Genomic DNA, 56742 nt, shown 5'->3' with positions numbered 1-56742 from the left:
GCTGAAGCCCGCGGCGAGAAACACATGACCAACCTGCCGGGCGACTGATCTTCTACCTGGCCGAGATACGCACGCACCAGACGGCTCAGGCGGGGGCCATGGCCCGGGTTCTGGTCCGCATCAGGATCAGCATCATGATCGCGATGTTCAGGAAATTCCACGCGATCCCGTTCATGAAGGCCAGCCGGTAATTGCCGGTCATGTCGTAGATCCAGCCTGACATCCATCCGCCCAGTGCCATCCCCAGGATGGTCATCATCAGCACCAGCCCCACCCGGCGGCCGGCCTCCTGGCTGGGCATGTATTCACGCACGACCACGGCGTAGCTGGGGACGATACCGCCCTGGGCCAGCCCGAAGATCGCACTGACCAGATAGAGCGAGACAAGACTACCCGCGGGCAGATAGAGAAACAGCGCCAGGCATTGCAGGGCCGAGCCGATCAGCACTGTCGTCACGCCACCCAGCCAGTCGGCCAGCAGCCCGGAAATCAGCCGCGAGATCACGCCACAGATCAGCATCAGCGACAGCATCTGCCCGCCGATACCCGCCGTGTATCCCAGATCCACGCAGAAACTGACGATATGGACCTGCGGCATCGACATCGCCACACAGCACCCAACACCCGCCAATCCCAGCAGAACGGTCAACGCACCAGGCCGGATGCCCGATGCGCGCCGGCGCGTTTCCGAAATTTCATCCGATCTTACCCGCGCCGCCAACGGGACCTTGCTGCGCAGGATCAGCGCCAGCGGGATCATCCCCGACACGGTCACGACCGCAAGCACCCAGTAGACCCCCCGCCATCCGTAGGTCTCCAGCACGCCTGACAGGATCAGCGGCCAGATTGCGCCGGCCAGGTAATTTCCGCTGGCCGTGATCGCCACGGCAATGCCCCGCCGGCGCAGAAACCATTGCGAGACATCCGCGATCAGCGGTCCAAACCCGGCGGCGGCGCCGAATCCGATGATGAATTGTGTCAGCGACAGGATCCAGACAGATCCCGCCATCGCGGCCATGACAAACCCGGCACCCAGCAGAATTCCGGCCCCGGTGATGGCACGGGTCGCGCCCAGCCCGTCAACCATGCGGCCGATCGCCAGGTTGCCCAGCGCGAAGCCGATCATCGTCAGGGTATAGGGCAGCGACACGTCGCCCCGGCTGATCCCGAACTCGTCCTGCACCGCGGGCATGATCAGCACCATTACCCAGATTCCCGCGCTGCAGATCACCGCAATCAGCAAAGAAACCGCAAGGCGGGCCCAGGCATAGGTGCTGTCGAGAATGTCGGCGGTGTCAGTCATCGGGCGACGTTATGAAAGATCCCGTCGGGTGTATAGCTGAAACGTGCTTCAATCGCGTATCAAATGGCGCCTTGCGCATGGTCACCTGACAGGGTCATCGCAAACGCCACCGTGCAGGGGTCCGGGCCAGTTTGCCGCCGGTCACTCGGCTATGTTCATGAACCCTGCCCGCCCGGTGCTTTCATAGGCCTCGAACCCGGCGCGCCGGGCGTCCTTGGGCGAATAGATATTGCGCAGATCGGCCAGCCGAGGCGTCTTCATCTTCTTGACGATCCGCTTGAGGTCCAGCGCGCGGAACTCGTTCCATTCGGTCAGGATAACCAGCAGATCCGCGTTGTTGGCACATTTATACGGGTCTTCCAGCCAGCTTACCCCGGGCAGCAGCGCCTCGCCCTCGTGCTGGCCCTGCGGGTCCGTCACCCGCACCCTGGCGCCGCCACCGACCAGCGCCGGGATGATCGTCAGGCTGGGGGCGTCGCGCATGTCGTCGGTATTGGGTTTGAAAGTCACGCCCAGAACGCCGATCAGCTTGCCGTTGAACGATCCGTCGCACAGGTCCAGCAGCTTGTCGATCATGCGCCGCTTGACCTCCTCGTTGACGCCGATCACCGTTTCGGTGATCTGCATCGGCAATCCGTGCTCCTGCCCGATCCGCGCCAGCGCCTTGGTATCCTTAGGAAAGCAGCTGCCACCATAGCCCGGCCCGGCATGAAGAAACTTGTTGCCGATCCGCCCGTCAAGCCCCATCCCGTGGCTCACCTGCTTGACGTCCGCCCCAGTGCGCTCGCACAGGGCGGCAATTTCGTTGATGAAGGTGATCTTGGTCGCCAGGAAAGCATTGGCCGCATACTTGATCATCTCGGCGCTTTCCAGGCCGGTGGTGATGATCGGAAAATCCCGCAGGTAGAGCGGGCGATATATCTCGGCCATGACCTCGGCCGCCCGATCTGTCTGCACCCCCACCACCACGCGGTCGGGCTTCATGAAATCGTCGATCGCCGCTCCCTCGCGCAGAAATTCCGGGTTGCTGGCGACATCAAAGTCGAGCTCGGGGTTGGCCTTCTTGATCGCGTGCTTGACCTGCCGGTTGGTACCGACGGGCACGGTCGATTTGGTCACGATCACCACGTAGCCCTGCGCCAGGGCCGCGATCTCCTCGGCCGCAGCCATGACATAGGTCAGATCCGCATGGCCGTCGCCGCGCCGCGTGGGCGTACCGACCGCAATGAATATTGCCTCGGCGCCGTCGATGGAACCGGCCAGATCGGTTGAGAAGGTCAGCCGCCCGGCCTCAACATTCTTGGCCATCAACGCTGCCAGCCCGGGTTCGTAAATCGGCACCTCGCCGCCTTCCAACAAGGCAATCTTGCCGGGATCCTTGTCGACACAGACCACATCATGCCCGAAATCGGAGAAACAGACGCCGGATACAAGCCCGACATACCCGGTCCCGATCATCGCGATTTTCATGTGACTGTCCTTGTCCTGCCCCGCCGAATTTCTGCGGCAGCCCCGGTCTCAAGTCAATCAATCCCGCCCACCATGAGGGATTTGCCCGGATCACCGTCACCCGGACGTCACGCTAGGGGCTTGGCGACCTGTCGCCGGCGCGCTATCACCGCGCAATCGCAACCACGCGGGAGCCCGCCGATGACCACGCCCAAGACGCCCACCCAGATTGCACGGGATGTTCTGACCATCGAAAGCGCCGCCCTGGCCCAGATGCGCGACAGCCTGTCGGAAGGGTTCGACAGCGTGGTCGAGGCGCTGCTTGGGGTCCGTGGCAGGGTCATCGTATCGGGCATGGGCAAATCCGGCCATATCGCCGCCAAGATCGCCGCCACGATGGCCAGCACCGGCACCCCGGCACAAACCGTCCACCCCGGCGAGGCCAGCCACGGGGATCTCGGCATGATCACCTCCGATGACGCGGTGATCCTGATCTCGAATTCCGGCGAAACCCGCGAACTGGCCGACATCATCGCCCACACACGCCGCTACGCGATCCCCCTGGTCGCGATCACCAAGAAGGCGTCCAGCACCCTGGGCATGCAGGCCGATCACCTGCTGCTGCTGCCCGACGCACCCGAGGCCTGCGGTATCGGCATGGCGCCCACCACCTCGACCACCTGCACGATTGCAATCGGCGACGCGCTGGCCGTGGCCCTGATGAAACTGCGCGGGTTTGAACGAGAGAACTTCCTGGCCTTCCATCCCGGCGGTACCCTGGGCGCGCAGCTGCTCAAGGTCAGCGCGGTCATGCACACCGGCGCGGAACTGCCCATCGTAAACGAATCCACCCCGATGAGCGAAACGCTGATCGAGATGACGGCCAAGGGTTTCGGCGTGGCCGCAGTGGTCGAAAACGCAAGGCTGACTGGCGTCATCACCGATGGCGATTTGCGCCGCAACATGGACGGGCTGATGACCCGCACCGCCGGCGAGGTCGCCACCCGCAGCCCGATGACGACCACACCCGATACGCTGCTGGTCGAAGCGCTTGGCGTGATGAACGCCAACAAGCGCACCACGCTGCTGGTCACGGATGACGCGCATCACCTTGTCGGGCTGGTCCATATCCACGATGCGCTCAGGGCCGGCGTCGCCTGACGGCCACCGCCCGCGCCAACCCCGAGGAAGCAGCGCGCAGCGCGGATGACGAGAGATAGAGCGTGCGCGCCAGCGCACTCCTTCAGGTCACTCAGCCCACGTTAGGACGCCACCTGGTCAAGCGCGGCACGCAGAAGCGGCCAGCGGTCGTCAAGCGGGTAGTGGTGATTGCCGATGAAAAGCCCGTTCCGGTCGATGTCTTCCGCGTGGCGCAGCCTGTCGTGGATCACGTGGTCCATGTGTCTCACGACCACCTCGTTCTTGGCGAAATTGCCCGCAACCACGGGGCGGCATTCCACACCATGATCCCCCAGGGCGCGGATCAGCGCCGCGCGGTCGAAACCGGCATCGTTCCCGACCACCATCGAGAAGCCGAACCAGCTGCTCTCGCCGATCTCCTGCTGGATCCGAATCTGCGGATAGGATTGCATCAGCGCACGGAAGCGCTCGGCATTACGGCGCCGTTCGCGGACGATCATCGGCAGTTTCGTGATTTGCTCCTGTCCGATCGCCCCACTCATCTCCAGCGGGCGCAGGTTGTAGCCCGGCAGTACAAAGCGAAAGGATTCCTCGAAGGCATCGTCGCTTTTCTCACCGGTCACATGGTTGAATTTCGGCAGGTGACGCGTCCAGCCATGCGATCGGACGCTAAGCATGATATGGTGCAGTTCCTCGTCATCGGTCACCACCAGACCGCCCTCCATCGTGGCGATGTGATGGGAAAAGAACGAGGAATAGCTGCCGGCGATCCCGAATGTTCCTGTCTGGCGCCCCCGATAGGTCGCGCCGAGGGATTCGCAATTATCTTCGATCACCAGGATATCCCGGTCACCGACGATCTTTTCGATCCGCGCGAAATCATTCGGGTTTCCCAGCAGGTTCACGACCATGATTGCCCGGGTTTCAGGGCTGATCGCCTCGGTCAGCGCGTCCAGATCATAGTTCAGCGTATCCGGGTCGATATCGACGAATTTCATCCGCAGACCGTATTGGTGCAGCGGATAATAGGTCGTGGACCAGCTGACCGCCGGAACGATCACCTCGGCCCCTGCGGGCAGGTTGCGCGTGGAATGGTGGCGCAGCGCGGCGATGATGATCAGGTTGGCCGACGAGCCGGAATTGACCATGACGCAGTATTTGCTGCCCATCGCGGCGGCAAACGCATCTTCGAACTTCGCCACTTCGGCCCCCATCGAGAACATGCCCGATTTCACCACCCTGTCGATGGCGGCATATTCCCGTTCGTCCCAGCTTGTGGTGGCCAGCGGAAATCCCTGATCGCTCATGCGCCTGCGCCCTCCATCTCCTGAAAATGCGCGTAGGTCCGCGCGATCCCCTCCTGCAGCGAGGTCTTTGGCGACCAGCCGAAAGCCGTCTGCCTGCCCACTGCCAGCAGCTTCTGCTTCATCCCCGTCGGGCGGGTCAGATCATGGGTGAATTCCCCCTGCCAGCCGATCACTTTCGCCGCTTCGGCGTAGTAGTCGTTGATTGAATGGTCATGGCCCAAGCCGATATTCATGCAGCCGGGCAGATCCGCGAAATGCGTCACCGCGTGCCAGACGGCATCGGCCAGATCGCCCGAGAACATGAACTCGCGCCGCGCCGTGCCATCGCCCCAGATCTCGACACTGGGCGCACCCGATTGCCGGGCCTCGTGGATCTTGCGGATGATCGCGGGCACAAGGTGCGAAACCTCGGGGTCGAATTTGTCATGCAGCCCGTAAAGGTTACATGGAATCAGTGTCTTGTAGGAAAATCCCTTGCTCTGGCTGACAAAATCACACAGCCGCGCCACGGCCAGTTTCGCCAGCCCGTAACCTTCGTTCGTGGGTTCAAGCTCACCCTTGCCCAGGTTGTCTTCGTGCAGCGGATTGGGGGCGTCATGGGGGTACATGCAACTGGATCCGAGGTTCAGCAGCTGCCCGACACCGGCAGCCCGCGCGGCGTGCACCACGTTGAATCCCATATCCATGTTGTCGGCCAGAAACGCCGCCGGGTCGGCCATGTTGGCCTGAATGCCACCGACGCGGCCCGCCGCGTGAATCACCAGGTCAGGCGCGGCCGCTTGGATCGCCGCCATGACCGCCGGGCGGTCGGTCAGGTCCAGTTCGGTGCTGGTGGGGGCCACGATGTCATGTGTGCCGGCACCCGCGTGTTCCTGAATGGCGCGGCCCACCATCCCGCGCCCGCCGGTCAGAAAGATCTTCATGAGCCTGCTGCGCGCTGCTGCGCCCGTGCCTCGGCCAGGTCCGAGGCCACCATTTCCCGCACGAGCCCGTCAAAGCTGGTCTCGGGTTCCCACCCCAGTTGCTGGCGGGCCTTGCTCGCGTCCCCCAACAGCGTTTCAACCTCGGCGGGGCGGAAATAAGTGGGGTCGACCCGCACCACGACGCGGCCCGACGCATCGCGCGCCACCTCGTCCACGCCTTCGCCCTCGAAGCTCAGCACCATGTCAAGCGCCTCGGCGGCACGGGAAACGAAATCACGGACGGAATATTGCTGGCCGGTGGCAATCACGTAATCCTCGGGGCGGTCCTGCTGCAGCATCAGCCACATCATCTGCACGTAGTCACGCGCATGACCCCAGTCGCGCCGGGCATCCATGTTGCCCAACAGCAGTTCCTCCTGCACCCCCAGCTTGATCCGCGCCAGCGCCCGCGTGATCTTGCGGGTCACGAAGGTTTCGCCGCGGATCGGGCTTTCGTGGTTAAACAGGATCCCGTTGCAGGCATACATGCCATAGGCTTCGCGGTAATTTACCGTGATCCAATAGGCATAAAGCTTGGCTACCGCGTAAGGCGATCGCGGGTAGAACGGCGTCGCCTCGCGCTGCGGTGTTTCCTGCACCAGCCCGTACAGCTCGGACGTGGAGGCCTGATAGAACCGGGTCGTGTCTCCCATGCCCAGAAACCGGATCGCCTCCAGCAGGCGCAGCGCACCCATCGCGTCGGAATTGGCGGTGTATTCGGGCTCTTCGAAACTGACCGCAACATGGCTTTGCGCGGCCAGGTTATAGACTTCGTCCGGCCTGGTTTTCTGCAGGATATGGGTCAGGGAAGAGCTGTCGGTCATGTCCCCGTGATGCAGCTGGAACTGGCCCGATTTTCCGGGTTCGCCTTCGAACAGGTGGTCGATCCGCGCGGTGTTGAACAGCGATGTGCGGCGCTTGATGCCATGCACCTGGTATCCCTTTTCCAGCAGGAATTCGGCCAGATAGGCCCCATCCTGCCCGGTCACACCGGTAATGAGAGCGGTTTTCGCCATCGTCGCCTCGTCGCTTCCTCTGGTTTTGTCCCCGGATACTGCTTTCGCGCGGCAATTAACAGGGGTCAGATGCAGCGCCCGCCATCGACCTCAAGGCAGACCCCGGTGATCATGCTGGCCTCGTCGCTGCACAGGAACGCGGCGGCGTTGCCCATGTCTTCGGGCGTCGAGAAACGGCCGATCGGAATCGTGCTGAGGAATTTGGCCCGCATTTCCGGCGTGTCTTCCCCAAGGAAACTGGACAGCAGCGGGGTCTCGCCCGCCACCGGGTTCAGGGCGTTTACCCGCAGCCCGTCAGGTGCCAGTTCGATCGCCATCGTTCGGGTTGCGGTATTCATCCAGCCCTTCGAGGCGTTATACCAGTTGAGGTTCGGCCGCGGACTGACCCCGGCCGTCGATGCCACGTTCAGAAAGACACCGCTGCCGCGCGCCTTCATTTCCGGGACGAAAGCCTGGGCCATCAGGTAGACCGATTTGCAATTGACGGCGAAGACGCGGTCGAAATCGGCCTCCGTCACCGCCTCCAACGGGGCTGGCAAATGCGTTATGCCAGCATTGTTGACGATGATGTCGGGCAGGCCCAGCGTATGCAGCGCGGCCTGTTTCATCCCTTCGATGCTGGCGCTGTCCGACACGTCCGCGGCGCAGGCTGCACATCCCAGTTCGTCGGCCAGGGCCGCGGCGGCGTCGCTGTTGAGATCGGCGATCATGACCTGCGCCCCCTCGGTCAGGAATTTCCGCACGATACCGGCGCCAAAGCCGCTGGCGCCGCCTGTCACGATTGCCGTCTTCCCCGCCAGTCTCATGTCGCGTTCCTTTCCCTCATCCCGCCGGAGGAGGTATCTGCCATGAAACCTCCCCGATCCCGGCCAGCCGCGCAAACCGTAGCAGTTCCTTGTCCAGCTTTTCCAGCCGCGCGGCGCCCCACCTGACCCTGTGTTCCGGCCAGAATCCGGTGACACGCATCCAGCCGGCGGCCCGGTCGGCCTTCAGTTCGACCCGGCCCACGAAACGATCCCCTTCCAGCAATGGATAGACGTAATAACCCCATTTCCGCTTGGCCGCGGGCACGAACATTTCATTGCGATATTCAAAACCAAAGAGGCGCTGCAGGCGCATACGGTCGCGTATAGCGGGGTCGAAGGGATTTAGAATACGCAAGCGTATGGTTGGGGCAGGCGCCTGCGCAAGACGCGCTTCGAAATCCGGCACGCCCCAGGCTTTCAGATATTGCTCGTCCGCGGTTTCGACCTCGACCGGTACCAGATCGCGCCGCGCGCCGCACCACGCGTTGGCTTCGTCTGTGGTCACGGCATCCCAGAACCGTTTCACATCCCCGGAAGATCCAAATGTAAGCCTGTCAATTGATTGATCACACAACCATTTCACCTGATCCGGGTCTGCGGCTGCATTCCGCAGATGGCCGGGAAAGACCCGCTCTCCGAGATTGTAGTACTTGACGAAATTCTCGCGATAGCACGTCGCCAATTCGCCGGAATACCACATCTGGTCCAGCGCCTTCTTGTGCGGCGGGCGCGCCCACATCTCGCGTTTGCCCTCGATCTTCGTATCGAACGCATGGGTGGAAAGTGCGCCTTCCCTTTCAATACGCTCCCGTATGTTCTTGATCTCTTCCTGGCCCAGACCAGACTGATACCAGGCGGCATTTGCCGCCTTGCGGCCCAGCCTTTGGAACTGCCGGTCCCAATGGGGCAGGTATTCCATCGGGATCAAAGAGGCATCGTGGGTAAAATGCTCGAAGATCGCCCGGTCGCGCCCCAAAAGCGGCCACAGCATCTTCTCGCGGTAGTTCTGATTGCGCGACCAGAGGATGTGGTGATGCGCCCGCGTGACATTGCGAACCGTGTCGATCTGCACGAATCCCAGCTGCCGGATGATCTGCATCACATCCAGCGCGCCGACAGGCGTCTGCGAAAGGCCGTTGGTCCACAACCATAACCGCCGCGCGTCCTTGTTGGTCAGTCTCAGGGCCTTCATCACGCTGCCCTAGGGCGTACTCAGAAGGATCAGGGCGTTGTTCAACTCCCGTCCCTCCATCGACAGGACCGCATCCATGAACACCCGGCCTGCCTCACAGGCGCGCCGGTTGCTGACCCGGTCAAGGTTGCGATAGGCCCGCATCAGCGCGGCGCCATCCGTTCGGGTTGCCAGGCTCTTGCCCAGCGCCTCGTTGATGGTCGCGGCGGCGCGCACCTCCTCTTCGGCGCCAAGACGTGCCACATCCCGCGACGCGCCGAAACGCGCGGCCTTGAACTGAATCCGGTAATATTCCTTCAGCGCGGGCGTATTGAGCCGCGCGGCAACGCGGCCGGTCGCCTTTGCCAACCTGGCAGGCGGCAGTTTTTCCTTGATGGTCAACCCGCATTCGCGCACGGGCAGCGCCTTGAGCATCGCCTGTTCGACCTTGTAGAAATATTCCAGTTCGCGCGGCCTCAGATGCCCCAGACCACGGTCGACCAGTGGCCAGAACAACCCTCCGGCCTCGACCGAGCGCACCGAAGGCCGGCTGGCCGCGATCACCCTGTCGGCAATGTTTCCGGCGATCAGCGGATCCCGCAACATTCGCTCGATCTGCGCAACAGCAAGGTCCAGTTTCTCCCCCTCAAAGCCCAAAGCGGCCATATCACCCCGAATCGGGGTGATTTCCGGCAACTGCCCCAACAGGCGCACGATGTCCGACTTGCGAAAGGTGGCATCCTGCGCGGTTGCCACCCCGGCGACCGGCAACATGACTGCCAGGATGAGGTAAATCGCTGTAAAAATTCGGAAAATGCGCAAGGTTCTTCCCCTGTTGCAGCCTGTGTGACCCGAACGGCCCGCCGTGCATGATCATGTGTAGAGCTTTTGCACCGAATGAAAACCCCACCACCCTGCGCATAATCGCGCAAGCGGCGCATTGCGGCGTCGGACAGTCGCTCGAAGGCCGCGCGAAGACCCCGCCTGCCAGATGGCCAGCGCGTTCGCATGCAACGCGCGACGGCGACAGGACCACCAAAGAAGCCATCAAGCCCGCCGATATGCGGGGGCTTCATCGCCTGCCTCGGTTTGGACCTGGCAACACCGTCAACGCCTATGGCAACCTGCCCCGCAAAACGCCCAACGCCCGGGCGTTCCCTGGTTAAACAGAGTGGTGGAAATTACTGCCCAGACTTGGTAGGTGCTTCTGCGACGCAGCATGAACCGGACAAATCAAATGAGCGCGACAGCCAAGAAATCCGCCCCCCTGCCCGATGATATTCGCGCCATGAAGGGCGGCGCTCCGATCGTCAGCCTGACCGCCTATACCACCCCGATGGCCCAGATGATGGACGCGCATTGCGACATCGTGCTGGTGGGCGATAGTGTCGGCATGGTGCTGCACGGGTTGCCCTCGACCCTGGGTGTCACGATGGAGATGATGATCCTGCACGGCCAGGCCGTCGCCCGGGGGCTGGAACGCGCCATGCTTGTCATCGACATGCCCTTTGGCAGCTACGAGGAAAGCCCTGAACAGGCCTTCGCAAATGCCGCCGCCCTGATGCGCGAAACCGGTGCCGTGGCGGTCAAGCTTGAAGGCGGTCAGCATATGGCCCAGACCATTGCGTTTCTGGTCGCGCGCGGCGTGCCGGTGATGGCCCATATCGGCCTCACCCCGCAATCGATCAACACGCTTGGCGGCTACAAGGTCCAGGGACGCGATGATGGCGCCACCCGGCTGCTGGCCGATGCCAAGGCGATCAGCGACGCGGGCGCCTTTTCGGTGGTGTTGGAGAAGGTACCCGCCACTCTCGCGGATCAGATCACGGCACAGATTCCCATTCCGACCATCGGCATCGGCGCCTCGGCGGGGTGCGACGGGCAGATCCTTGTGGTGGATGACATGCTGGGCTTGTTTACCTCGTTCAAACCGAAATTCGTCAAACGTTATGCCACCCTCGGGGACGACGGAGAGAAGGCGATAGCCGCCTACGCAGAAGAGGTCCGTGCCCGCAGTTTCCCCGCACCGGAACACATGTTTGCCGACCAGGCCCCGGCAAAGGGCAAAGGGAAATGACCGCGCCGATCCTGCGCAAGCTGGCCGACCTTCGGACCGAGACGGCACGGTGGCAGGCGGCCGGTGAACGCATCGGCGTGGTGCCCACGATGGGGGCACTGCATGACGGCCACCTGTCGCTGGTGGAGACCGCCAAGAAGGATTGCGACCGCGTGATCGTCACGATCTTCGTCAACCCGATGCAGTTCAACAATCCCGACGATCTGGAAAACTACCCCCGGACCGAACACGAAGACGCGCGCAAGCTGGAGCGTTTCAACATCGACGTCCTCTACGTCCCGGACGGTGACCAGATGTACCCCGATGGTTTCGCCAGCACGGTCACGGTCGCGGGGCTGACGGATGTGCTCTGTGGCGCGCATCGCCCCGGGCATTTCGACGGCGTCGCCACCGTGGTGGCCAAGCTCTTTCTGCAGAGCTCGGCAAGGGATGCCTATTTCGGCGAAAAGGATTTCCAGCAGCTTCAGATCGTGCGCCGCATGGCCCGTGATCTGGACATCCCGATTACCGTGCACGGCTGCCCGACGATCCGCGAAATCGACGGGTTGGCGATGTCCTCGCGCAACCTGCTGCTGTCGGACCGTGCCCGCGTCAAGGCCCCTGCCCTGAATGCGGAAATGGAGCGTGTCGCGGAAGAGATGGCAAATGGATCGCCCTTTTCCGCGCTCCAGGCCGAGGCGATCAGACGGATTGAAAATGCCGGCTTCACCAAGGTCGAATATCTGGAAGTGCGCGCCAACGACAATCTGGAACTGCTTGACACACCCTCGCGCCCGGCGCGCCTTCTGGCCGCCGCCTGGCTGGCCGGCGTAAGGCTGATCGACAATATTTCGGTCAAGGACTGACCCCGGGCAGGACTGCCCGCGATCTTGACGTCACGCCGTCCTCCCGCCCCGAGGAGGCGCCCGGAGGGCAACGACGAGATATGCTGCGCGCGTGCAACGCGCACAATTTCCCAGCGTCTAGTGTACCGTGGGGCCCGGCAGGCTGCAGAGCGGCGCTTCCCGCAGGATCGAGGTGACAAAACAGCCCTCTTCAGTCTCAAGGATCGCATAGCCATAGCCACGCAGACGGTGTTTCCATTCACGCTCTGAAGTGGCCAGCTCGCGTTCGCGTTGGACCAGATTGCGGATCTTGTCCTTGGCTTCCCGGTTGAGATTTTCCATCTTTTTCAATCTTTCAGCAGACATCCATTGCCGCGAGGCTAGTTAACCCCGATGGCAAGAATCGTCACAGAAAGGGGCGCACATGAGAAAAATATGCGGCAGGCGCCTCAATTTGACGCTGCGTCAGGCGCGGGTCTCGGCCTCGATCTGGGCACGTGACTTGCGGGCGCGTTCCGTGGCCGATTTCAACTGCCCGCAGGCGGCCATGATGTCTTCTCCCCGCGGCGTACGGATCGGGCTCGCATAGCCTGCCTTGTAGATGATGTCGGCGAATTTCTCGATCCGCTCCCAGTCGCTGCGCGCATGCGGGGCGCCGGGCCACTCGTTGAACGGGATAAGGTTGATCTTGGCCGGGATGCCCTTGATCAGCTGCACCAGGCGCCGGGCATCCGCATCGCTGTCATTCACATCCTTCAGCATCACGTATTCGAAGGTGATGCGTTCGGAATTCGACAGGCGGGGGTATTCGCGCAACGCGCCAAGAAGCGTTTCGATATTCCATTTCCTGTTGATCGGCACCAGCTTGTCACGCACCGCGTCGGTGGTGGCGTGGAAGCTTACCGCCAGCAGACAGCCGATCTCTTCCGCGGTCTTGGCGATCTCGGGCACCACACCCGACGTGCTCAGCGTGATCCGGCGGCGGCTCAGGGATATCCCCTCGCCATCCATCGCGATCTTCATCGCGTCGCGCACGTTGTCGAAATTGTACAGCGGTTCGCCCATGCCCATCAGCACGATATTGCTGAGAAGCCGGGTTTCATCCTTGGGCGCGCCGGGCTGGGGCCATTCGCCCAGGTCGTCGCGCGCCATCATGATCTGGCCGACGATTTCCCCCGCGGTCAGGTTGCGCACCAGCTTCTGCGTGCCCGTGTGGCAGAAAGAACAGGTCAGCGTGCAACCGACCTGCGAGCTGATGCAGAGCGTTCCGCGCGTCTCTTCAGGGATGTAGACCACCTCGACCTCGTGGCCGCCGGCAATCCGCACCAGGTATTTCCGCGTGCCGTCCGCGCTGACCTGTTTCGAGACCATTTCGGGGATTTCGATCACGAATTTCTCGGCCAGTTCGGCCCGGTAGCCCTTGCTGAGGTTGGTCATCGCGTGAAAGTCACGCACGCCCCATTGGTAAATCCACTGCCAGATCTGCCCCACGCGCATGTTGACCTGCTTTTCCGGCGTGCCATTGTCGATCAGAAGCGCGCGCAGTGCCGGCCGTGTCAGGCCGACAAGGTTCACCGGCCCCTCGGGCAGTTTCCGGGGGATCGTCAGCACATCCTGGGTGATCGGTGCAGTGTCATCGGTCATCGTAGCGCGGCCTTCGGGTATCAGATGCGCCTCCATATAGGAGTTTTTCGCCGATGCCAAAGGATTTGGCCGGTTATTTCGACTCCAGCAGCACAGCCTCGACCCGCCTGTTGATCTCGCGCCCCTCGCGTGTGCTGTTCGGTGCAAGCGGCGAGAGATAGCCGACACCTTCGGCATCCAGCTGCGCGCGCGGCACGCCGTATCCTTCCACCAGGCGCAAGAGCACCGCGTCGGCACGTGACTTCGAGAGCTTCACGTTATCTGTAAGCGAACCGACGAAATCCGTATGCCCCACCAGCGCGATCCGGCGGCGTTCGTCCGCCAGCAGGAATTCCGCTAGCCGTTCAAGCGAGCCATGCGGACCGGGCCCAAGCGATGCGGACCCGGTCCGGAAAACCAGATCGTCCAGAATCACGTGGCCCTGCGCGATCAGCGTGTCGATTACGGTCTCCGGCGGGCCCGATATGGCCACATCTTCTGCCGTGACCCCGGCGGGTTTCCGCCCGGCGGAGCCTCCGTCCGGTGCAACATGGACCAGCTGCACATATCCGATCCCCGCCTTCCTGCTGACAAAGACGGATACGGCATCGGCCTGCGGGCGGCGGGCGGACAGAAATCTGAAATCGAACAGATCGACATACATGTCCGGGGCGGGCAGCACATCCGTGTTGAAACGGAAATCGAAACCACCGCAATCCGTTGCGCCGCATTCCAGCAGGATTTCGTAACCTTCCGCCTCCAGCTGGTCCTTCACCGAGCGGATGATCTGCAACGTGGTCAGGCCCGACTGGTCAATCCGCCAGGCCTGTTTCAGCACGTTCCCCTCTAGTTTCTCGACAGGCAGCACGCCGCCGGAAAACGGCCCCAGGGGCAGGTCATATCGGTCCGGGTTGGCGCGGATCTCGGCGTTCAGGACGGCTTTGCCCGGCATCGACAGTTCCAGCGCCGGGGCGGGCCCGCCTGCTAGGGCCACAAGGGCCGCCAGGATTAACCGGGCGCGCATCGCCGTCAGCGCGCCTGCGCGTGATAGTCTGCATTGGGCACCATGCCGGTGGCACTGGCGACACGGTTCGACATGTTGAAAAACCCGGTGACGTTGGCAATGTCCCAGATGTCGCGATCGGTGAAACCGACCGCCCGCAGCGCGGCGCGGTCACCTTCCTCGACCGCCGCGCTTTCCCTGGTCACCTTGGCGGCGAAATCCAGCATTGCCCGCTGCCGCGCATCCAGCGGCGCCACGCGGTAGTTCATCACCATCGCCTCTCCCAGGGCCGGATCACCCGACAGTTGCCGGACCGCCGCCCCATGCGCCACCTGGCAATACCAGCAGCGGTTGATCGAGCTGACCACAACCGCGATCATCTCGCGTTCCAGCTTGGTCAGCCCGCTATCGGCCAGCATCAGGTCATTATAGAGCGCGGTGAAAGCGTTGAGCTTGTCGATGTCAAAAGCGTGCGCCTTGAGCACATTGGGGATCATGCCCAGCTTTTCGGCGCAGATGTCGAAATATTTCTGCGTCGCCTCGGGCAGCGGATCGACCATCGGCAGGTCCAGCGCTGTGGGTTGTTGGTCGGCTTGGCTCATCAGGTCTGTCCTTTGCGGCGATAGTGATACTGTCCCACAAGCGTCAGCCCGAGGGAAGAATAGAGCGTGTTTGCGCCGGTGTTGGCCTGGGTGCAGATGACCGACATATGCGTGGCGCCGTGATCGGCCGCCCAGAAGGCCGCCTGCCGCATCATGTGCCGGCCCATGCCCGCGCGGCGGTGCCTTTCCAGGACTTCAAGCGCGTGCACCATGGCGATCCGTTCGTGGATGGCGACGAACCCGGCCGCGGCGGGGCGGTTGCCGGTCCGTCCGAACAGGCCCGTCTTGGGGCCCCTGGCCCGTGCCATGACCTCGACCCTGGCGGGACCGATGCCGCCGGCGGCCCAGATATCGCGCATGATCGCCAGCGGCTCCCAGATGGCAAAGGTCGCCACGCGTGGCGGCTTTTCCGTCGTCAGCTCACTCAGGGGTGCCACGTAGATGTTCACCGGATCGACAATCGGATAGCCAGCGGCCTCCAGCGCCGCGTCCAGGTCCGCGTCGCCCTCCCGGATCATGAACAGCTGCGGCTGGCCCAGTTTGCGCATCGCCGCCTCGGCATCGGGCAGATCGTGCAGCGAAACCTCAGTCGCCGCGGTCGCCGCCGATACCCGCTGCCCGCCGCCCCGCCCGTCGCGGATCGTCCACGGCCCCACCTGCGAAACCGCCGCCGGCGGCCAGGTGCCTTCGATCACCGAATAGAGATGTTGCACCCCCGGCATCATGACGGGAACGCCGCCTGCAGCTCGGCCAGTGCCGCCGCGACCTGCGCGCCGTCACCGCCACGGATTACCACGTTGGCACCGAACATGCCGTCACGCTGAAACGGGTAGGATCCCAGGGACAATTCGGGATAGCGTTCCGCCAGATCTGCCAGCGGCCCGGCGATATCGCCCTCGCCGCGGCGGATTTCCAGCGTTTCGGAAACCAGCGGCTGGCCGCCTGTCAGCGTCGGCAAGACGCTTTCGACCATCGCTTTGAAAATCGCCGGGACGCCGGCCATGACATGCACGTTCTCAAGGCTGAAGCCGGGCGCGATGCTGACCGGGTTGTCGATCAGTGCCGCGCCTTCGGGAATGCGAGCCATCCGCAGACGCGCCTTGTTCAGTTCCTGACCGACGCGGGCATAATGCGCCTCAAGCAGCGCGCGGGCATCCTCGCGCACGTCGATCGGCACGCCAAAGGCGCGCGCCACGTTGTCGGCGGTGATGTCGTCATGGGTCGGGCCGATCCCGCCGGAGGTGAAAACCGTGTCATAGGCGGCTCTCAGCGCCTGAACGGCGGCCACGATCGCATCGCCATCATCGCTGACCACGCGCACCTCTTTCAGGTCGATACCCGCCCTGGCCAGTTCCCCGGCCAGATGGTGCATGTTCGCATCGCGCGTTCTCCCCGAAAGGATCTCGTCCCCGATGACAAGCATGGCGGCAGTAGGGTTGGGCATCTTTGCTTCCTTGAATGGGCGCTAACCCCGGTATAGGGCTGCATTCATGCGCTTTCAAACCCCTCTTGTGCCCGCCCGCCTGATCCGGCGCTATAAACGCTTCCTGGCGGACATCCGGCTGGAGGACGGGCGCGAGGTGACCGCCCATTGCGCCAATCCCGGGTCCATGATGGGGTTGCAAGAACCTGGCATGAAAATCTGGGTCGAACCGAACGACGACCCGAAAAAGAAACTGAAATTCGGCTGGCGGCTGGTCGACCATGAAAACGGCCATTTCACCGGCGTCGATACCTCGCTGCCGAACCGTGCGCTCAGGGCCGCGATCATGGCCGGCGAGGTGCCGGAACTGGCCGCCTATGAAACCGTCCGGCCCGAACAGAAATACGGGACAAACAGCCGGATCGATTTCCTGCTGCAACAGCCGGGCCTGCCGGACGCCTATGTCGAGATCAAGTCGGTCACCCTGTCGCGCCAGACGGGGCTTGCCGAGTTTCCCGATAGCGTGACCGCGCGCGGCACCAAACATGTGGGCGAACTCGCCGGGATGGCCCGGCTGGGCCACCGCGCCATCCTGTTCTACCTTATCCAGCGAACGGATTGCACCGCGATGAGCCTGGCGCGAGACATCGACCCGGCCTATGCGGACGCCTTCGGCACGGCGCGCGATGCCGGTGTCGAGGTCCTGGCCTATGACACGCGGATCACCCCGCAGGAAATACGCGTGGGCGCGCCGGTCCCTGTTACCTGAGCGGAGCATTTCAGCCGGACATCTGGCTTGGCAGGGGTCAGGCGCGATACGGAAATCACCTGCTCTGGCACCGGGCAACGGCACGGGCCGCAACGATCCCGGCCACCCGCCAAAGGCATGAAACATGCCTGGTTACAAGTGTGTTCAGGCCCCTCTGGTTCTTTTGCCCAATCCACCCTAAATAGAGCGTCGAATGACGACAAAGGGTAGTTCCGTGAAAGACAAGCATAGCGGCAAGACCACGCGTGACGGCATCCGCATCCACGAGGCAGCGGATTTTGCCGGCATGCACAAGGCCGGTGAACTGGCCGCGCGCATCCTTGATGAGATCGCGGACCATGTGTTTGTGGGTCAGACCACGGGCGAACTGGACCGGATGATCGAAAACAAGGTCAATGCCGCCGGGGCCACGTCTGCAACCATCGGCTACAAGGGCTATCAGCACGCCAGCTGCATCAGCGTGAACCATGTGGTCTGCCACGGCATTCCCGGCGACAAGAAGCTCAAGGATGGCGATATCCTGAACATCGACGTCACCGTGGTGGTCGATGGCTGGTACGGGGACACGTCGCGCATGTTCGTGGCGGGCAAGCTTTCGCGCAAGGCCGAGCGGCTGATCCAAGTCACGCACGATTCCCTGTTCAAGGGGATCGAGGCCGTGAAACCCGGCAACACTTTCGGTGATATCGGCCACGCCATCCAGTCCTACGTGGAAGCGCAGCGCATGTCGGTCGTGCGCGATTTCTGCGGTCATGGGCTGGGCCGGGTGTTTCATTCGCCGCCCAACGTGCTGCATTACGGCCGCGCGGGCACCGGTCCGGTGCTGGAAGAAGGCATGTTTTTCACGATCGAGCCGATGGTCAATCTGGGCCGCCCGGAAACCAAGGTCCTGGCAGATGACTGGACCGCGGTGACGCGCGACAAGTCCCTGTCGGCACAGTTCGAACATTCGATTGGCGTTACCGCCGATGGGTGCGAGTTGTTTACGCTGTCTCCGGCGGGCCGGTTTCACCCTACCTGGCGCCAGGCAACGACGTGACATCGCGCTGCCGGATGCGCAGTCCCGGCCGATGGGCGGCCAGCATGGCCTTGGCGGGGCCGGGAATGTCGGGTACCGCCAGATATACCTGCTGCCCCTGGTAGCGGGCGGTGGAAGGCGCCGCCTCGCCGCCCGTGTCGATGGCATCAAACGATGCGAACAGCCCCTCACCCGTCAGCTTGGCCACGGCTTCCTTGATGGTCCAGAGGGTAAAGAAATGGTCGAACCGGTCCGCGGGCTGCATGGCTGACAACACGCGCGCCTCGCTGCCGGAACAAACCCGGCCGATCATCGCCTCGAGATCGCGTATCTCGCGCAGCGCTTCGATATCCACACCAATATCGGCGGTGGCAACGGCCATCAGCCACTGATTTCCGGACTGGCTGGTGCTGAAATGCAGGCGCTGGCCGTCTGGCGGCAGGCGCAATGCCGGTTTGTTCTTGCCATTTTCGTCAAAAATCAACTCAGATGCCGCGCACCCCAGGTAATCGGCCAGAACGATCCGGCGATAGGCACGGCACAGGATGAACCGAGACCGGTGAATGTCCTGCCCGAACCGGTTCGCGCGGTCGATTTCCCCCGCACTGAGCAGACCGCGCAGTGCGCCGACCCCGCTATCATCACCAAGGTCAGCCAACCACAGATCAACGGTCAAACCAGCTGGCATTTTTCACCACCCCCGGCGCAGGAATACACGGATCGAATTCGCATCGAAATCCCCGCAACAAACAAAACGGCCGCCCGTGGGCAGCCGATGAGCTCTTTGTTCACGGGGGCCACCGGCCCGGTTACTGACAGCGTTTTTCGGCCTCTTCCACCGCGGCGGTAAAGCCCGAAAGTGAAAACGTGTCCTTGGTCACGGTGCCACGGCCCGAACGCGCGGTCAGTACCGCCGTCGCGCCTCGCTTGAGCGCCGCGATGATCTTGGCATCATCGGAGGTGCTGGCAGGCCAGGCCCATTCGCCTTCGGTAAACATCTCGAATTCATTGCCGCCGACATTCACATTGACGGTCGAGCCGCCTGCAAACGGGTAACCGCCGGTAAAGGTCACCTGTCCCTTCACCCCGGCCCCGGGCCGGAAGAAGGTCATCAGCAGGATGTCACCGCGGCGCACCGCAACCACCCGGCCATCCTTGGTATTGACGGTCTCGGTCGGGGCGGACACCGCCCAGCACTCGCGCGGGTCGCTGTCTTCAAAAACGCTCCAGGCGGTCTTGGCCGCAACCTGATTGGTGCTTTCTTCCTGCGCCGACACGCCTGATGCCGCCAGCGCCAGAACGGCGCATGCCATGCCGCGAACTATCCGTGATACCATTTGTCCAGCCTCCAAGCTGTCCTTTGCCTCAATTTCACCGGCCGTTTCGTGCCCTCGTCGGGTTTTTTGTTGTTATCGGCCTCAACCTACTCGACATTGCAACAATAGCCTGAAACAGGCGAGACATGAAAGATGCAATTGGCGGAAATTTGCACGTTTCGCCACAGTTAGAAGGTACGTTATGCCCGACCCTGTGACCCTGACCGAAATCTGGCGGGGACCGTTTCTTGAATGCACCCATGCCGGCCATGCGGTGATTTGCGACGACAGCGGCCGGATCGTCGAAGCCTGGGGCGATCCCGAGGCGGTGGTGATGCCGCGCAGCTCGGCCAAGATGATCCAGGCGCTGCCCCTGATCGAGAGCGGCGCCGCCGCGGCCTTCGGACTGACCGAAGCACAGCTGGCCCTGGCCTGTGCATCGCATAACGGTGCTGCCATCCACACCGGCCCGGTCAACAGCTGGCTCACGGATCTGGGGCTGGGGGATGATGATCTGCGCTGCGGCCCCCAGATGCCCAAGGATCGCCCGGCTTTCAATCACCTGATCCGCACTGACGGCAAACCCTGCCAGGTCCATAACAACTGTTCCGGCAAACATGCAGGTTTTCTGACCCTGTCCAAGCATCTCGGCGGCGGCCCCGAATATATCGACCCGGACCACCCCGTTCAGCGGGCCTGCCTGGCCGCCTTCGAGGAAACCACCCAGGAAACCAGTCCCGGCTACGGCATCGACGGCTGCTCGGCGCCGAACTACGCCTGCACGGTCCACGGCATGGCCCGCGCAATGGCGTTTTTTGCCGCTGCCCGCGACGGGGCAGATGCCCGCCAGAGCGCGGCGGTGCAACTCTGGCAGGCGATGGTGGCATATCCCGAGCTGGTGGCGGGCGAACGGCGCGCCTGCACCGAACTCATGCGTGCCACGACCGAACCCGTCGCTCTCAAGACCGGGGCCGAGGGCTATTTCAGCGCCATCATTCCCGGCCGGAGGCTGGGTGTGGCGGTCAAGCTGACCGATGGCGCCGTCCGGGGGGCGAATTGTGCGATTGCGGCGATCCTCGTCCGCCTCGGCGTGCTGGATGCGGACCACCCGGCAACGCGACGCTTCATGAATGCCCCGATTCTAAACCGGCGCGGGTTCGACGTGGGGGTGGTCAAACCGTCCGCATGCCTCCTCTGAGCCTCTGGCAACCTTTCGCGCATCAACCGAAACGTGTGTTTTGAGCCAAACTTCGCCCAAAAACCTCATAGCCATAGGCACCGTCCCGCCGATCGCGAGAAATCCGGCAGATGTGGCAGCTAAGCGCCGAGAATTTAAGCCGTTTTGGCTCATTTCTGCACGCTTGCCGCGCATTGTGAGAACGAGACGAGACATTCCCCGGCCCACTCACCATGTTCAATTTCGAGGGCACAAAAGCTCCTCGTGAATATCACATCAAAGAGGGAATAAACCCATGTTGAAAGAACTTACCGCCGCCACGTTCGCCATCGCCCTGACGCTGCCCGCCGCCGCCCTGGCGTCGGAAACAATGGATGCCGATGGCGACGGTGCCGTTTCTGCCGAAGAATTTTCCGCCGCACATCCCGAGGCTGCCGAAGGAACTTTTGAGCAGATCGACACCAATGCAGATGGTGCCCTCGCCGAGGACGAAATCGGCGCGGCACGCGAAGCAGGCATTCTGCCCGACGCCTCGTAAACCGGGCTGAACAGCCTCGCCCGGGGGCGCCACATGCGTCCCCGGGTTTTCTTGCGCCGTTTTCCCGATCGCATCTGCCGGATTCACGGCTTGCGCGGCGGCATACTTTCCAGCAAAGTCGCAAACGTTCTCAGGGCGGGGTGAAATTCCCCACCGGCGGTAAGGGGGCATTCCCCCAAGCCCGCGAGCGGCCCCGGCAATCGCCGGGGTGTCCAGCAGACCTGGTGCAATTCCAGGGCCGACGGTCATAGTCCGGATGAAAGAGAGCGCAAGGCAAGCGGGCTGCGGCCCGCCTCCTTTCGTTTGATGCTCTGGGTGACGTGTCAAAGGAAAGGAGACCATACCATGACACTTCCCCGCTATGCCTTCATCAAGGCGAACTGGCATGCCGATATCGTGGACCGCGCGCTTGACGGATTTGCCGCGCTGATTGAGATGGATCGGATCGACGTCTTTGACGTGCCCGGCGCGTTCGAGCTACCGCTTGTGGCGTGCGACCTGGCGCAAACCGGCCGCTATGCGGCCATCGCCGCGGCGGCCCTGGTTGTCGATGGCGGCATCTATCGCCATGATTTCGTGGCGCAAGCCGTGATTGACGGGCTGATGCGCGCAAGCCTGGATAGCGGCGTGCCGGTGCTGTCGATCTCACTGACACCACATCACTATCAGGACACCGATCACCACAATGCGATCTACCGGGCGCATTTCGTCGAAAAAGGCCGCGAGGCCGCCCGTGCCGCACTGATGATCGGCCAGACCCGCGCCAGGCTCGCCGCCTGACCCGCCAGACAGGCTGACCGGCACAGATCATGCTGGGCCGGCCCGCCAAGCGGTTCCTCCTCCCCCATGGGAGGAGGACAGGAGGAGGGGTCAGGTAACCCGTTGCACCCGGCAGGGTGCTCACATTTCCATGATCGGCGCCACTTCGACGGTTCCGCCGCCGCCGTCGAGGATCGGGCAGCCCTTGGCCAGGTCGCAGGCCGCACCGATATCCGCGGCCTGAACAATCGTATAGCCCGACAGCGGGTTCGCGCCGCCATTATCGGCCACGCCGCCGGCGGCAACGGTCTTGGACATGCCCACGGGGTTGCCCATGTCGACACAGGCATCCCCCATACCGCCCAGCCAGGTCTGCCAGGCGGCCATGGCCTTGGCGCCTTCTTCCTCGGTTTCGGGCTTGCCGCCCCCATGATAGGCAAAGATGAATTTCGGCATTTCTGTCTCCTTTCTGATTGGAACTCAGCCCGCCAGATACCGCTCAAGCCGCAGCATCGGCCCTTTGGTCCAGCCGGTTTCGTGGCGTCCCGCCACATCGTCGCCGGGCAGGTCGCGGTGATCCAGGATCAACCGCGCACCATCCTGTGTCGTCTCGACCGTAAAGGTCACATGGCTTTCCTGCCCGCGCCGGTCATCGTCATCGTGCCAGCCCCAGGTAAACCCGACCGATCGCGGCGGCGTCACATGGGTCACCTGCCCTGACAGTTTATAGCGGGTGCCATCCTGCCCGAACATTTCCGAATGCCACGGGCCCACCTGCGAAAAATCAAGGTTCTGCGCCGGGATGGTCCAGCCGTCATGCCCCCACCAGTTCAGGATCTCCGCCTGTTCGGTCACCGCGCGGAACAACCGCTCGGGGCTGACCTTGAACTCGCGAACAATCTGAATATCGGCCATTCCTATTCCTTTTCGTCCAGCGCCAGATGTGCCTCAAGCCGGTCCAGACCGGCCTGCCAGAAGGCGCGGTGATCCAGGGTCCAGTCGGCTATGGCCTGCAAGGCCTCGGCCCGCACCGAATAGAGCCGCCGCGTACCGTCAACGCGGCTCTGCACCAGTCCCGCCTCGCGCAGGACCTTCAGATGCCGCGACATGGCCGGTGCCGACATTTCGGCGGCAGCCACCAGGTTCCCCGCTGGCAATTCTCCCTCCGCCATCAACCGCTCGACCACCGCCAGACGCGTCGCATCCGAGAGAGCCGAAAAGGTTTGCGTCAAATCTTGCATGTCGCTTATTTACCGCAGCGTTAATTAACGATCAAGCTAAATAATGAAATGCCCCATTCTTCCCGCCACATCGCCGCAATTTCGCACTCCACACATGGTTTCAATTGACCGTTCCTATATTGGCCAAACGGCGCCTTACCTTGCATGCAACATGTCCGATCACCACAAATGACGCGCAAGACCGGAAGCGGCCTGCAAGTCCAGCGTCTGACGCTGACGGCGCGGGGCAGGCCCGACTTCACCCTCTTTCCGATGATCCACGTCGCCGACAAGGGTTTCTTTGACCGCGTCATGAACGAGGCCGATGCCCATGATTGCGTATTGAAGGAGGGGGTCGGATGGCGGCCGGTCGCCCGCACCACCCGGCGCGCCTACAAGGCGATCAGCCGCGGCAGTCCCGACCTGGCGGTGCAGCCCTCGGGCCCGGAGGGCTCTCGCAAAAAATGGTACAATAGTGATCTCGACCCGGAGACCTTCCGCCAAAGCTGGAAGAAAATTCCCCTGGTCCGTCGCATCTTCTTCCACGTGGCGCTGCGTGTCATCGGCCTGATCCTGCGTTTCGGCAAAGCCCGCGTCCTGCTGTCCGAGGCGTTGGCCAGCTCCACGATCCGTGATGGCGACGCGATGGAAGCGATCTTTGGCAAGGAGTTCCGGCAAGTCGTCCTGGATGACCGTGACGCGGCCTTGCTGCGCGGGTGCGAAATCGCCATCGAACGGCGCCCGGATGATCGCGTTGCCATCGTCTGGGGCGCCGCGCACCTGCCGCCGCTGGTCACGGCCCTGATGGAAAAACACGGCTACAGGATCAGCAACCGGGAATGGATCACCGCGGTGGCCGCCGGCTAGTTCATCTGCCAGTCAAGCAATGAACTCGTCCCGCGCATACCCCTGCAGATAAAGCAGCGCGGTCAGATCACCGTGATTGATCCGCACATCGCATTGCGCCGCCACCGAGGGTTTGGCGTGCAGCGCAACGCCAAGGCCCGCGCGCCCCAGCATGCCCAGATCATTGGCCCCGTCGCCCACCGCCAGCACATCCGCCTCGGCAATCCCCAGCCGGGCCGTGATGTCCTCCAGCGCCGCGATCTTGGCCTGCCGCCCCAGGATGGGCCGCGCGACCTCGCCGGTCAGCTTGCTGCCCTCGGACAGCAGCGTGTTGGCGCGGTTCTCGTCAAATCCCAGATGCGCCGCCACCCGCGCGGTAAAGGCCGTGAACCCGCCCGAGACCAGCGCCGCATAGGCCCCGTTTGCCTGCATCGTCGCCACCAGCACATCGCCGCCGGGCATGTAGGTGATGCGGTTTTCCAGCACCTTGCCGATGACGGCTTCATCCATGCCTTCCAGCAGCTTCACCCGTTCGATCAGGGCGCCCTCGAAATCCAGCTCGCCATTCATCGCCCGCGCGGTGATGTCCTTGACATGCGCCCCCACGCCCGCCTCTTCGGCCAGCTCGTCGATACATTCCTGCTGGATCATCGTGCTGTCCATATCCGCCAGCAGCATCTTCTTGCGCCGCCCCTCGGTGGGCTGCACGACAAGGTCAACCTGCATCGTCTGCAGGTTTTCCCACACCTCCCAGCGGTTGCCCGGAATACCGGCAATCTGGAATTCGGCCGCCTCTTCGGGCGACAGCCAGACAGCATCGCCACCGCCCCAGGCGTTACGCAGGTTCTCCACCAGCGCCGCATCCAGCTTGCCCGCGGGCGCGATCAGCGTGGTAATGTGCATGAGTGCCCCTGTATTGCAATAGCTCCGCGAGATAGCGCAGGTCCGGCAAAGTTTCTAGGGCCAATGCTTAGGTCAGCAAAGCGGAGTTTTTGCGGACCTTATGCGCAGTTCGCCATAGCTCGCGGAAAGCCCTTGCGCCCGCGGCGCGAAAATTCGGCGACACAGCAGAATTCCCGTTTCAAGTCATTCAACCGGGCGGATCCCGGTAAATGTCAAACCGCATTTTCGCTGCGGCCGATTTCGCCAATCAAGGAGCGGGACGGAAGGGACAGTGCGTGAACATTCATCTAATTCATAGGCTGCGGCTTTAATCTCGGAGACGCCAGCGAGGTAGGCATCGCGAATCTCTATTTCATAATGGACCAGTCGCGGTTTGATGCCGCTCCGATTGCTCATGTATATAATCGCCAAAGTCAGGCCAGATTAAGTTGGTTTGTTAGGCTGGCGTCGCTTTTCCTACTGCTGCACAACCAACGCCTTGGTGGCCTGAACTCGTTGGGCAACACCATCAGCTTTGTCCGCGGTCCGGCCGTTGCCTCCCGTTGAGATGCTGCATTTTACATGAATGCCCGGAAAGCGGGCTGAGACCGCAGGATCCCTCCCAATCATCGAACGGCAGCTATGCGCCGGCAAGAACCGTCAGAAGATGAAGTCCGTCTCGTCGAGATGTAGCAGATTCACGTTTTTGAGCAGAATTGAGTTGCCACCACCCGTGTCGATCAGGACGTCGCGCCCCTGTTTCTGCGCTGCGCCACCATCTCCGAGAAGATCATCAATACCGGCAATTCCGCTCACACCGCTCAGGTCCAATACCTCAAGATCACTTTTGGCATTGAAGTCCAGTACGACATCGGTCCCGTGTCCGTCCGCAAAGACGAAGACATCTACGCCGCGGGAACCGCCCAGCGTGTCACTGCCCGCGCCGCCCTCAAGGGTATCGTTACCAGCGCCACCGTACAAACTGTCATCGCCCAGGCCGCCCAAAAGCAAATCGTTGCCATGCTGACCAAGGAGGCGGTCATTTTCGGAACCGCCATCCAGGCTGTCATCACCTGTTCCCCCGTTCAGGCGATCCTCGCCTGTGCCGCCTTCCAACGTATCGTTTCCGTCCTTGGCGCTCGCGCGGTACAGTTTGCCGTATCCGGACAAGAAGTCGTTACCCTCGCCCCCAATCAGGCTGTCGTCACCATTCTGACCATAGAGACGGTCATCTTCGGTGCCACCATCAAGGCTGTCATTGCCCGACCCGCCAAACAGTTGATCCAACCCGGATCCGCCATTTAGCGTGTCGTCGCCATGCTGGCCAAAGAGACCGTCATTCCCGGCCTCTCCGAGCAGGCTGTCATTACCGGTGCCGCCATAGGCTTTATCTGCACCATCTCCTCCTTCAAGGGTGTCTTCCCCATCATCGACCGCTGCGCGGAACCGGGTACCATATCCGTAGAGACGGTCATCCCCTTCGCCACCGATGCCGCTGTCATCTCCGCGTTCACCATAGAGCCTATCATTGCCTGTACCGCCGTCGAGATCATCATCGCCGGTCCCACCAAAGAGCTTGTCCGCACCGGCTCCGCCTTCGAGTGTATCTTCCCCATCGTCGACCGCTGCCTGGAACCGCCTACCATACCCGAAGAGACGGTCGTTTCCATCGCCTCCGGTGCCGCTATCATCCCCGCCCTCGCCGTAGAGCCTGTCATTGCCTTCATCACCCAAAAGAAAGTCATCCTGAGCACCGCCAAACAGCAGATCATTGCCGAGCCCCCCGGACAGCGTATCCTCACTGTGCGCTCCGTTCAGGGTATCGTCGCCCTCGTAACCATTCACACGCTCAGCGAATGACGAGCCGGAATACCTGTTGGAACCTGCCGTTAGGTCACGTGTGAGAACACTTCCAAATACGAAGTCGTCTTCCAGGAAATCGTTGGCCGTAAGCGATTGTCCTGTGGCGTTCTTGAAATAGACGGAGTGATAGGAAATCTGCAAAAGAACGCCGTTTGCATCTTCGGTGAACACAAAGTCGTCGAAATATATCGACTCAGGCGAATGCATATTAGCTTCTCTGATCAGATCTGAGATGTAGATCGTATCTTCACCGGGGCTGAAACCCTCAATGGTATCAAAATCCCCGGTGCGTTGTTCAAAGCTTTCGCCGTGAAGAAAATAGTGGTCGCCACCGCCGCCCCCGTTCAGGAAGTTGGCACCCGAACCTCCGACAAGAAAGTCGGTGCTGTCTCCGCCAAGAAGCGTGTCATCGCCGTCGCCTCCATCGAGACGGTCAATCCCGGCATCACCTTGCAGCAAGTCGTCCCCATCCCCCCCGACGAGAGTATCGTTGAAATCGCCGCCGGAAAGGACATCGTTCCCACTGCCACCGTCCAGTGAATCGCTGCCATCGCCACCTTGCAGCGTGTCGTTCCCACTGCCGCCGTCTAACGAATCGTTGCCGCCGTCCCCTTGCAGCGTATCGTCCCCGACCTCTCCGATGAGAGTATCGTTGAATTCGCCACCGGAAAGGACATCGTTCCCGCTGCCACCGTCCAGCAAATCGCTGCCGCCATCCCCTTGCAGCGTATCGTCACCGGTCTCTCCGATGAGAGTGTCATTGGAATCGCCACCCATGAGGGAATCGTTCCCGCTGCCACCGTTCAGGGTGTCGCTGCCATCGTCGCCTTGCAATGTGTCATTGCCGGTCTCGCCGAGAAGAGAATCATCACCGATATCCCCGGCGAGGCTATCATCACCGATGCCGCCCTCCAGGTGATCGTTTCCCTGGCCTCCCAACAGCGTGTCATTGCCGCTGCCGCCATCGAGCGTGTCGCGATCAAAACCACCAGACAGAAAATCATCCCCGGATTCGCCGAACAGGCGATCCAGGCCCCTGCCGCCGTACAAGCTGTCATCTCCAGCCCCGGCCAGAAGCGTATCCTGGCCAAGCAAGCCATTTAATGTCTGGCTGCCATCTTCCGTTTCAATGCGGTTGTTGTTGTAAATCCCACCGGACGGGCCATTGATGGTGAAGTTATCGGGTGCATCAAGAACCCTAATATTTCGCTGCGAAAAATCCGTGCCAAGCGTGTAGGTCACAGGTGCATTGTCCTGATCGCCGTAGATTTGCTTGATCCCGTCGATGTCTTTTGCCTGCAGTTCCGTATAGGTCAGGATCGGCGTCATGATCGAGACGTCGGTCAACTCGGCGTGATCAAGTCCAATGGCATGGCCAATTTCATGCAGAAACAGACCCATCACGCTTTCGTCGTTGGAAAACGCCGAATAGATCCGGTCGAATACAATATCTCCGGCGAGTTCGCCGATGGTTCGATAGGGCAAGAACGCAAGACCGATCGTGTCGCCCGGAATACTGCCAAAATAGATGCGGATATGGTTTTCCGGCTGCAAGCCTCCGGCGTCCTCCAGATCTTCATCATCGATCTGTACGAAATCGATATTCGCGTGGTTCGACCATGTGTCAAACGCATCACGCAACATATCTTCCGCATCCGAGGGAACAAAAGAAGATCTCGTGCCGATACCGAAATCGCTGAGGTTTTCACCAAAGGAGGCGAGGCTCCATGTGACAACGCCACCTTCGGTTCCCAAAGTGGGAATGCCCCACTTCTCACCAGATATAAACATAGGCCACTCTTCACATTTCTTCTAAAGCAGGGGACGGTTTCCAATAGTCAGCGGAGACATCCGGCGCAAGTCGTTACTGCCGCGTGAAGCCGCTGCTATAGCGGATATGCGATCACAAAAAGCTGCACTCTTGACATACATCTTAGGGGAGCCGCCGTATTCACTGTCACGCCGTGAATGCAGGCCAGCCAAGTGAATTGAGCGTAGATGCTTCGAAAGAGCAAAATGCGGGCAAACCGAGCCGTCGAGGTTGCGTACTGATCAGCGGCGTTGGGCGCCGAAAAGCCGCTCGTACTTGGCCTTTCTCGCTTCTCGTTGGGGCATCAAACGCCGCCACCTTCATCCGAATTGCCGTTGCTTATTTTTTTCTTGAGGTAATCGGTCGACCAGACCTCTAACTGCTCCAAAAGCGGTTTCAATGCCTGACCGTGTTCACTCAGCGAGTATTCGACTTTCGGTGGGACCACCGGATACACTTTGCGAACAATGATGTCGTAGTGCTCCAAGTCGCGCAGTTGCTTCGTCAGCATACGTTGGGTGATGTCCGGTATGGTTTTATGCAACTCTCCAAATCGCATGGTGCGCTGACAGAGGCACCAGAGGATCATGCCTTTCCATTTTCCACCAATTATGCCGAGGACGGTCTCGGTTGGGCAGAACAATTGCCCGTCATCGAAGAGGTCGCTCATTACGTTTTCCTTACTTACATTTTTGTAAGTATAGGCCTTTTTTGTGCATTCTTGTGGGAAATGCATACTAGCCCTATTTCGGCTTCATCGACAACAGGAAGCCGAAACCAATGACACAAAATTCCGAAATCCATCCAGCGCTGGCCCCGGGCACAGTCCAAAATCTGGACCTGCCAAATCGCTACGTTCTCGCTCCTATGTCGCGCGCCAGCGCCACCGAAGGCGGGGTGCCTACCGAAGACATGGCCAAGTATTACGCCCGCTTTGCGCAGGGCGGGTTTGGATTGCTGATTGCCGAAGGGGCCTATCCCGACACCACCATTGCGCAGGCCTATGCCAACCAACCGGGTTTGTGCACGGACGCCCAGCAGGCCGGATGGAAGCAGGTTGTCGATGCGGTTCATGCACATGGCAGCAAGATCATTCTTCAGCTCATTCACGCGGGGGCTGTCTCTCAAGTGGTGGATGCCCCACATGGGCCATCACCTGTTCGTCCCGACGGCCATATGCTGCAGATGTACGGCACCAAGCAGGGTCCGTATGAAACACCTGTTGAGCTGAGCGAGGGCGATATTACCGAGATCAAAGCCGGGTTTGTCCAGGCGGCCAGGCGGGCGGAAGAAGCTGGGTTCGACGGCGTGGAAATCCACTGTGCAAATGGATATCTGCTGGACCAGTTTCTAACACCTGAAACCAATTTGCGTGCGGCGCCTTATGGCGGTTCGGTCGAAAACCGCATCCGGTTAACCTGCGAGATCATTTCTGAGGTTCGTGCCGTATGTAGCAAAGACTTTTTGACCGGGGTGCGCCTGTCTCAGGCAAAGGCCACCCAGCCTGATTACTTCTGGGCAGGCGGTCTGGACGATGCGGCCATCATCTTCTCGGCTGTGGCAGAGGCCGGGGCAAGCTTCATCCACCTGGCCAGCGAACGCGGCGGCTATGCCTACCACAGCAGCACCAAAGACGGCGCGAGGCTGACCAAGTTTGCGCGCGAAACTACCGGATTGCCTGTGATAGCCAATGGAGGATTGGAAGACTGTGATCTTGCCCTGGAAGTTCTTTCCAATGGCGAGGCGGATTTTCTTGCCATCGGCAAATCGGCAATGATGAACCCCGATCTGCCGAACCGGATCGCCAATCGGCAAGCACCAAAGGAGTTTACGTTCGAGTTGTTCTCCTACGGTGTTTCGGTTTCCAGCCAAATGAAGTGGGAAGCAGAGCAGTCTGCGTGAACCGGTGAGGTCGAGTGGGATACACGTCAATCTCGATCCTTGCCACGTTGGACCTGTCGCGGTTTGATGCCGCTCCGATTGCTTATCTAGGCGACCTTTCTTTCGAAGGCCGAGGGGCTTTTCCAGCCCAGGGCCGAGTGTCCGCGTCGTGGATTGCAGAACCCGTTGATGTGTTCGACGAAGGCCATCGCAGCGCGTCTGCCAAAACCGTGCCCAGAGATGCTCAGCCTTGATCGTCTTGAAGAACGTCTCGACCGCCGCGCAGTGATGCGTTTCATGCCAGCGCAGCGACTTGCGTGCTTCGAGCGCGCGCAACACGAAAGTGCAATGTCCGAGTTGGGCTTCGATCAGTCATTCGAGCAATTAATGTTTCCGATCGTAGTCGCTGAAGTCGCATTTAATCACCCGAGCGGCGTTCTGATGCCATTTCTGCACTTGCGAAAGCCCCCGGGCAGGCGTAACCCGATCCGTGGGACACCCCTCCCCAACGAGGGGCGTATATCTGGAAGGATAGCAGCAATGGCTATTAAAGAACCGGCGGCGCGGCCGGGTAATCCGCGTTTCTCATCGGGCCCCTGCGCCAAACCCCCCACATTTGACACGACGCAGCTCAGCGATGCCCCGCTTGGCCGCAGCCACCGTGCGGCCATCGGCAAGGACCGCTTGAAAGCGGCCATCGAGGGCACGCGCGAGGTGTTGGGCATCCCCGCCGAGTATCGTATCGGCATCGTTCCCGCCTCGGATACCGGCGCGGTCGAAATGGCGATGTGGAACCTGCTGGGCGCGCGCAAGGTCGAAATGCTGGCCTGGGAATCCTTTGGCGCGGGATGGGTGACGGATGTGGTCAAACAGCTCAAGCTAGATGCCGAGGTGAAGACTGCCGATTATGGCGAGATTGTCGACCTCGCCTCGGTCGACACCGACAATGACGTGGTTTTCACCTGGAACGGCACCACTTCGGGCGTGCGCGTGCCCAACGGCGACTGGATCAAGGCGAACCGCGCAGGCCTGACCATCTGTGACGCCACATCGGCCGCCTTCGCGCAGGATCTGCCCTGGGACAAGCTGGATGTCACCACGTTCAGCTGGCAGAAGGTACTGGGCGGCGAGGCGGCCCACGGGATGCTGATCCTCAGCCCCCGTGCGGTCGAACGTCTGGAAAGCTATACGCCCGACTGGCCGCTGCCCAAGATCTTTCGCCTGACCAAGCAGGCCAAGCTGATCGAGGGCATTTTCGAGGGCGCGACCATCAACACGCCCTCCATGCTGGCGGTCGAGGATTACCTGCTGGCGCTCGACTGGGCCCGCTCGGTCGGCGGGTTGCAAGGATTGATCGCGCGGGCGAATGCCAACACCAAGGTGGTGGCGGATTTCGTCGAGATGCACGAGTGGATCGATTTCCTCGCGCGGGATCCGGCCACGATGTCGAACACGTCGGTCTGCCTGAAATTCACCGATGACCGGATCAAGGACGGCGCGGGTTTTGCCAAGACCGTCGCGAAGCGGCTCGATGGCGAAGGCGTGGCCTATGATATCGGCGCCTATCGTGACGCTCCCCCAGGCCTCAGGATCTGGTGCGGCGGCACTGTCGAGACCGCTGATTTGGCCGCGCTCATGCCGTGGATCGAATGGGCATTCGAGGCCGAAATCGCGGCGCTTGCCGAGACCGCCTGATCCTTTCGGGCGCGGTTATCGCCGCGCCCTCTTCCGACATTTTCTTTCCAAAGGACGCTAACAATGGCTCCCAAAGTACTCGTATCCGACAAGCTCAGCGAAACAGCCGTGCAGATTTTCCGCGACCGCGGCATCGACGTGGATTTCCAGCCCGACCTGGGCAAGGACAAGGACAAGCTGGCCGAGGTGATCGGCAAGTATGACGGTCTTGCGATCCGCTCGGCCACGAAGGTCACGGCGAAGATCCTCGAGCAGGCCCACAACCTCAAGGTCATCGCCCGCGCGGGGATCGGCACCGACAATATCGACAAGGACGCCGCCAGCAAGAAAGGCGTGATCGTGATGAACACGCCCTTCGGCAACATGATTACCACCGCCGAACACGCCATCGCGATGATGTTCGCCGTCGCGCGGCAATTGCCCGAGGCCAGCGCCTCTACCCATGCTGGCAAGTGGGAGAAGTCCCGCTTCATGGGTGTCGAGCTGACTTCGAAGACCCTGGGCGTGATCGGCGCTGGCAATATCGGCGGCATCGTCTGCAACCGCGCGCTTGGCCTGAAGATGAAGGTGGTCGCCTATGACCCGTTCCTGAGCGAGGAGAAGGCTGCCAAGATGGGCGTGGAAAAGGTTGAGCTGGACGAGCTTCTGGCGCGCGCCGATTTCATCACGCTGCACGTGCCGCTTACCGACCAGACCCGCAATATCCTCAGCCGCGAGGCGCTGGAGAAAACCAAAAAGGGCGTGCGCATCATCAACTGTGCCCGCGGCGGTCTGGTGGACGAGGAGGCGCTGGCCGACCTGCTGAAATCCGGCCATGTCGCCGGGGCGGCCTTTGACGTATTCAGTGTCGAACCCGCCACCGAGAACCCGCTTTTCGGCCTGCCCAATGTGGTCTGCACGCCGCATCTGGGCGCGGCAACGACCGAGGCGCAGGAAAATGTCGCCCTGCAAGTGGCCGAGCAGATGTCGGATTACCTGCTGACCGGCGCGGTGACCAACGCGCTCAACATGCCCTCGGTCACTGCCGAAGAGGCCAAGGTGATGGGCCCCTGGATCAAGCTGGCCGATCATCTGGGCAGCTTCATCGGCCAGATGACCGACGAGCCGATCAAGGCGATCAACATCCTCTATGACGGGATAGTCAGCGATATGAACCTGGGCGCGCTGACCTCGGCCGCCGTTGCGGGGATCATGAAATCGGTCAACCCCGAGGTGAACATGGTTTCGGCACCGGTCATCGCCAAGGAACGCGGGGTTAAGATCAGCACCACCAAGCAGGACAAATCCGGCGCATTCGAGGGCTATATCAAGCTGACCGTCGTGACCGATCAGCGCGAACGCTCGATCGGCGGCACGGTGTTCAGCGATGGCAAGCCGCGGTTCATCCAGATCAAGGGTATCAATATCGACGCCGAGATCGGGCGGCATATGCTCTATACCACCAACGAGGACGTGCCCGGCATCATCGGCACCCTGGGCCAGACCATGGGTGAAAACGGCGTCAATATCGCCAACTTCACCCTGGGCCGGGCGGCGGCTGGCGGCGAGGCGATCGCGCTGCTTTATGTCGACGAGGAGGTGCCCGCCAACGTGATCGGCAAGCTTCAGGCGACGGGCATGTTCCAGCAGGTCCGCCACCTGGAATTCGATGTCGCCTGACCTGGGCCAACGCAGGTTGATCCAACGGAAACGCCGCCCTTTCCGGGCGGCGTTGCTGGTTGCATGATTGGCGCGAAAAACAGAATACCTGCCAATAGCACGGCGTGGCCGAGAAAGCGGAGGTATTGCAAACGGGCCTTCCCGGCCGGATGGGCATGTCATTTCGGTTGGACATTTCCGGCTTCGCGCGGCTCTGTGGCAGCATGACAAAACCGATTTACGTGATCCCGGATATTCACGGGCAGATCGCCATGCTGGACGAGGCGCTGTTGCGGATCGAGGGCGATGGCGGGGCGGATGCGCAGATCGTCTTTCTGGGGGATTATGTGGATCGCGGCCCCGACAGCCGCGGGGTGATCGACCGGCTTTCGGCAGGCCAGGCGGAAGGCCGCGACTGGATCACGCTGCGGGGCAATCACGACCAGATGTTTCTGGATTTCCTGACGACCGGAACGATCAAGAGCGACCGGTTCAGCAATCTGGATTACACCTGGCTGCATGACCGGCTGGGCGGGACCGAAACGCTGACCTCTTACGGGGTGACGGCCTCGCTGGGCGCATCCAACCATGCGACGGCGCGGGCGGCGGTTCCCGATGCGCATGTCGAATGGCTGCGCAATCTGCCCCACTATCACCTCACCCCGGAGATCCTGTTTGTCCATGCCGGGATCATCCCGGACCTGCCGATCGAACATCAGCCGGTCGAGGAGTTGATCTGGATACGCGGCCCGTTCCTGGACCATCCCGCGCCGCATCCCTGGCTGGTGGTGCACGGCCATACCGCGTTGCGGCGACCGCAGCACTTCGGGAACCGGATTGACCTGGACGGCGGCGCCGGATGGGGCCGGCCGCTTTGGCCCGCGGTGCTTGAAGGGCGCGATTGCTGGCTGTTGACCGCGGCGGGTCGCCAGCCACTGCCACCGCCCTGACAGACCGCGCTCAAGCATCGCCGGGCGTGCCCTGCCCTGCGTGACGCCACATCACATTGTTGCCCGGCGGCAAAATCCACTAGGCTCGGGCGACTCACACATCTGGGAGATTCTTTCATGACCGATATCGTTCTGCTTGATGGCGCCCGTACCGCCATAGGCTCGTTTGGCGGTGCATTGGCCGCCACCCCTCCGATCGAGCTTGGCGCCGCGGTGGCGCGGGAAGCGATGCGGAAATCCGGCGTCGAGGGCGGCCAGATCGGCCATGTGGTCTATGGCCATGTCATCAACACCGAGCCGCGCGACATGTACCTGTCGCGCGTGGCCGCGATGGATGCCGGCATCCCCGAGACGACACCCGCGATGAACGTGAACCGCCTGTGCGGCTCGGGCGCGCAGGCCATCGTGTCGGCAATCCAGTCCCTGATGCTGGGGGATGCGGATTTTGCCCTGGCCGGCGGGGCCGAGAGCATGAGCCGTTCACCTTACATCGTGCCGGATCAACGCTGGGGCGCCAAGATGGGCGACATCCGTACGCTCGACATGATGCTGGGCGCGCTGAATTGCCCATTCGGCACCGGCCACATGGGGATCACGGCCGAGAATGTTGCCGCCGAGCATGGCATCAGCCGCGAGGATCAGGACGCCTTTGCCGCGGAAAGCCAGAAGCGCGCCGCCGCCGCCATCGAGGGCGGGTTTTTCAAATCGCAGATCGTGCCGGTTGAGGTGAAGGTCAAGCGCGAGATGGTGGCGTTCGACACCGACGAGCATCCCAAACCCACCACCGTCGAAACCCTTGCCGGATTGCGCGCCGTGTTCCAGAAAGACGGCACCGTGACCGCCGGGAATGCCAGCGGGATCAACGATGGCGCCGCCGCCGTGGTCATGGCCCGGGCCGAAGCCGCCGAAGCCGCCGGCCTGAAACCCAGGGCGCGTGTGCTGGGCTATGCCCATGCCGGTGTCCGCCCCGAGGTGATGGGTATCGGCCCCGTCCCCGCGGTGGAAAACCTGATGGCGCGCACCGGGTTGTCGGCCGGCGATTTCGACGTGATCGAATCGAACGAGGCCTTCGCCGCACAGGCGCTGGCGGTCAATGCGGGGCTTGGGCTCGACCCGGCGCGGGTGAACCCCAACGGTGGCGCAATCGCGCTTGGCCATCCGGTCGGCGCCACCGGCGCCATCCTCACGGTCAAGGCCCTTTACGAGTTGGAGCGCATCGGCGGGTCAAAGGCGTTGATCACCATGTGTATCGGCGGCGGTCAGGGCATCGCCCTGGCGATCGAGCGGCTGTAGGGCCGGTTCGCCTCAGTCGATCCGTATCGTCACCCGCGCGGACCGGCCCGCGGCGTCAATCACCGTGAGGTTCGAGAACCCGGCCAACATGCCGGGCAGGAAAACCTCGCGGCTACGCGCCCCGGTCAGCAGCGGCGCGCCGTTGGCGAGCCATGTGAATGGCGGCTGTCCGTCCCGCACCTTTGCCGGAATGCCGTCCTGCGCCAGCAGCCGCGCGCCGTCGGGCGGGAAAACCAGTTTCGGCGCATCCGGGGCGGCCTGGAACACCGCTTCGCGCCCGGTGAACCGCCGCAGCGGCTGCGGCAATTGCGCGGTTGAAACAATCAGCGTCTCGGGTGGGGGCGGCGGCAGGGGAACCGGCGCCGTCCTGATCCGCTGAAACGCCTCGAACAGCACCGGCGCCGCCAGGTCGCCGCCAAACGCGCCCGGCACAGGCGTACCATCGGGCCGCCCGATCCAGACCCCGATCACATGAGCGCCATCATATCCCACGGCCCAGGCATCACGATGGCCGTAGGAGGTGCCGGTCTTGTAGGCCAGCCGGCCCTTTGGCGCACCGGGCGGCGGCGGCAGACCGGCCAGGATATCCGTCACCTGCCAGGCCGCGGCCCGGTTGATAACCGTGACCTCGCCAATCGCTGCGGGCATCCCGGAATGCCATCGAAGCGGCACGGACCGGCCCCCGTTTGCCAGCATCGCATAGAGCTGCACCAGGTCCGTCAAGGTGACACCGACGCCGCCCAGGGCCACCGCCAACCCGGGCTGATCGCCGGGCAGACGGGCGCGTATTCCCGCCCGTTTCAGGGCATCCATCAGATGTGCCGGGCCGATTTCGTCCATCAACAGCACGACGGGAATGTTCAGCGATTGCCGGAGCGCCTCGGTCACCGGCAGCTCGCCCCGGAAGGCACCGTCGAAATTCTGCGGCGCATATTGGCCAAAGGCAACGGGCCGGTCGTCTATCAGCGTCCGCGGATGCGCCAGGCCGCGATCGAAGGCCATGCCATAGACCAGTGGTTTCAGCGTCGACCCCGGCGAGCGCAGGGCGCGGGTCATATCGACATAGCCTTGCCGCGCATCGCTCTGCGCGTAGCTGGCCGATCCCACCGATGCCAGAATGTCACCGCTGCGGTGATCGGCGATGACGATGGCAAGCGACAGGTCCTCCGGCAGATCGCGCAGGGTTGCGGCGGCCAGTTTCTCGACATCGTGCTGCAGGGGGCGGTCCAGCGTCAGGCGGTGATCCTGGGCCAGCGGCGCATCTGCCCGCAACCGATCGCCCAGATGCGGCGCCAGTGCGGGAAAGGCCCGGCGGGTGGCGGGCACGGGCTCGGTCCGGGCCGCTCGGGCCGTATCGGCCGAGAGGATCCGGTGCTTCACCATCCGCGCCAGCACGCGGTCCCGCGCGGCCCGTGCAAGTACCGGGTTGCGATCCGGGCGGCGGGAAGCGGGGGATTGCGGCAGCGCCACCAACAGGGCCGATTGGGCGGGGGTCAGGCGGGTGGGTTCCTTGCCGAACCATGCCAGTGACGCCGCACGTATCCCTTCCAGGTTGCCGCCATAGGGGGCGTGGGTCAGATAGAGCTCGAGGATCTGATCCTTGCTCAACCGCCGCTCCAGCGCCAGGGCCACGCGCATCTGCCGCAGCTTGCCGCGCCAGCTGCCGGTGCCGGACTCTTCCAGCAGGCGCGCCACCTGCATCGTCAGGGTCGATGCCCCGGACATGACCTGACCATGCGCCAATGCCTGTCCCGCCGCCCGCAGCACCGCGCGCGGATCGACGCCCGCGTGATCGTAGAAACGCCGGTCTTCATAAGCGATCAGCATGGCCAGGAAATCCGGATCCACCCGATCCGGGCGCGCCGCCAGCCGCCACCGGCCGTCCGCCACGGTATAGACCCGCAGCAGCCGATCCTCACGGTCGCGCATTTCGACCGAGGTTTCGCTGATGAGCGGTGGCAAGGTGGTGGCCGCGATCCAGCGGTCCAGCCCGTCCCGCAGCGTGGCCGCGATGAACAGCAATAGCGCCGTGCAGAGGATCAGACGGTCAGCGCGCCTCATGCGTGACCTCCCCTTCCCACAGCCCCGGATAAAGCGTCACGAACCCCGAGTGATCGACGCAAAGCTGGGTGGCATAACCGGTCTGTTCAGCGCGATAAGAGACCAGCTCGGCCGATTGCCCGGCATCATAGGTCTGATCCAGCGGACGCAGGTCGCAGTTCGGATACCGCAGCCAGGCGGCGCGGGTATCCAGCCGCGGCGTGGGCGCCTCCATCACCCGCCTGAGCGGCATCAGGTTGGTCGCCGGCGTAAATGCCAGGTCAATATCATCCGCCCCCACCACCTGCGGCTGCGGATCGCCGTTCAGCAGCCAACCGTCGGTGTTGCGCTCCAGCCGCAGGCTGATCTCACGCGTGCCGTGCCGCCCCGCGATATCCGCGCCGAGGGTTCGCCAGCGGGCATCGCAACGCACGACATAATCCAGCGCAGCAAATCCGTCGGCATCCCGGAACCGGGAATGCCCCACCAGCAGCCAGCCATGATCGACCCGTGACAGGCGGCAGGTATCGTCGCCCTCATGTTCCAGCGCGCGCCAGCGCACCGTGGCGATGGTCTGACCGGTCATCGGCGCACGGACATCCGCGCCGTTCCGGTACGGGCACGGTATTGCGGGCGGTACATGTCCTCGACCGTGGCGGCGGGGTGGTGATACTCGCCCGGCGACACCGCGCGCACGATATAGGCCAGCTGGAACGCCTTATCACTGCGCCAGTCGACCGCCGCCAGGAACCGGTCGGTGCGGAACTCGGTATGGCGCGCCTCGGCCGGGTTCAGCCAGTCCAGCGCCCGGACATCGCCCGAGCGCAGGAGGTTCGGATTGTCGATCTCAAGCCCCGCAGGCAGCGGATCATCGACCATCAGCCGCGCCTCGCCCCTCTCGAAGGGGGTGATCTTGAGAACTGCCACCAGCCGGGTGCCCGTGGCCACGCCCTGAAGTGCCGCCGGATTGCCGTCCATGTCGAAATACTGCCGTTCGATGGCATAGCCATAGCCGCCGGCCTCGGGTGGGACGTCCGGGATACCGATGCTGGTCAGCGTGATATCCGTGGCCGCGGTGCCGGTGTTGCGGATCACCATTGGCGTGGTATTTCCGGCGGCAAAGCGGCGCACGAAGGGGCCGGCGACCGGCGCATCATTCACCGTCAGCCCCGCCGCACCGGGATCGTTGATCAGCGCATTCGCCGCCAGCAGGGTCCAGGCCTGTTCCTGCGAGGACATATGCGGACCGTCTGTGACCAGCGCATTGCTCAGCACCGCCCGGTCGACCGCGGAACTGCCGGCCTCGACCGCCAGGGTCAGCACGGCGGCACGATCACGCTGGCGGGTGCCGTAATCGGCGCGCCAGACCTGTGTTTCTGCGCCGCTCTGCGCCCCGATCATCCGTGCCGCCTGCGCAAAGAGGCGATCCGCCCTCGTCTGATCGCCATAGGCCGCCAGCGCCGCGCCCAGCTGCGCCGCCGCCAGCGGCGAGCCCAGCGATCCGGCCTTCACATCGGCGTAGTAGCGCAGATCACCCATGCGCGCGGCCCCTTCGCGCGCCAGCACCATCAGCGCATAGGCGATATCCTCGCCGCCCTTGTCGAAATCAGGGGCATAATTCACCCGGTTGCGCAGATTATCCATCGCCATCGCAAAGGCCTGCGGTGGCACGTCATGCCCCGCGGTTCGCGCGCGCGACAGGAAATCGGCAACATAGGCATCCAGCCAGAAATCACCTGATCCGGCCCGCCACAGGCCGAACGCCCCGTTGCTGGATTGCCGGGTCAGGATACGGGCGATGGCCTGGTCGATGCGCTCCTGCACCTTGGCCGTATTCCCCAGCCCCATCGCCTGCGCCACCTGGTCGAAATAGAGCAACGGCAGTGCCTGCGAAGCCACCTGTTCGGTGCAGCCATAGGGGTATCTGTCCAGTGCGCTCAGCAGCGCCGGCGCATTCATCCTGGCCAGCGGCCCCGCTGATATCACAGCCTGCCCCGATCCCGCCCGCAGCCCGCCGAACATCCCGGAATCCACGGTCAAGGCCTCGCCTGCGGCCAGCGACAGCCGCCGCGTGACCGAAATCTCCGGATCGTTGCTGCGCACCGGCAGGGTGAGATCCTTGGTCAGTTGTCTGCCATCCGGCGTGGTCAGCGCGATCCGCACCTGATGATCGCCGACCGCATCGGCCGAGACCGGGATGGTCAGCACGGTTTTCCCGCCCTCGGGCAGATCCAGCCCCGTGGGAATCCCGCTGCCCAGCGCGGCGCCGCTGGCCGTCACGTCCAGCCCCATCCGGCCCGATGGCCCCTCGGCATGGTGGAGTTCCAGCCGCAACTGGCTGGAGTCTCCCGGCGCTAGGAAACGCGGCAGCGTCGCTGTCACCACGACCGGATCGCGCACCAGGACATCGCGCTCGGCCTGGCCCACAGCGGTATCGGACCAGGCGATGGCCATCAGCCGCACGGTGCCGTTGAAGTCCGGAAGATCGAACCGCGCCCGCGCCACGCCATCCGCGCCCACCGTCACCGGCCCCGAGAAGAACGCCACCAGATCTTCGGTGGGCGGCGGTGCGTTCAACGACATCCCGCTGCCCGCATCCCCGCCCGAGCGGACCTGCCCGGCGGCACCATTCATGCCGTCGATCAAGCGCCCGTAGAGGTCACGAATGTCGACACCCAGCCGGCGCTGGCCGAAATAATGACCCGCGGGGTCGGGGCTGTCGAAACCGGTCAGGTTGAGGATACCCAGATCGACGGCGGCCAGCGTCACATGGCCGGTCTTGCCTGCCAGCCCGTCAACCCGGACCGCCACGTCCAGCGGTGCGCGCGGGCTGGTCGTATCGGGCGCCTCGATACTGACCGACAGCGCCTTTTCCGCCGGATCGATCCGGGCGTAACTCAGACCAAGTGCACGGGCCGGGTTCTGACCGGCGGACACGTCCATCGGGCGAATTACCTGCGCGGTGACATAGGCACCGGCGCCCCAGTCATCGGTGACGGTCAGCGGAATCAGATTTTCACCCTCTGTCACTTCGACCGCCTGCATCCCGATCACCCGGTTCGACATTACGGTGATCATCGCGGTGCCGGCATAACGCGGCACGATCCGCAGGCGGGCCGTGTCACCGCTGCGATAGCCGGGCTTGTCCAGCGACAGCTCCAGCGTATCCGGGGTCTGCGAGGCATCGGCGGGCGCGTACCACCCGGCGTAGAACTCGGCCGAACTGGCCACGTAATCCCCGTCCAGCCGCTCCACCAACAGCTCGTAGCGGCCCCAATCCACCCGTGCCGCAACCGGCAGCGGACCATCCTGCAGCGACACGTCACCGGTGGCAACGCGGGTGCGGGTGGTCACCGGCTCCCAGTTCCAGTTGCCGTATTGCTGATACCATTGATAGCGCGTCTCGATCCGGTTCAGGGTCCAGCGTACCTGCATCGACATCGGTGCCATGTCGGCGCCCACGGCCATCACCTGGAACGCGGCCTCTGTCCCCTCGGGCACGACCCCGTCGAATTCGGGCCTGATCCCGATCATCGGGCCTGCAGGGGCAAGCATTCTTGTCAGCCGGCGCTCGACCGGGCGGCCCGAGCCCTCCTGCACGCGGATGATCGCCTCGGCCTCATGCGGGCGGTCGGCAAGCCTGGCGACGGGGATCGGCATCGGCAGGACCAGCGTGCCGTCCTCGCCGGTCTCGCCACCGTCGAGATAGCCGGTCTGCGCGCCGCTGCGTTCGTCATGGCGACCAAACTGATATCCGGGAAAGCCCGGCAATCCACGCATCGGGCGCAGGCTGACCGTGCCCTCGGCCCGCAGCCCGGCGCCGGGTGCGCCGAACAGGTACCGCGCATCGATTGTCAGCGGTGGGCTGTCGCCGGGACGGATCAGGCCATCGGGCAGCGACAGGTCGAAATCGATCCGCTCGGGCAGGAAATCCTCGACCAGGACCCGGCGGCTGGCCAGCGCCGGCGCGTCCGGATCGGCCTTGATCTCGATGGTCCAGGTGCCACGCGGGGCGGTGCCGCCGATGGGCATGTCGAACACATGCCCGCCCGCCACGCCCCCGGACGACAGGTGCCGGGCATATTCCACCCCGTCGGGCCGGGTCAGGATGGCGGTCAGCGGCAGGCCGCTGATTGCCGTGACCTTGCCGTCACGGGCCAGGGCGGTGGCGTGAATCACCTCTCCGGCACGATAGGCGCCGCGATCCGTCGCCAGGAAGACATCGATCGGCGGGGCCGCTTCGCGCCCCTCGACCCCGCGGTCCGACAGGTCGAAGGCCGGGTCGGTCAACGACAGGAAGGCCAGGTCGTCCGCGCCCGCCCGCGCCAGCACCAGTGCCGGGGCCGCGCCACCGGTGCCACGGGTCAGGCCCGGGGCGAAGAGCGCATGGCCGTCGGCATTCGTGGTCAGCGTCGCCAGTTCCCGGTTGGCGCGCGACAGCAGGGTCAGTTCCACGCCCGCGCGCGCGGCGGCATCGGAAAGCCCGCGCACGAAGACATGCAGCCCGTCGGTGCCCTTGAGCGTGGTCAGACCCAGATCGGTGAGGACAAACCATTGGGTCGCGCCGGGATCATCGTAAAGCTCCCGCCCCTTGACCCGCGCGCTCAGCGCGTAGATGCCCGGCGGCTGATCGGCCAGCACCTCGCCCAGCGGCAGGCGGGTCGTCATCGTCTGGTTCAACCGGTTCTGCACCTCGCCCACGCCTGACCAGACCTGCTCGGCCACGTCATTGGCAAATGCCTGCTCCTGGTATTCGCTCAGCGGGCGGCCGAAGTAATCGTCCTGGATGGCGCGCAACAGGTTGCGGTCACTGACCCGGCGCAACAGCAATTCGACACTGTCCAGGTTGACCGTTTCGACCGGCAGCGCGGCATCGGCGGATTTGGGCAGCACATAGGCGCGCCCCGCGAAACTGACCGCCGGGCTGCGATCGCGGACATAAAGAGAGAGTTCGACATCCTTGTGCAATGCCTCGCCGCTGGCAGCGGGCAGACCCTTGCGGAAGGCGATTGTGTAACGCTGACCATGCTGCACCCCGTCGATGCAGATCTGGCGGCCCTCGGCCTGCACCACCATCCCGGGATCGGGCAGACGGACAAAGGGCGTGTAGTCGACACCGGCTTTCACCAGATCTTCGGAAAACTCGGCACAAAGGCGCGGCGCGGCACTTTCGTTGTCGCTGCGATGCTCGGTGATGCGAAAGCCGTATTTCGCGATCGCCTGTTCCAGCGAAGCTGCCAGGTCCTGACGCGGCTGGATTGACTGCGCCAGACGTAATGCGCCGATCATCTCGCGGCCGCGGCCCGCAAGTTCAAGCCCGGTGACCATTTCCGCCAGGGCCGACACCCGCGCCGGATCGCTGAGCGCGCGCAGATACCCGTTGATGGCGGCATGAACCGCCTGAGTCCGATAGCGCCGCAGATCACCGGTATTCTGTGTCTTCACCAGAAGCGAAAGCCGGGCAAAGTCGACCCACAGATCGCTCCGGTCAGCGCGCGATACCGCCGCCCCCATCCACCGCATGGCATTCAGATGATCGCCGCCGGCCTCACGGTCGCGCGCGGCCTTCAGCATCGCCTCCTCGTCCCATGTTCCAGCGGGATGGCGCCACCCGATCGCACCGGCCAGCTTGCGCGCCTCGGCGATGTCGCCCGCGTTCAGGAACGCCAGATCGGCGGCGCGCGCGCGGGCCACCGCTAGAACCCGTGGATCGGTCGGCAGAAGCTCGGCGGAAATCGCGCCCTGATAGGGTTGGCGCTCGGAAACGGAACTCTTGGGAAAACACGCGTTTGACCGGCTGTTGAACGTATAGGCATGACAGGCTGCATTCGCCGCACAGGCGCGCTGGCAGGCCTCGAACGTGGTGTCGAATAGCGGGTCCAGGTCCGCGCCGTAGAAATCAACGTCACGGGTGACGACCTGATGTCTGTCGGGTACTGGCTCCTGCGCGGAAAGCGCCGTTGAAACAATTGCAAAAGCGAAAATGGACAGAAAACGGCGCAGCATCGGAACCTCCCTGACAGGCGCTTTCATCGTGCCACGCCAGCCGCAGCGTGACAACGTTTTCACCGGCCTTCCTTAAACAGTTCTTCACCATGATATCGGATTGTACCGCAGATTCCCGACGGGCCTTGCGGAGGGCTGGCATGAGCCTTGCCAACAAATTGACTGAAGAGCGGCGCGCGCGGCTGGCCGCCGAACGGCTGCTCGAGCAGATGCAGGTCGAATTGCAGGCGGCCAACCGCAAGCTGGGCAAGCACGCGCTGGCCCTGTCAGAAGAGATCGTCGAGACGCGGGCCGAGGTCCAGAACGTGCGGGATGAGAACCAGCGCGTGAAAACCGACCTTTCAGTGGCCAACCAGAAGGTCGAGATTGCAGAACGACGGCTGTGGGATTCAATCGAGGTGATCCAGGACGGGTTCGCCTTTTTCGACGCCGAAAGCCGCCTGATTGCCGCGAACCGCGCATGGATGGGGGTTTTTGACGGGCTTGAGGACGTCAAGCCCGGCGCCAGTTTTGTCGAGATCCTGCAGATCATCACCGAAGAGGGCGTGGTGAATATCGGGGACATGACCCCGGCAGAATGGCGTGAAATGATGTTGGACCGCTGGCAAAGCCCGGTGCCCGAACCCGAGATTATCCGGCTCTGGAGCGGCGAATACATCAAGCTGATCGACCAGCGCGGCAATGATGGCGGCATGGTCAGCCTGGCGCTGAACATCACCGATACCGTGCGCTACGAGGAGCAGCTGAAAGACGCGCGTTACAAGGCCGAGGCGGCCAACCGGGCCAAATCATCCTTTCTCGCCAACATGAGCCACGAGATCCGCACCCCGATGAACGGCGTGGTCGGGATGGCCGAACTGCTGCTGGATACCGGGCTGAGCGAGGAACAGCAGCTCTATGCCGAAACGATCAGGAATTCCGGCGAGGCGCTTCTTGTGATCATCAACGACGTGCTCGATTTCTCCAAGATCGAAGCCGACAAGCTGGTATTGCAGACCGAACAGTTCGATCTCGAACGCTCGATTCACGAGCTGATCACGCTGATGCAGCCAACCGCGCGTGACAAGGGCCTGGACCTGCTTGTCGATTATGACGTCTTCCTGCCGACCCGGTTCGAAGGAGATCGCGGGCGGATCAGGCAGGTGCTGACCAACCTGATGGGTAACGCGATCAAGTTCACCGAAACCGGCCATGTGCTGATCCGTGTCGTCGGCGTGTCGCCCGCCGAGGGCGAAGAGGCGAGGATTCACGTCACGATCGAGGACACCGGCATCGGCATTCCCGAGGACAAGGTCGGACATATCTTTGGCGAGTTCAATCAGGTGGATGACGAACGGAACCGCAAGTTCGAAGGCACCGGTCTTGGACTTTCGATCTCGGAAAAGCTCATCAGGCTGATGGGGGGCGACATCTGGGTCGATTCGGTCGACGGCGAAGGGTCAAGCTTTGGTTTCTCTCTGTCCCTGCCGGTCGTCGAGATCCCGGATCCCGATGCGACACGAATGCCTTCGGGGCTAAAGCGCGCCCTGCTGGTTGACGATTGCGCTGCGAACCGAGACATCCTGGCGCGCCAGCTTGGGGTTCTCGGCATCGAAACCCTGTCCTGCGGCGGCGGTGCCGAGGCGCTGACCAGGATCGCCGAAGGTGTCGATCTGGTCGTGACCACCCATACGATGCCGGAAATGGACGGGATGGAACTGGCCGAGGCCATCCGCGCGGCCGGGTATCACCTGCCGGTCATCCTGCTCAGCGCCAATACGGGCGCTGCGGAAAACGACCCCGCGCGCCAGCATCTGCACGCAATGCTGCAAAAACCGGTATCGCGACAGGAGCTGTTCACCGCGCTGAAATCGGTCAAGGTGCCGAACGGTCAGCGCCCGGAACCCACGCAGTCGGCTCAGAAGGCACCGCCCAAGCAGGCCGACGCCCCGCCTGCGGCCGCGGCGCGGCTGATGCGGGTGCTCGCCGCCGAGGACAACAAGACCAACCGGCTTGTCTATTCCAAGATGGTGAAGGCGCTGAACATAGATCTGAAATTCGCCGAAAACGGGATCGAAGCGGTCGAACTGTACCAGTCTTTCGACCCGGATGTCGTTTTCATGGACATCTCGATGCCCGAGATGGACGGCAAGGAGGCCACCGGAAAAATCCGCGAGATCGAGGCCGGCACCGGCCGGCATGTCCCGATCGTTGCCATGACCGCCCATGCGATGGGCGGAGACCAGGAAGGTATCCTGGCGGCAGGGCTGGATTTCTATCTGACGAAACCGCTCAAGAAACCGGCGATCATCGAGCGTATTTCCGAGGCCTGTCCGGTTGATGCATGCGATCCCCTGGGCCGGGATCAGGCCGCGGGATAATCGCGCAGAAACACCCAGTTGGCATCATCCGACAGGTCATTGCGGTACCGATAACCGCCCGCATCAAAGGCCTGGATCGATTCCGGGGCGAAAAGACGGTTTTGAATGATGAACCGGGCCATCGCCCCGCGCGCCCGTTTCGCGTAGAAGCTGACGACCTTGGCGGCGCCGGATCTTTCTTCCATGAAAACCGGCGTTATGACCCGCAGATTCAGGGCGTCGCGGTCAACAGCGCCAAAATACTCCTGGCTGGCGCAGTTGATCAATACCTCGCTCTGGGTATTGTCGGCCAGTTGGTTCAGCGCGGTCGAAATCCGGTCGCCCCAGAATTCATAAAGCGAGTTTCCCCGCGCGTTCTTCAGCCTGCTGCCCATTTCCAGCCGGTAGGGCTGGATCGCATCCAAGGGCCGCAGCAACCCGTAGAGGCCCGACAGGATGCGCAGGTGATCCTGCGCCCAGTTCAGCTCTTCCGCGTCCAGAGTGCCGGCCTCCAGCCCCTGGTAGGTATCTCCGGCAAAGGCCAGCGCTGCCGGTTTGGACGTCATTCGTCCGAAATCGCCGAACCGGTCGGCGTTGAGCCGGGCCAGGTTCTCGCTGATGCCCATCAGTTTCTGAAGGTCGTTGACCGACAGATCGCGGGCGATCCCCGCAAGTTGCTCGGCCTGGTCCTGAAAGGCCGGCACCGATGCCGCCACGCCATCGGCCGCGCGCATATCCAGTTTCTTGGCGGGTGAAACGACAACCAGCATCCTGCATCCCCAATTGATCTTTTCAGGTGATCTAGCCCGCGGCCCGCAGAACGTCCAGAAATGCCGTACCAAATCTTTCGGCGCGCTTTTCGCCCAGCAGACGCGCCATCTCGCCGGCGTCCCGCGGGCGGGTCGAGGCGATGCGCGCCAGCAGCGAGGCCGAGCAGCTGAGCGGCCGGTCAATCCCGGTTTCGCCGCGCGCCAGATCGGCCTGCACCTCGAGCAACTGGTCATAGACCTCGCCCGAGACCTGCCCCGCCAGCCTGCGGCGCGACGGGTGCAGCTGCCGGGTCTCGCCGTTCACAACCTCCAGAAAGGCATCGCCGTAGCGTTCCAGCTTTTTCGCGCCCACGCCGCTGATCCGCGCCATCTGGTCAAGGGTCGCAGGCCGCGTCTCGGCCATTTCGATCAGCGTGCGGTCGGTAAAGACCACATAGGCCGGAACCCGCGCGGCCTCGGCCAGGGCGCGGCGCTTGGCCTTGAGCGCCGACAGCAAGGGCGCGTCCTCCTCCGACACCAGCGCGCGGGCCGCGGGACGGCGGGTTTGCGCAACCAGCGTGTCACGCCGCAGGGTGACATTCTGTTCGCCTCGCAGAACCGGGCGGGCGGTTTCGGTCATGCGCAGCGCACCGTGGCGTTCGCGGTCAGGGCGGACCAGGTCCAGCCCCATCATCTGGCGAAACACGCCCTGCCAGTTCCGCCGGTCCAGATCCTGACCAACGCCGAAAGTCGGCAGGCGATGATGGCCGCGGGCACGGACCTTGTCGGTTTCGTTCCCGGTCAGAATGTCGATCAGATGTCCGGCGCCGAAAAATTCCTCGGTCCGCAGAATGGCCGACAGCGCCTTGCGCACTGCCTCGGTCCCGTCGAACAGGTCCGGGGGCGATTCACAGGTATCGCAATTGCCACAGCCCGGCTTATCCTCGCCGAAGTAACGCAGCAGAACGGCGCGCCGGCATTCCTGCGCCTCGGCCAGACCCAGAAGCGCGTTGAGCCGCGCGTGATCGGCCATCCGGCGTTCGGGCGGGGCCAGCCCTTCGTCGATCTGGCTGCGGCGCAGGCGGATGTCATCGGGACCATAGAGCGTGAGCGTTTCCGCCGGGGCGCCATCGCGGCCCGCGCGGCCGATTTCCTGGTAATAGGCCTCGATCGACTTCGGCAGGTCGGCATGGGCCACCCAGCGGATATCGGGCTTGTCCACACCCATGCCGAAAGCGACCGTGGCAACCACGATCAGCCCGTCCTCGGTATTGAACCGGGCTTCGACATTGCGGCGGTCTTCGGCCTCCATCCCGCCGTGATAGGCGCAGGCATTGTGCCCGCCCTCGCGCAGCGCACGGGCCAGGGTTTCGGTCTTGGCCCGGGTGCCGCAATAGACAATGCCGGACTGGCCCTTCCGGCCGCCGGCGAATTCCATGATCTGGCGGCGGGGGCCGTCCTTGGCGGCGAAGGCCAGGTTGATGTTGGGCCGGTCGAACCCGTGCAGGAAGCTTGCGGGCGGGTGGCCATCGAACAGCTTGTCGACGATCTCGTCACGGGTTTCCGCATCCGCCGTCGCGGTAAACGCCGCCAGCGGGACGTCAAGCGCGCGGCGCAATTCACCGATGCGCAGGTAGTCGGGGCGGAAATCATGGCCCCATTGCGACACGCAATGCGCCTCGTCCACGGCAATGAGGCTGACGCCGATCCGGCGCAACATGCCCATTGCCGACCCGGCGGCCAGACGTTCGGGCGCGATGTACAAAAGCTTCAGCCGCCCGGCCTCAAGCGCCTGCCAGACCTCATCGGTTTCGGCGTCGGTATTACCCGATGTCAGCGCGCCCGCCGCGACCCCGGCGGCACGCAGGGCACGCACCTGATCGCGCATCAGTGCAATCAGCGGAGAGATCACCACTGTCACCCCCTCGCGGATGAGCGCAGGCAGTTGGAAACAAAGTGATTTGCCGCCACCGGTCGGCATGATCGCCAGCACGTTTTCGCCGCGCGTGACCGCCCCGACAATGTCTTCCTGACCAGGACGGAAGGCATCGAACCCGAAAACATCGCGCAAAAGCGTGGCAGCGCCTGACATGGGAACCCTGTAAGTTTTTATCTGCTCTTACAGGAAATCATTTCATACTAAGATTCAGTGAACAAGAGCCGGATCAGTAAAAAGCGGCGCTGTTGTTGATGAGGATGATCCTGAGCGCATAGACCGCGACAAGCGCAACCAGCGGTGCAAGGTCGATACCCGACATCGGCGGAAGGAAACGGCGTATCTGGGCATAGGCGGGCTCCAACAACCGGTTCAGCCCATACCAGATCTGCGCAACCAGTTGCTGCCGCAGGTTCAGCACCTGGAAATTGATCAGCCAGCTCATGATCACATGCGCAATGATCAGGAACCAGACGATGTCCAGAATAAGCATGACGATCTGGAAAAGTGACTGCATTGGTGCGTTCCCTCGGTCGTAATCGCCCAACAGGTAAGCGGAGCGCTGCAAAAGCGCAAGCCTGACGCGAGGTTGCCGTTGACCGCGGATTCGCGCTGTCCCAGAAAACGGGCAAAGGAGATGCCCTATGTATCCCGTCATTCGCCTGTTCGCCCAGCTGATCAAACACCGCAACGATCCGCCCCTGCCCATCACCGGCACGCATGTGTCGCATCACATCTGCCTGCCCTGGGATATCGACCTTTGGATGGAGCTGAATAACGGCCGCACGCTGACGCTCTATGATCTGGGCCGCATCACGGCCGCGCAGCGGGCCGGGTTGGTCACGGTGCTGCGGAAAAACCGCTGGGGCCTGACCATGGCCGGCGCCAGCGTGCGCTACCGCCGCCGGATCCGGGCGTTCGACAGGGTCGAGATGCGGTCGCGTCTGGCGTGGTGGGATGACAGGTTCTTCTATGTAGAACAATCCATGTGGCGCAAGGATGGCGAATGCGCCAACCACATCGTTTACCGCTCGGCCGTGACCAGCAAGGCGGGGATGGTGAACCCGCAAACCCTGGTCGACACGATTGACCCGTCAACCGACAAACCCGATGCCCCCGACTGGATCGCCGCCTGGATCGAGGCCGACGCCAGGCGCCCCTGGCCACCGATGCAGGAATAGCTTGCCAGCCCCTGCCCCAGCCTGTCATATCGCGCCACTGAACAGAGGGACGCGATGGCCGGGATTTCGCAACGAAAACGCATCTGGGGCTGGTATTTTTTCGACTGGGCCACCCAGCCGTTCCACACGCTGCTGCTGACCTTTGTCTTCGGTCCCTATTTCGCCGGAGTTGCGGCGGAATATTTCATGACATCGGGCCTGAACGAACAAGCCGCCGATGCCCGTGCACAGAGCATCTGGTCGCTTTGCCTGACGGTCACTGGGCTGATCATCGGGTTTGGCGCACCGATCATGGGCGCGCTTGCGGATACGGCGGGACGGCGAATGCCCTGGATCTTCGGGTTTTCGGGGATGTATGTGATCGGGGCCTGCGCGCTGTGGTGGACCTTTCCCGACGGGTCGACCATGTGGCCGATGCTGATCGCGTTCGGCATCGGCTTCATCGGGGCCGAATATGCGCTGGTCTTCGTCAACGCCCAGCTGCCGTCACTCGGCAACCAGGCCGAAGTGGGCGAGATCTCCGGCTCGGGTTTTGCCTTTGGCTATGTTGGCGGAATCCTGTCATTGATTGTCATGCTGCTGTTCTTCGTCGAACAGCCTAATGGCCGTACCCTCATCGGCCTCAGCCCCGTGCTGGGCCTTGATGCCGGCCAGAACGAGGGGACAAGGTTCGTCGGCCCGTTCACGGCGCTTTGGTTCGCGGTCTTCATGCTGCCCTACCTGCTCTGGACCCGTGACACCCGCACCGCGCCGCGGGGCAAGGGGATCGGCGATGCGCTTGGGCTCTTGTTCAAGAGCATCAAGAACCTGCGGCACCGGCTCAGCCTGTCGGCATATCTGGGCTCGTCAATGTTCTACCGCGATGCGCTGAACGGCCTGTATGGGTTCGGCGGCACCTATGCGCGGCTGGTTTTGAACTGGGAACTGGTTTCAATCGGTGTCTTCGGCATCATCGCCGCCATTTCCGCCGCGGCGTTCAGCTGGATCGGCGGCCAGGCCGACAAGCGGTTTGGCCCGCGCCCTGTCATTATCGTGTCGATCTGGGTGCTGATCCTGGTCTGCCTGACGATCGTGTCGATGGATCGGCAGCAGATCTTCGGTATTCCGCTGCCCGAAGGCTCCGGCGTGCCGGATGCGGTGTTCTTTGTCTGCGGCGCACTGATCGGGGGCATGGGCGGCGTTCTGCAGGCGGCCAGCCGGTCGCTGATGGTGCGCCATACCGACCCGAAGGCCCCCACCGAAAGCTTTGGCCTCTATGGTCTGTCGGGTCGTGCAACCGCCTTCATGGCCCCTGCCCTGATCGGCGCCATCACCGCCCTGAGCGGGAGCGCGCGCATCGGGGTTTCGCCGCTGATAGCCCTTTTCCTGATCGGGCTGTTCCTGTTACGCTGGGTCAGAGCAGAAGGAGACAGCGAGACATGGACCGTTTCTTCAAGATAGTTGGCCTGTCGCTGCTTCTGGCCGGATGCGGCGGATCGGCCCCCGAACCTCCGGCACAGGTCAAGACGATTTCCACGCAAAACCTCCCCGCCTCGATGAGAGGGATCGAGGCCCGGCAGCTCTTTGGCAAGCTGACGAACGCATCGGCGCAAACCGCGGCCCCCTTCGGCGGCTATTCCAAGGGCTGCATGGCCGGCGGCGTGCAACTGCCCGAGACCGGCCCCACATGGCAAGCGATGCGCCTGAGCCGAAACCGCAACTGGGGTCATCCGCAGGCCATCGACTACATTCAGAAACTATCGCGCAAGGCCGCCGCGCAGCCCGGGTGGAATGGGCTCTATGTCGGCGATATCAGCCAGCCGCGCGGCGGCCCGATGCTGAGCGGTCACCGGTCTCACCAGGTGGGTCTGGACATCGACATCTGGCTGCGCCCGGCGGATGATCTGACGCTTTCGCGGACAGCGCGCGAGAATATCTCGTCGATTTCCATGCGCCGCGCCAAGGGGGCCTATACCAATTCCAGCTGGACCCGCCAGCATCACGAGATCATCAAGGCCGCGGCCCAGGATCCGCGCACCGCGCGCATCTTTATCTTTCCCGGCGCCAAGGTTCAGATGTGCAATGATGAGACGGGCGACCGCGCCTGGCTGCGCAAGGTCCGGCCGTGGTGGGGGCATCACTACCACTTCCACGTGCGGCTGAACTGTCCTCCGGGCACCGGGGGATGCGTGGCGCAAGATCCGCCCCCGGCCGGGGATGGCTGCGACGACGCGCAGGAATGGGTCAACAACATTCTCAACCCGCCGCCGCCCGACCCGAACGCCCCCAAGCCCAAACCGCGCCGGGAACTGACGATGGCAAACCTGCCGGCGCAATGCGTCGGGGTTCTGCAATCGAACTGATCCGCGTGCTTGTCAGCGGGGCGCCGAACCTGTAGATGCGGGCGGTCTTTTGCACTGCATCTCTCGGGCCGACACCATGAAACCGCATCTCCTCCCCGGCATCATCGCCATGGCCGCCATCGTCGTGGCCTCGAACATCCTGGTGCAGTTCCTCTTTGGCCAATGGCTGACCTGGGGGGCGTTCACCTATCCGCTGGCCTTCCTGGTGACCGATATCATGAATCGCGTCTACGGCCAGGCGGCCGCGCGCAGGGTGGTGCTGGCTGGGTTCGTCACCGGGCTGGTCTGCTCGTTCATCGGCACCCAGATCGTCGGAGAGTTCGGGCCGCTGGTGACGCTGCGCATCGCCATCGGCTCGGGCCTTGCCTTCCTCGCCGCGCAGCTCATCGACATCGCCATCTTCAACCGCCTGCGCGACCGCGCGTGGTGGCAGGCGCCGGCGGTGTCGTCGCTGGTCGCCGGCACGATCGACACGGCGCTATTCTTCACCATCGCCTTCTCCGCCGGGCTGACCTGGCTGGAGCCCGCGAACGATGTCTCCTGGGCGAACGAGGCGCTGCCGCTTCTGGGCGTGGGGCCGGTGGGGCCGCTCTGGATCTCGCTCGCCGTGGCCGACGGGCTGGTGAAATTGTCGATCGCGATTGTTGCTCTTGTGCCCTTCCGCATCATCGTGGGGTCGTTAACCAATCGCACCACATGATTTTGTTTTGACAAACGCAGAATCTGTGTCAATCTGACCGTGAGTTCAACAGCAGAAAGGAGGTGCCCATGTCTATAGAGGTAATGGGGAGAGGTGTCGGAACAGTTCAGGAGGGACGGACCTAGGGCAGCCCCTGGGTGCTGAAGACCACTTGAATTGGTGCGCCTAACCGGCCCACCTCCGCTGACTTCTAGAGGGCCGTTCCGAAATGGGCGGCCCTTTCGAATTTCCGTGATCACGCGCAAGGGGGCGCGGGCGCCGTGCTGCACATCACCGATCAGATCACCATCGAGGACTGGGAACTGACCGAGCAGTTTGTCCGGTCTTCCGGCCCCGGCGGGCAGAACGTGAACAAGGTCAGCTCCGCCGTCGAGCTGCGCTTCGAGGCCGAGCGTTCCCCCAACCTGCCTGACCCGGTGAAACGGCGACTCAGGCGTCTGGCGGGCAGACGCTGGACCAAGGAGGGCGCGCTGGTGATCCAGGTGGACGAAACGAGGCATCAAGCCCGCAACCGCGAGATCGCGCGGGAGCGCCTGGCCGAACTGATCCGCAAAGCGCTGGAGAAACCCAAACGCCGCATCCCGACCCGACCGACTCTGGGGTCAAAGAAACGGCGGCTGAAAGCGAAAAAGGTACGGGGGGAGGTGAAGGCGCTGCGCGGGAAGGTTGAGGGCGAGGATTGATGCTTTCTGAGTCGGAACCGACTTGCATGGGTGTTAAGACTAAGGGAAAAAGCGACTGCGAACTTGAAAATAGTTGAAAGTAAAAATTCGTCATGAATGATCAAGCAATTCAGAATCTGAAACAACGAATAGATGATCGAATTAGAAGCGCAGATAGGAAGCGCAATAGGCTCGGCAAAAATCTCAACTTTTCGAAGTTCGCTAGGATCTTGTTCGGCGTATCTTCGATTTCATTTGTATCTCTGTCGGCATTTGCGGAGTTCCCAGACAACCTAAAGTTCGCATTTACGCTTCTGGCTTTGGCATCAACGACCATCGCAACATTCAGCGATGAGCTTATCGCAACATTTGGTTTTAACGATCGATATGCGCAAAACGTTAGAGTATTGGGCGACCTACAAAATCTAAAAGCAGAACTTGATCTCGAACTAATTCTGCTTTCCGAAAACCAAACAAATAACGATTTGGATTACTGGAAGTATCACAACGCCTTGTTGGAAATTTTGGGCTCAAGCCACGCCGCATGGCAGAGTAATCTTAATAAGGGTAAAGCTTAATTTGTTCATTTCTAAGCTGTTTTCCCACAGCCGTCCGACAATACTCAACCTTCTGGTTGGACAAACCGAAGCAGCGCGCTTTAAGTCGGAAGCGAGTGGTTCACACGAATATTTTTATGTCGGCTTACCACCCAAGATGCCGATATCACCTGAAGGTTCAATGCTAGCTATCCTAAAGCTCGATTTTCTTTCAAAGAACTCTAATTCTTTTGCCTTCGGTTCAGTGGGTGACAGCGGCGGTGTTTCATCTGGTTACATTCCGCAAATTCCAAGGCTTTTCGCCGATGAAATGAAGTTGGACTTCGAGAAATTCCATAAGATCGTAAGTGTTGGCGATAAGCTAAGGCTAGAGGAAAAGGCCAAACTAAGCTCGCACGAGCCCGTTAGAAAATACATCCGAAGCATTGAGGGACTTGTTCCTAGATTTGTTTGTGACGCAATGAGGAATAGCAACCGGCAAGATCTTTGGACACTCGAATTCGCGCTTCAAAAAAATTTTTCTGTTGAAGTTTCTGATGTATCGAATGTCCTTATTCCGAACACTTACTTGCTGTCCCCGAAACTAATGGGCGCGCTTACTCCCATTTCAGAGAAACTTATTCACTATAACCCGAAACACCCTGTTACTAGATATGCTTATTCCAAAGAACACCTACATAATTGGTTGCTTTGAAAATCCATCGATGGACATTTTCCCTACTCACGTCAGACCGATTTTGGCGGAGCGAAAACAAAATAAATATAGGCGCCTATTCTGCTATTTCGATGAGCCTGAAAACTGGAAACCTGTCGAAGGATCAAAGTTCATTGATGTGAACGCGATTCTTATGCACAGCGATTTTCTGAAAATCGAACCACAACGCTTCCGTCCAAGCTACCAAACGATTTTTTGCGGAAAAACCAAGCTATTGATTGGCAATAAGTGGTATGTTGCAGCCCGCCTAATTATATTCCTTTTTTCTAGGCATTGGCGAACCGCTCTCAAGACTCTGCACAACGCATTTGGTTAAGGTTTGAAACAAATATGGCCAATTTAACCGGCTAAACCACCACCTCCAACGCTTCCTGCTCTCCGACGCCAAACACCCGTTTATACCGTTCGATCTGGTCGGCGGGGCCCATCGCTTTGCGGGGGTTGTCGCTCAGTTTCACGGTCGGTCGGCCATTGGCGCTGATGGCTTTGCAGACCAATGAGAACGGTGCGAGGGCGTCGTCTGGGACGAGGCCTCGGAAATCGTTGGTGAGCAGCGTGCCCCAGCCGAAGGAAACCCGCGTGCGGTGGGCGAACTGGGCGTGGAGCTCGGCGATCTTCTTCTCGCCCAGCCCGTCGGAAAAGATCACCAGCTTTTTCTTCGGGTCCTCGCCGCGGGATTTCCACCAGTCGATGGCGATCTCGGCGCCCTCGGCCGGGTCGCCTGAATCGATGCGGATGCCGGTCCAGCCGGCCAGCCAGTCGGGCGCGCGGTCGAGGAAGCCTTTTGTGCCGTAGGTGTCGGGCAGGATGATGCGCAGGTTGCCGGAATGCTCCTCGTGCCAGTCCGACAGCACGTCATAGGGGGCGCGGGCCAGTTCCGCGTCGGTGTCGGCCAGCGCGGCGTAGACCATCGGCAGTTCGTGGGCGTTGGTGCCGATCGCCTCGACATCGCGGTTCTTGGCGATGAGGCAGTTGGAGGTGCCGACGAATTTCTCGCCCAGCCCCTCGCCCATCGCCTGCACGCACCAGTCCTGCCAGAGGAACGAGTGCCGCCTGCGCGTGCCGAAATCGGCGATGCGGAGGTCATCGACCTCGCGCAGGCGTTCGACCTTTTCCCAAAGCTTGGTCATGGCGCGGGCATAGAGCACCTGCAA

52 protein-coding genes, 1 pseudogene and 1 riboswitch (2 of these 54 running past the window's edge) are annotated in these 56742 nt (G+C 62.5%); of the genes and pseudogenes, 23 read left to right on the top strand and 30 right to left on the bottom strand.

Translation table 11 applies throughout. The features are described 5' to 3' along the window. Positions 1-48 carry the 3' end of a rhodanese-related sulfurtransferase gene (locus AAFO92_RS02195; protein ID WP_347532945.1) on the top strand. Its footprint begins 867 nt before the window's first position, so the window shows 48 of its 915 coding nt (coding positions 868-915); its start codon lies off the left edge, out of view; the stop codon is at positions 46-48. Positions 49-85: 37 nt separating this feature from the next. On the opposite strand, the gene AAFO92_RS02190 is transcribed toward AAFO92_RS02195, so the two are convergent. Together AAFO92_RS02190 and AAFO92_RS02185 are read right to left on the bottom strand one after the other, a co-directional pair. Then, entirely contained in the window at positions 86-1303 is a 1218-nt protein-coding gene (locus AAFO92_RS02190; protein ID WP_347532943.1) for an MFS transporter, read from the bottom strand. A 141-nt stretch (positions 1304-1444) separates the two neighbouring features. Continuing rightward, positions 1445-2773, bottom strand: a complete 1329-nt coding sequence (locus AAFO92_RS02185; protein ID WP_347532941.1) for a UDP-glucose/GDP-mannose dehydrogenase family protein — start codon at positions 2771-2773, stop codon at positions 1445-1447. A 180-nt stretch (positions 2774-2953) separates the two neighbouring features. On the opposite strand from AAFO92_RS02185, the gene AAFO92_RS02180 reads away from it, so the two are divergent. Further along, complete coding sequence (locus tag AAFO92_RS02180) at positions 2954-3913, top strand: KpsF/GutQ family sugar-phosphate isomerase (protein WP_347532939.1); 960 nt, start codon at positions 2954-2956, stop codon at positions 3911-3913. 101 nt (positions 3914-4014) lie between these two features. On the opposite strand, the gene AAFO92_RS02175 is transcribed toward AAFO92_RS02180, so the two are convergent. The 6 genes from AAFO92_RS02175 to AAFO92_RS02150 form a co-directional block, all read right to left on the bottom strand. Then, a complete protein-coding gene (locus AAFO92_RS02175; protein ID WP_347532937.1) occupies positions 4015-5199 on the bottom strand; it encodes a DegT/DnrJ/EryC1/StrS family aminotransferase in 1185 nt (394 codons plus the stop codon). Then, entirely contained in the window at positions 5196-6122 is a 927-nt protein-coding gene (locus AAFO92_RS02170) for a GDP-L-fucose synthase (RefSeq protein ID WP_347532935.1), read from the bottom strand. The genes AAFO92_RS02175 and AAFO92_RS02170 overlap by 4 nt, the downstream gene beginning before the upstream one ends. Beyond that, complete coding sequence (gene gmd, locus AAFO92_RS02165; protein WP_347532933.1) at positions 6119-7177, bottom strand: GDP-mannose 4,6-dehydratase; 1059 nt, start codon at positions 7175-7177, stop codon at positions 6119-6121. Before gmd ends, AAFO92_RS02170 begins: the two co-directional genes overlap by 4 nt. Before the next feature lie 65 nt (positions 7178-7242). Continuing rightward, complete coding sequence (locus AAFO92_RS02160) at positions 7243-7983, bottom strand: SDR family oxidoreductase (RefSeq protein ID WP_347532931.1); 741 nt, start codon at positions 7981-7983, stop codon at positions 7243-7245. A gap of 16 nt (positions 7984-7999) precedes the next feature. After that, positions 8000-9175 (bottom strand): crosslink repair DNA glycosylase YcaQ family protein, encoded by a 1176-nt coding sequence (locus tag AAFO92_RS02155; RefSeq protein WP_347532929.1) that lies wholly within the window; start codon positions 9173-9175, stop codon positions 8000-8002. A gap of 9 nt (positions 9176-9184) precedes the next feature. Then, positions 9185-9976, bottom strand: coding sequence for a hypothetical protein (locus AAFO92_RS02150; RefSeq protein WP_347532928.1), 792 nt, complete (start codon positions 9974-9976; stop codon positions 9185-9187). 415 nt (positions 9977-10391) lie between these two features. On the opposite strand from AAFO92_RS02150, the gene panB reads away from it, so the two are divergent. Both panB and panC read left to right on the top strand, forming a co-directional pair. Next, positions 10392-11231, top strand: coding sequence for a 3-methyl-2-oxobutanoate hydroxymethyltransferase (panB, locus tag AAFO92_RS02145; protein ID WP_347532927.1), 840 nt, complete (start codon positions 10392-10394; stop codon positions 11229-11231). Continuing rightward, positions 11228-12076 carry a pantoate--beta-alanine ligase gene (gene panC / locus AAFO92_RS02140; RefSeq protein WP_347532925.1) on the top strand — a complete coding sequence of 283 codons (849 nt, stop codon included), beginning with the start codon at positions 11228-11230 and terminating at the stop codon, positions 12074-12076. Before panB ends, panC begins: the two co-directional genes overlap by 4 nt. A gap of 117 nt (positions 12077-12193) precedes the next feature. On the opposite strand, the gene AAFO92_RS02135 is transcribed toward panC, so the two are convergent. The 6 genes from AAFO92_RS02135 to AAFO92_RS02110 all read right to left on the bottom strand — a co-directional run bounded on the left by AAFO92_RS02135 (position 12194) and on the right by AAFO92_RS02110 (position 16727). After that, positions 12194-12397, bottom strand: coding sequence for a hypothetical protein (locus AAFO92_RS02135; protein WP_347532923.1), 204 nt, complete (start codon positions 12395-12397; stop codon positions 12194-12196). A 123-nt stretch (positions 12398-12520) separates the two neighbouring features. Next, positions 12521-13699 (bottom strand): 23S rRNA (adenine(2503)-C(2))-methyltransferase RlmN, encoded by a 1179-nt coding sequence (gene rlmN / locus AAFO92_RS02130; protein WP_347532922.1) that lies wholly within the window; start codon positions 13697-13699, stop codon positions 12521-12523. A 73-nt stretch (positions 13700-13772) separates the two neighbouring features. Then, on the bottom strand, positions 13773-14702 hold the full coding sequence (locus tag AAFO92_RS02125; protein ID WP_347532921.1) for an OmpA family protein: 930 nt from the start codon (positions 14700-14702) through the stop codon (positions 13773-13775). Between the two features lie 5 nt (positions 14703-14707). Beyond that, a complete protein-coding gene (locus tag AAFO92_RS02120; RefSeq protein WP_347532920.1) occupies positions 14708-15283 on the bottom strand; it encodes a peroxidase-related enzyme in 576 nt (191 codons plus the stop codon). Continuing rightward, a complete protein-coding gene (locus AAFO92_RS02115) occupies positions 15283-16005 on the bottom strand; it encodes a GNAT family N-acetyltransferase (protein ID WP_347533351.1) in 723 nt (240 codons plus the stop codon). Before AAFO92_RS02115 ends, AAFO92_RS02120 begins: the two co-directional genes overlap by 1 nt. Next, positions 16005-16727, bottom strand: a complete 723-nt coding sequence (locus AAFO92_RS02110; protein ID WP_347532919.1) for a molybdopterin-binding protein — start codon at positions 16725-16727, stop codon at positions 16005-16007. Before AAFO92_RS02110 ends, AAFO92_RS02115 begins: the two co-directional genes overlap by 1 nt. Before the next feature lie 46 nt (positions 16728-16773). Here AAFO92_RS02110 and sfsA point away from each other — a divergent pair, with 46 nt between their 5' ends. Continuing rightward, a complete protein-coding gene (gene sfsA / locus AAFO92_RS02105) occupies positions 16774-17475 on the top strand; it encodes a DNA/RNA nuclease SfsA (protein WP_347532917.1) in 702 nt (233 codons plus the stop codon). Between the two features lie 214 nt (positions 17476-17689). Further along, complete coding sequence (gene map / locus AAFO92_RS02100) at positions 17690-18514, top strand: type I methionyl aminopeptidase (protein WP_347533350.1); 825 nt, start codon at positions 17690-17692, stop codon at positions 18512-18514. On the opposite strand, the gene AAFO92_RS02095 is transcribed toward map, so the two are convergent. Beyond that, positions 18489-19181 carry a 4'-phosphopantetheinyl transferase superfamily protein gene (locus tag AAFO92_RS02095; protein WP_347532916.1) on the bottom strand — a complete coding sequence of 231 codons (693 nt, stop codon included), beginning with the start codon at positions 19179-19181 and terminating at the stop codon, positions 18489-18491. The two genes, map and AAFO92_RS02095, sit on opposite strands and share 26 nt — an antisense overlap. 121 nt (positions 19182-19302) lie before the next feature. Next, positions 19303-19806, bottom strand: coding sequence for an invasion associated locus B family protein (locus AAFO92_RS02090; protein ID WP_347532914.1), 504 nt, complete (start codon positions 19804-19806; stop codon positions 19303-19305). 205 nt (positions 19807-20011) lie between these two features. Between AAFO92_RS02090 and AAFO92_RS02085 the strand changes: the two genes are divergently transcribed. The 3 genes from AAFO92_RS02085 to AAFO92_RS02075 all read left to right on the top strand — a co-directional run bounded on the left by AAFO92_RS02085 (position 20012) and on the right by AAFO92_RS02075 (position 22304). After that, a complete protein-coding gene (locus AAFO92_RS02085; RefSeq protein ID WP_347532912.1) occupies positions 20012-21007 on the top strand; it encodes an asparaginase in 996 nt (331 codons plus the stop codon). 274 nt (positions 21008-21281) lie between these two features. Continuing rightward, positions 21282-21524, top strand: a complete 243-nt coding sequence (locus tag AAFO92_RS02080) for an EF-hand domain-containing protein (protein ID WP_347532910.1) — start codon at positions 21282-21284, stop codon at positions 21522-21524. Positions 21525-21646: 122 nt separating this feature from the next. Beyond that, positions 21647-21796, top strand: a riboswitch (FMN riboswitch). A 73-nt stretch (positions 21797-21869) separates the two neighbouring features. Further along, positions 21870-22304: a 6,7-dimethyl-8-ribityllumazine synthase gene (locus tag AAFO92_RS02075; protein ID WP_347532909.1), complete on the top strand. Its 435-nt coding sequence runs from the start codon at positions 21870-21872 to the stop codon at positions 22302-22304. 120 nt (positions 22305-22424) lie between these two features. On the opposite strand, the gene AAFO92_RS02070 is transcribed toward AAFO92_RS02075, so the two are convergent. Genes AAFO92_RS02070 through AAFO92_RS02060 form a run of 3 tightly spaced genes read right to left on the bottom strand, consistent with a single transcriptional unit; the run spans position 22425 to position 23524 of the window. Beyond that, positions 22425-22739: a hypothetical protein gene (locus AAFO92_RS02070; RefSeq protein WP_347532908.1), complete on the bottom strand. Its 315-nt coding sequence runs from the start codon at positions 22737-22739 to the stop codon at positions 22425-22427. A gap of 24 nt (positions 22740-22763) precedes the next feature. Then, positions 22764-23198 carry an SRPBCC domain-containing protein gene (locus AAFO92_RS02065; RefSeq protein ID WP_347532906.1) on the bottom strand — a complete coding sequence of 145 codons (435 nt, stop codon included), beginning with the start codon at positions 23196-23198 and terminating at the stop codon, positions 22764-22766. Positions 23199-23200: 2 nt separating this feature from the next. Then, on the bottom strand, positions 23201-23524 hold the full coding sequence (locus AAFO92_RS02060; protein WP_347532904.1) for a metalloregulator ArsR/SmtB family transcription factor: 324 nt from the start codon (positions 23522-23524) through the stop codon (positions 23201-23203). Between the two features lie 168 nt (positions 23525-23692). Between AAFO92_RS02060 and AAFO92_RS02055 the strand changes: the two genes are divergently transcribed. After that, positions 23693-24370 carry a hypothetical protein gene (locus AAFO92_RS02055; RefSeq protein ID WP_347532902.1) on the top strand — a complete coding sequence of 226 codons (678 nt, stop codon included), beginning with the start codon at positions 23693-23695 and terminating at the stop codon, positions 24368-24370. Positions 24371-24382: 12 nt separating this feature from the next. Here AAFO92_RS02055 and serB read toward each other — a convergent pair whose 3' ends face one another. From serB to AAFO92_RS02040, 3 genes are all read right to left on the bottom strand, one after another. Then, positions 24383-25252 (bottom strand): phosphoserine phosphatase SerB, encoded by an 870-nt coding sequence (gene serB, locus AAFO92_RS02050; RefSeq protein WP_347532900.1) that lies wholly within the window; start codon positions 25250-25252, stop codon positions 24383-24385. 639 nt (positions 25253-25891) lie between these two features. Further along, positions 25892-28885 carry a matrixin family metalloprotease gene (locus AAFO92_RS02045; protein WP_347532899.1) on the bottom strand — a complete coding sequence of 998 codons (2994 nt, stop codon included), beginning with the start codon at positions 28883-28885 and terminating at the stop codon, positions 25892-25894. A gap of 323 nt (positions 28886-29208) precedes the next feature. Next, positions 29209-29574 (bottom strand): helix-turn-helix domain-containing protein, encoded by a 366-nt coding sequence (locus AAFO92_RS02040; protein WP_347532897.1) that lies wholly within the window; start codon positions 29572-29574, stop codon positions 29209-29211. Positions 29575-29684: 110 nt separating this feature from the next. Here AAFO92_RS02040 and AAFO92_RS02035 point away from each other — a divergent pair, with 110 nt between their 5' ends. Beyond that, positions 29685-30806: an NADH:flavin oxidoreductase gene (locus AAFO92_RS02035; protein ID WP_347532895.1), complete on the top strand. Its 1122-nt coding sequence runs from the start codon at positions 29685-29687 to the stop codon at positions 30804-30806. Between the two features lie 86 nt (positions 30807-30892). Here AAFO92_RS02035 and AAFO92_RS02030 read toward each other — a convergent pair. Further along, positions 30893-31067, bottom strand: a pseudogene (locus tag AAFO92_RS02030) (IS3 family transposase); the annotation flags it as partial. A 258-nt stretch (positions 31068-31325) separates the two neighbouring features. On the opposite strand from AAFO92_RS02030, the gene AAFO92_RS02025 reads away from it, so the two are divergent. From AAFO92_RS02025 to AAFO92_RS02010, 4 genes are all read left to right on the top strand, one after another. Beyond that, a complete protein-coding gene (locus AAFO92_RS02025) occupies positions 31326-32480 on the top strand; it encodes a phosphoserine transaminase (RefSeq protein ID WP_347532893.1) in 1155 nt (384 codons plus the stop codon). Between the two features lie 63 nt (positions 32481-32543). Next, positions 32544-34139 (top strand): phosphoglycerate dehydrogenase, encoded by a 1596-nt coding sequence (gene serA / locus AAFO92_RS02020; protein ID WP_347532892.1) that lies wholly within the window; start codon positions 32544-32546, stop codon positions 34137-34139. A gap of 203 nt (positions 34140-34342) precedes the next feature. Further along, positions 34343-35068 carry a metallophosphoesterase family protein gene (locus AAFO92_RS02015; RefSeq protein WP_347532890.1) on the top strand — a complete coding sequence of 242 codons (726 nt, stop codon included), beginning with the start codon at positions 34343-34345 and terminating at the stop codon, positions 35066-35068. 117 nt (positions 35069-35185) lie between these two features. After that, complete coding sequence (locus AAFO92_RS02010; protein ID WP_347532888.1) at positions 35186-36361, top strand: acetyl-CoA C-acyltransferase family protein; 1176 nt, start codon at positions 35186-35188, stop codon at positions 36359-36361. 12 nt (positions 36362-36373) lie between these two features. Here the strand turns inward: AAFO92_RS02010 and pbpC are convergent, their stop codons facing one another. From pbpC to AAFO92_RS01995, 3 genes are read right to left on the bottom strand one after another with little or no spacing between them, the layout of a single operon-like run. Further along, entirely contained in the window at positions 36374-38422 is a 2049-nt protein-coding gene (gene pbpC / locus AAFO92_RS02005) for a penicillin-binding protein 1C (RefSeq protein WP_347532886.1), read from the bottom strand. Continuing rightward, positions 38409-38987: a putative glycolipid-binding domain-containing protein gene (locus AAFO92_RS02000; RefSeq protein WP_347532885.1), complete on the bottom strand. Its 579-nt coding sequence runs from the start codon at positions 38985-38987 to the stop codon at positions 38409-38411. The genes pbpC and AAFO92_RS02000 overlap by 14 nt, the downstream gene beginning before the upstream one ends. Continuing rightward, positions 38984-44407 (bottom strand): MG2 domain-containing protein, encoded by a 5424-nt coding sequence (locus tag AAFO92_RS01995; protein ID WP_347532883.1) that lies wholly within the window; start codon positions 44405-44407, stop codon positions 38984-38986. Before AAFO92_RS01995 ends, AAFO92_RS02000 begins: the two co-directional genes overlap by 4 nt. Before the next feature lie 140 nt (positions 44408-44547). Here AAFO92_RS01995 and AAFO92_RS01990 point away from each other — a divergent pair, with 140 nt between their 5' ends. Continuing rightward, positions 44548-46767, top strand: a complete 2220-nt coding sequence (locus AAFO92_RS01990; protein WP_347532882.1) for a response regulator — start codon at positions 44548-44550, stop codon at positions 46765-46767. Here AAFO92_RS01990 and yaaA read toward each other — a convergent pair. The 3 genes from yaaA to AAFO92_RS01975 form a co-directional block, all read right to left on the bottom strand. Continuing rightward, on the bottom strand, positions 46752-47516 hold the full coding sequence (yaaA, locus tag AAFO92_RS01985; protein WP_347532881.1) for a peroxide stress protein YaaA: 765 nt from the start codon (positions 47514-47516) through the stop codon (positions 46752-46754). The two genes, AAFO92_RS01990 and yaaA, sit on opposite strands and share 16 nt — an antisense overlap. 31 nt (positions 47517-47547) lie before the next feature. Further along, complete coding sequence (gene recQ, locus AAFO92_RS01980) at positions 47548-49587, bottom strand: DNA helicase RecQ (protein ID WP_347532880.1); 2040 nt, start codon at positions 49585-49587, stop codon at positions 47548-47550. 73 nt (positions 49588-49660) lie between these two features. After that, positions 49661-49948: a YggT family protein gene (locus tag AAFO92_RS01975; protein WP_347532879.1), complete on the bottom strand. Its 288-nt coding sequence runs from the start codon at positions 49946-49948 to the stop codon at positions 49661-49663. Between the two features lie 127 nt (positions 49949-50075). Here AAFO92_RS01975 and AAFO92_RS01970 point away from each other — a divergent pair, with 127 nt between their 5' ends. The 7 genes from AAFO92_RS01970 to AAFO92_RS01940 all read left to right on the top strand — a co-directional run bounded on the left by AAFO92_RS01970 (position 50076) and on the right by AAFO92_RS01940 (position 55567). Next, positions 50076-50612: an acyl-CoA thioesterase gene (locus AAFO92_RS01970; RefSeq protein WP_347532878.1), complete on the top strand. Its 537-nt coding sequence runs from the start codon at positions 50076-50078 to the stop codon at positions 50610-50612. Between the two features lie 54 nt (positions 50613-50666). After that, on the top strand, positions 50667-52052 hold the full coding sequence (locus AAFO92_RS01965; protein ID WP_347532877.1) for an MFS transporter: 1386 nt from the start codon (positions 50667-50669) through the stop codon (positions 52050-52052). After that, positions 52031-52954, top strand: a complete 924-nt coding sequence (gene mepA, locus AAFO92_RS01960; RefSeq protein WP_347532876.1) for a penicillin-insensitive murein endopeptidase — start codon at positions 52031-52033, stop codon at positions 52952-52954. The genes AAFO92_RS01965 and mepA overlap by 22 nt, the downstream gene beginning before the upstream one ends. A 76-nt stretch (positions 52955-53030) precedes the next feature. Beyond that, the gene (locus AAFO92_RS01955) at positions 53031-53654 is read left to right on the top strand and encodes a queuosine precursor transporter (RefSeq protein ID WP_347532875.1); all 624 of its coding nucleotides are present in this window, start codon (positions 53031-53033) and stop codon (positions 53652-53654) included. 260 nt (positions 53655-53914) lie between these two features. Then, positions 53915-54337: an alternative ribosome rescue aminoacyl-tRNA hydrolase ArfB gene (gene arfB / locus AAFO92_RS01950; RefSeq protein WP_347532874.1), complete on the top strand. Its 423-nt coding sequence runs from the start codon at positions 53915-53917 to the stop codon at positions 54335-54337. 92 nt (positions 54338-54429) lie between these two features. Further along, the gene (locus AAFO92_RS01945) at positions 54430-54894 is read left to right on the top strand and encodes a hypothetical protein (protein ID WP_347532873.1); all 465 of its coding nucleotides are present in this window, start codon (positions 54430-54432) and stop codon (positions 54892-54894) included. 1 nt (position 54895) lies between these two features. Further along, positions 54896-55567, top strand: coding sequence for a hypothetical protein (locus AAFO92_RS01940; protein ID WP_347532871.1), 672 nt, complete (start codon positions 54896-54898; stop codon positions 55565-55567). Positions 55568-55935: 368 nt separating this feature from the next. On the opposite strand, the gene pncB is transcribed toward AAFO92_RS01940, so the two are convergent. Next, positions 55936-56742, bottom strand: the 3' portion of a protein-coding gene (pncB, locus tag AAFO92_RS01935) for a nicotinate phosphoribosyltransferase (RefSeq protein ID WP_347532869.1). 486 nt of this gene lie beyond the right edge of the window; only the last 807 of its 1293 coding nucleotides appear in the window; the start codon falls outside the window, past its right edge — the gene reads right to left on this strand; its stop codon occupies positions 55936-55938.

It is taken from the genome of Roseovarius sp. CAU 1744, assembly GCF_039839345.1.
In the GTDB taxonomy this organism is placed as follows: domain Bacteria; phylum Pseudomonadota; class Alphaproteobacteria; order Rhodobacterales; family Rhodobacteraceae; genus Roseovarius.
The sequence above is the reverse complement of the archived record's forward strand: the minus strand, read 5'-3'. Positions and strand labels throughout refer to the sequence as shown.

Coding starts and splice junctions, on each gene's coding strand:
- AAFO92_RS02010 (WP_347532888.1), top strand. CDS start 35,186: ATGACCGATATCGTTCTGCTTGATGGCGCCCGTACCGCCATAGGCTCG.
- AAFO92_RS02125 (WP_347532921.1), bottom strand. CDS start 14,702: ATGCGCGCCCGGTTAATCCTGGCGGCCCTTGTGGCCCTAGCAGGCGGG.
- AAFO92_RS02000 (WP_347532885.1), bottom strand. CDS start 38,987: ATGACCGGTCAGACCATCGCCACGGTGCGCTGGCGCGCGCTGGAACAT.
- AAFO92_RS02110 (WP_347532919.1), bottom strand. CDS start 16,727: ATGCCCAACCCTACTGCCGCCATGCTTGTCATCGGGGACGAGATCCTT.
- AAFO92_RS01990 (WP_347532882.1), top strand. CDS start 44,548: ATGAGCCTTGCCAACAAATTGACTGAAGAGCGGCGCGCGCGGCTGGCC.
- recQ (WP_347532880.1), bottom strand. CDS start 49,587: ATGTCAGGCGCTGCCACGCTTTTGCGCGATGTTTTCGGGTTCGATGCC.
- yaaA (WP_347532881.1), bottom strand. CDS start 47,516: ATGCTGGTTGTCGTTTCACCCGCCAAGAAACTGGATATGCGCGCGGCC.
- rlmN (WP_347532922.1), bottom strand. CDS start 13,699: ATGACCGATGACACTGCACCGATCACCCAGGATGTGCTGACGATCCCC.
- serB (WP_347532900.1), bottom strand. CDS start 25,252: ATGCACATTACCACGCTGATCGCGCCCGCGGGCAAGCTGGATGCGGCG.
- serA (WP_347532892.1), top strand. CDS start 32,544: ATGGCTCCCAAAGTACTCGTATCCGACAAGCTCAGCGAAACAGCCGTG.
- sfsA (WP_347532917.1), top strand. CDS start 16,774: ATGCGCTTTCAAACCCCTCTTGTGCCCGCCCGCCTGATCCGGCGCTAT.
- AAFO92_RS02175 (WP_347532937.1), bottom strand. CDS start 5,199: ATGAGCGATCAGGGATTTCCGCTGGCCACCACAAGCTGGGACGAACGG.
- AAFO92_RS02115 (WP_347533351.1), bottom strand. CDS start 16,005: ATGCCGGGGGTGCAACATCTCTATTCGGTGATCGAAGGCACCTGGCCG.
- AAFO92_RS02025 (WP_347532893.1), top strand. CDS start 31,326: ATGGCTATTAAAGAACCGGCGGCGCGGCCGGGTAATCCGCGTTTCTCA.
- pbpC (WP_347532886.1), bottom strand. CDS start 38,422: ATGAGGCGCGCTGACCGTCTGATCCTCTGCACGGCGCTATTGCTGTTC.
- gmd (WP_347532933.1), bottom strand. CDS start 7,177: ATGGCGAAAACCGCTCTCATTACCGGTGTGACCGGGCAGGATGGGGCC.
- AAFO92_RS02035 (WP_347532895.1), top strand. CDS start 29,685: ATGACACAAAATTCCGAAATCCATCCAGCGCTGGCCCCGGGCACAGTC.
- AAFO92_RS02045 (WP_347532899.1), bottom strand. CDS start 28,885: ATGTTTATATCTGGTGAGAAGTGGGGCATTCCCACTTTGGGAACCGAA.
- AAFO92_RS02070 (WP_347532908.1), bottom strand. CDS start 22,739: ATGCCGAAATTCATCTTTGCCTATCATGGGGGCGGCAAGCCCGAAACC.
- AAFO92_RS01945 (WP_347532873.1), top strand. CDS start 54,430: ATGAATGATCAAGCAATTCAGAATCTGAAACAACGAATAGATGATCGA.
- AAFO92_RS01975 (WP_347532879.1), bottom strand. CDS start 49,948: ATGCAGTCACTTTTCCAGATCGTCATGCTTATTCTGGACATCGTCTGG.
- AAFO92_RS02135 (WP_347532923.1), bottom strand. CDS start 12,397: ATGGAAAATCTCAACCGGGAAGCCAAGGACAAGATCCGCAATCTGGTC.
- AAFO92_RS02170 (WP_347532935.1), bottom strand. CDS start 6,122: ATGAAGATCTTTCTGACCGGCGGGCGCGGGATGGTGGGCCGCGCCATT.
- AAFO92_RS01970 (WP_347532878.1), top strand. CDS start 50,076: ATGTATCCCGTCATTCGCCTGTTCGCCCAGCTGATCAAACACCGCAAC.
- panB (WP_347532927.1), top strand. CDS start 10,392: ATGAGCGCGACAGCCAAGAAATCCGCCCCCCTGCCCGATGATATTCGC.
- AAFO92_RS02185 (WP_347532941.1), bottom strand. CDS start 2,773: ATGAAAATCGCGATGATCGGGACCGGGTATGTCGGGCTTGTATCCGGC.
- AAFO92_RS02015 (WP_347532890.1), top strand. CDS start 34,343: ATGACAAAACCGATTTACGTGATCCCGGATATTCACGGGCAGATCGCC.
- AAFO92_RS01995 (WP_347532883.1), bottom strand. CDS start 44,407: ATGCTGCGCCGTTTTCTGTCCATTTTCGCTTTTGCAATTGTTTCAACG.
- panC (WP_347532925.1), top strand. CDS start 11,228: ATGACCGCGCCGATCCTGCGCAAGCTGGCCGACCTTCGGACCGAGACG.
- AAFO92_RS02155 (WP_347532929.1), bottom strand. CDS start 9,175: ATGAAGGCCCTGAGACTGACCAACAAGGACGCGCGGCGGTTATGGTTG.
- AAFO92_RS02065 (WP_347532906.1), bottom strand. CDS start 23,198: ATGGCCGATATTCAGATTGTTCGCGAGTTCAAGGTCAGCCCCGAGCGG.
- AAFO92_RS01965 (WP_347532877.1), top strand. CDS start 50,667: ATGGCCGGGATTTCGCAACGAAAACGCATCTGGGGCTGGTATTTTTTC.
- AAFO92_RS02040 (WP_347532897.1), bottom strand. CDS start 29,574: ATGAGCGACCTCTTCGATGACGGGCAATTGTTCTGCCCAACCGAGACC.
- AAFO92_RS02060 (WP_347532904.1), bottom strand. CDS start 23,524: ATGCAAGATTTGACGCAAACCTTTTCGGCTCTCTCGGATGCGACGCGT.
- AAFO92_RS02075 (WP_347532909.1), top strand. CDS start 21,870: ATGACACTTCCCCGCTATGCCTTCATCAAGGCGAACTGGCATGCCGAT.
- AAFO92_RS02190 (WP_347532943.1), bottom strand. CDS start 1,303: ATGACTGACACCGCCGACATTCTCGACAGCACCTATGCCTGGGCCCGC.
- AAFO92_RS02160 (WP_347532931.1), bottom strand. CDS start 7,983: ATGAGACTGGCGGGGAAGACGGCAATCGTGACAGGCGGCGCCAGCGGC.
- AAFO92_RS02095 (WP_347532916.1), bottom strand. CDS start 19,181: ATGCCAGCTGGTTTGACCGTTGATCTGTGGTTGGCTGACCTTGGTGAT.
- AAFO92_RS02085 (WP_347532912.1), top strand. CDS start 20,012: ATGCCCGACCCTGTGACCCTGACCGAAATCTGGCGGGGACCGTTTCTT.
- AAFO92_RS01955 (WP_347532875.1), top strand. CDS start 53,031: ATGAAACCGCATCTCCTCCCCGGCATCATCGCCATGGCCGCCATCGTC.
- AAFO92_RS02180 (WP_347532939.1), top strand. CDS start 2,954: ATGACCACGCCCAAGACGCCCACCCAGATTGCACGGGATGTTCTGACC.
- AAFO92_RS02080 (WP_347532910.1), top strand. CDS start 21,282: ATGTTGAAAGAACTTACCGCCGCCACGTTCGCCATCGCCCTGACGCTG.
- AAFO92_RS02120 (WP_347532920.1), bottom strand. CDS start 15,283: ATGAGCCAAGCCGACCAACAACCCACAGCGCTGGACCTGCCGATGGTC.
- AAFO92_RS02055 (WP_347532902.1), top strand. CDS start 23,693: ATGACGCGCAAGACCGGAAGCGGCCTGCAAGTCCAGCGTCTGACGCTG.
- mepA (WP_347532876.1), top strand. CDS start 52,031: ATGGACCGTTTCTTCAAGATAGTTGGCCTGTCGCTGCTTCTGGCCGGA.
- AAFO92_RS02090 (WP_347532914.1), bottom strand. CDS start 19,806: ATGGCATGCGCCGTTCTGGCGCTGGCGGCATCAGGCGTGTCGGCGCAG.